General features: G+C 59.1%; 56 protein-coding genes. 16 read left to right on the top strand and 40 right to left on the bottom strand.

Features of this window, described 5'->3' with window-relative positions:
- From AB1805_13825 to AB1805_13835, 3 genes are all read left to right on the top strand, one after another.
- On the top strand, window positions 1–203 hold a 203-nt coding region (locus tag AB1805_13825), incomplete at its 5' end, for a transcriptional repressor (protein MEW5746504.1).
- The gene (locus AB1805_13830) at window positions 182–640 is read left to right on the top strand and encodes a hypothetical protein (GenBank protein ID MEW5746505.1); all 459 of its coding nucleotides are present in this window, start codon (window positions 182–184) and stop codon (window positions 638–640) included. The genes AB1805_13825 and AB1805_13830, both read left to right, overlap by 22 nt.
- Window positions 641–666: 26 nt before the next feature.
- A complete protein-coding gene (locus AB1805_13835) occupies window positions 667–1080 on the top strand; it encodes a hypothetical protein (GenBank protein MEW5746506.1) in 414 nt (137 codons plus the stop codon).
- On the opposite strand, the gene hcp is transcribed toward AB1805_13835, so the two are convergent.
- The 3 genes from hcp to AB1805_13850 form a co-directional block, all read right to left on the bottom strand.
- A complete protein-coding gene (gene hcp / locus AB1805_13840; protein ID MEW5746507.1) occupies window positions 1002–2651 on the bottom strand; it encodes a hydroxylamine reductase in 1650 nt (549 codons plus the stop codon). The genes AB1805_13835 and hcp overlap by 79 nt on opposite strands.
- Window positions 2652–2859: 208 nt before the next feature.
- Window positions 2860–3750, bottom strand: coding sequence for an A/G-specific adenine glycosylase (locus AB1805_13845; protein ID MEW5746508.1), 891 nt, complete (start codon window positions 3748–3750; stop codon window positions 2860–2862).
- Window positions 3751–3937: 187 nt separating this feature from the next.
- On the bottom strand, window positions 3938–4714 hold the full coding sequence (locus AB1805_13850) for a dienelactone hydrolase family protein (GenBank protein MEW5746509.1): 777 nt from the start codon (window positions 4712–4714) through the stop codon (window positions 3938–3940).
- Between the two features lie 195 nt (window positions 4715–4909).
- Between AB1805_13850 and AB1805_13855 the strand changes: the two genes are divergently transcribed.
- Window positions 4910–5332, top strand: a complete 423-nt coding sequence (locus tag AB1805_13855) for a hypothetical protein (GenBank protein MEW5746510.1) — start codon at window positions 4910–4912, stop codon at window positions 5330–5332.
- Window positions 5333–5427: 95 nt separating this feature from the next.
- The gene (pal, locus tag AB1805_13860) at window positions 5428–6012 is read left to right on the top strand and encodes a peptidoglycan-associated lipoprotein Pal (GenBank protein ID MEW5746511.1); all 585 of its coding nucleotides are present in this window, start codon (window positions 5428–5430) and stop codon (window positions 6010–6012) included.
- Window positions 6013–6087: 75 nt separating this feature from the next.
- Here pal and AB1805_13865 read toward each other — a convergent pair whose 3' ends face one another.
- The 15 genes from AB1805_13865 to AB1805_13935 all read right to left on the bottom strand — a co-directional run bounded on the left by AB1805_13865 (window position 6088) and on the right by AB1805_13935 (window position 22071).
- Window positions 6088–6603, bottom strand: a complete 516-nt coding sequence (locus tag AB1805_13865; protein ID MEW5746512.1) for an NADH-quinone oxidoreductase subunit B family protein — start codon at window positions 6601–6603, stop codon at window positions 6088–6090.
- Window positions 6600–8171, bottom strand: a complete 1572-nt coding sequence (locus AB1805_13870) for an NADH-quinone oxidoreductase subunit C (protein ID MEW5746513.1) — start codon at window positions 8169–8171, stop codon at window positions 6600–6602. The genes AB1805_13865 and AB1805_13870 overlap by 4 nt, the downstream gene beginning before the upstream one ends.
- Window positions 8168–9616, bottom strand: coding sequence for a hydrogenase 4 subunit F (locus AB1805_13875; protein ID MEW5746514.1), 1449 nt, complete (start codon window positions 9614–9616; stop codon window positions 8168–8170). Before AB1805_13875 ends, AB1805_13870 begins: the two co-directional genes overlap by 4 nt.
- A 6-nt stretch (window positions 9617–9622) precedes the next feature.
- The gene (locus AB1805_13880; protein ID MEW5746515.1) at window positions 9623–10297 is read right to left on the bottom strand and encodes a formate hydrogenlyase; all 675 of its coding nucleotides are present in this window, start codon (window positions 10295–10297) and stop codon (window positions 9623–9625) included.
- Window positions 10298–10407: 110 nt separating this feature from the next.
- Window positions 10408–11358: an NADH-quinone oxidoreductase subunit H gene (locus AB1805_13885; protein MEW5746516.1), complete on the bottom strand. Its 951-nt coding sequence runs from the start codon at window positions 11356–11358 to the stop codon at window positions 10408–10410.
- Window positions 11355–13400 carry a hydrogenase 4 subunit B gene (gene hyfB, locus AB1805_13890; GenBank protein MEW5746517.1) on the bottom strand — a complete coding sequence of 682 codons (2046 nt, stop codon included), beginning with the start codon at window positions 13398–13400 and terminating at the stop codon, window positions 11355–11357. The genes AB1805_13885 and hyfB overlap by 4 nt, the downstream gene beginning before the upstream one ends.
- Window positions 13397–14083, bottom strand: a complete 687-nt coding sequence (locus AB1805_13895) for a PTS sugar transporter subunit IIA (GenBank protein MEW5746518.1) — start codon at window positions 14081–14083, stop codon at window positions 13397–13399. The genes hyfB and AB1805_13895 overlap by 4 nt, the downstream gene beginning before the upstream one ends.
- A 216-nt stretch (window positions 14084–14299) precedes the next feature.
- On the bottom strand, window positions 14300–14761 hold the full coding sequence (locus AB1805_13900; protein ID MEW5746519.1) for a response regulator: 462 nt from the start codon (window positions 14759–14761) through the stop codon (window positions 14300–14302).
- Between the two features lie 50 nt (window positions 14762–14811).
- Complete coding sequence (locus AB1805_13905; GenBank protein ID MEW5746520.1) at window positions 14812–15555, bottom strand: hypothetical protein; 744 nt, start codon at window positions 15553–15555, stop codon at window positions 14812–14814.
- A 2-nt stretch (window positions 15556–15557) separates the two neighbouring features.
- Window positions 15558–15953 (bottom strand): response regulator, encoded by a 396-nt coding sequence (locus AB1805_13910; GenBank protein MEW5746521.1) that lies wholly within the window; start codon window positions 15951–15953, stop codon window positions 15558–15560.
- Window positions 15950–17701, bottom strand: a complete 1752-nt coding sequence (locus AB1805_13915) for an ATP-binding protein (protein ID MEW5746522.1) — start codon at window positions 17699–17701, stop codon at window positions 15950–15952. The genes AB1805_13910 and AB1805_13915 overlap by 4 nt, the downstream gene beginning before the upstream one ends.
- Window positions 17701–18588: a universal stress protein gene (locus AB1805_13920; GenBank protein ID MEW5746523.1), complete on the bottom strand. Its 888-nt coding sequence runs from the start codon at window positions 18586–18588 to the stop codon at window positions 17701–17703. Before AB1805_13920 ends, AB1805_13915 begins: the two co-directional genes overlap by 1 nt.
- A gap of 23 nt (window positions 18589–18611) precedes the next feature.
- Window positions 18612–19970 (bottom strand): sodium:proton antiporter, encoded by a 1359-nt coding sequence (locus tag AB1805_13925; GenBank protein MEW5746524.1) that lies wholly within the window; start codon window positions 19968–19970, stop codon window positions 18612–18614.
- A 64-nt stretch (window positions 19971–20034) separates the two neighbouring features.
- Complete coding sequence (locus AB1805_13930; protein ID MEW5746525.1) at window positions 20035–21552, bottom strand: SLC13 family permease; 1518 nt, start codon at window positions 21550–21552, stop codon at window positions 20035–20037.
- 6 nt (window positions 21553–21558) lie between these two features.
- Window positions 21559–22071, bottom strand: coding sequence for a CBS domain-containing protein (locus AB1805_13935; GenBank protein ID MEW5746526.1), 513 nt, complete (start codon window positions 22069–22071; stop codon window positions 21559–21561).
- 217 nt (window positions 22072–22288) lie between these two features.
- Here AB1805_13935 and AB1805_13940 point away from each other — a divergent pair, with 217 nt between their 5' ends.
- Complete coding sequence (locus AB1805_13940) at window positions 22289–24844, top strand: PEP/pyruvate-binding domain-containing protein (protein MEW5746527.1); 2556 nt, start codon at window positions 22289–22291, stop codon at window positions 24842–24844.
- Between the two features lie 19 nt (window positions 24845–24863).
- Here AB1805_13940 and AB1805_13945 read toward each other — a convergent pair whose 3' ends face one another.
- The 12 genes from AB1805_13945 to AB1805_14000 form a co-directional block, all read right to left on the bottom strand.
- Window positions 24864–25292, bottom strand: a complete 429-nt coding sequence (locus AB1805_13945) for a response regulator (GenBank protein ID MEW5746528.1) — start codon at window positions 25290–25292, stop codon at window positions 24864–24866.
- Between the two features lie 138 nt (window positions 25293–25430).
- Window positions 25431–27650, bottom strand: a complete 2220-nt coding sequence (locus AB1805_13950; protein MEW5746529.1) for an ATP-binding protein — start codon at window positions 27648–27650, stop codon at window positions 25431–25433.
- A 140-nt stretch (window positions 27651–27790) separates the two neighbouring features.
- Entirely contained in the window at window positions 27791–28228 is a 438-nt protein-coding gene (locus AB1805_13955) for a universal stress protein (GenBank protein MEW5746530.1), read from the bottom strand.
- Window positions 28229–28249: 21 nt separating this feature from the next.
- Window positions 28250–28951, bottom strand: a complete 702-nt coding sequence (locus AB1805_13960; GenBank protein ID MEW5746531.1) for a hypothetical protein — start codon at window positions 28949–28951, stop codon at window positions 28250–28252.
- Window position 28952: 1 nt separating this feature from the next.
- Window positions 28953–30257: a sulfite exporter TauE/SafE family protein gene (locus AB1805_13965; GenBank protein MEW5746532.1), complete on the bottom strand. Its 1305-nt coding sequence runs from the start codon at window positions 30255–30257 to the stop codon at window positions 28953–28955.
- Window positions 30258–30280: 23 nt separating this feature from the next.
- Window positions 30281–31024: a GntR family transcriptional regulator gene (locus tag AB1805_13970; protein MEW5746533.1), complete on the bottom strand. Its 744-nt coding sequence runs from the start codon at window positions 31022–31024 to the stop codon at window positions 30281–30283.
- An 86-nt stretch (window positions 31025–31110) separates the two neighbouring features.
- Window positions 31111–31278 (bottom strand): hypothetical protein, encoded by a 168-nt coding sequence (locus tag AB1805_13975; GenBank protein ID MEW5746534.1) that lies wholly within the window; start codon window positions 31276–31278, stop codon window positions 31111–31113.
- Between the two features lie 214 nt (window positions 31279–31492).
- Window positions 31493–32770, bottom strand: a complete 1278-nt coding sequence (locus AB1805_13980) for a sigma-54 dependent transcriptional regulator (protein MEW5746535.1) — start codon at window positions 32768–32770, stop codon at window positions 31493–31495.
- 84 nt (window positions 32771–32854) lie between these two features.
- Window positions 32855–33715: a universal stress protein gene (locus AB1805_13985; protein MEW5746536.1), complete on the bottom strand. Its 861-nt coding sequence runs from the start codon at window positions 33713–33715 to the stop codon at window positions 32855–32857.
- Window position 33716: 1 nt separating this feature from the next.
- Window positions 33717–34133: a hypothetical protein gene (locus AB1805_13990; GenBank protein MEW5746537.1), complete on the bottom strand. Its 417-nt coding sequence runs from the start codon at window positions 34131–34133 to the stop codon at window positions 33717–33719.
- Between the two features lie 16 nt (window positions 34134–34149).
- Window positions 34150–35118 (bottom strand): sulfite exporter TauE/SafE family protein, encoded by a 969-nt coding sequence (locus AB1805_13995; protein MEW5746538.1) that lies wholly within the window; start codon window positions 35116–35118, stop codon window positions 34150–34152.
- Window positions 35119–35150: 32 nt separating this feature from the next.
- On the bottom strand, window positions 35151–35912 hold the full coding sequence (locus AB1805_14000) for a GntR family transcriptional regulator (GenBank protein ID MEW5746539.1): 762 nt from the start codon (window positions 35910–35912) through the stop codon (window positions 35151–35153).
- A 251-nt stretch (window positions 35913–36163) separates the two neighbouring features.
- Between AB1805_14000 and AB1805_14005 the strand changes: the two genes are divergently transcribed.
- From AB1805_14005 to AB1805_14015, 3 genes are all read left to right on the top strand, one after another.
- A complete protein-coding gene (locus AB1805_14005; protein MEW5746540.1) occupies window positions 36164–36931 on the top strand; it encodes a PhnD/SsuA/transferrin family substrate-binding protein in 768 nt (255 codons plus the stop codon).
- Window positions 36928–39615: an ATP-binding protein gene (locus AB1805_14010; protein ID MEW5746541.1), complete on the top strand. Its 2688-nt coding sequence runs from the start codon at window positions 36928–36930 to the stop codon at window positions 39613–39615. The genes AB1805_14005 and AB1805_14010 overlap by 4 nt, the downstream gene beginning before the upstream one ends.
- Before the next feature lie 152 nt (window positions 39616–39767).
- Window positions 39768–39974, top strand: a complete 207-nt coding sequence (locus AB1805_14015; protein ID MEW5746542.1) for a heavy-metal-associated domain-containing protein — start codon at window positions 39768–39770, stop codon at window positions 39972–39974.
- A gap of 61 nt (window positions 39975–40035) precedes the next feature.
- On the opposite strand, the gene pheT is transcribed toward AB1805_14015, so the two are convergent.
- From pheT to thrS, 6 genes are all read right to left on the bottom strand, one after another.
- Window positions 40036–42153: a phenylalanine--tRNA ligase subunit beta gene (pheT, locus tag AB1805_14020; GenBank protein MEW5746543.1), complete on the bottom strand. Its 2118-nt coding sequence runs from the start codon at window positions 42151–42153 to the stop codon at window positions 40036–40038.
- 157 nt (window positions 42154–42310) lie between these two features.
- Entirely contained in the window at window positions 42311–43318 is a 1008-nt protein-coding gene (gene pheS, locus AB1805_14025) for a phenylalanine--tRNA ligase subunit alpha (protein ID MEW5746544.1), read from the bottom strand.
- A gap of 77 nt (window positions 43319–43395) precedes the next feature.
- Complete coding sequence (gene rplT, locus AB1805_14030; GenBank protein ID MEW5746545.1) at window positions 43396–43749, bottom strand: 50S ribosomal protein L20; 354 nt, start codon at window positions 43747–43749, stop codon at window positions 43396–43398.
- Between the two features lie 274 nt (window positions 43750–44023).
- The gene (rpmI, locus tag AB1805_14035) at window positions 44024–44224 is read right to left on the bottom strand and encodes a 50S ribosomal protein L35 (GenBank protein MEW5746546.1); all 201 of its coding nucleotides are present in this window, start codon (window positions 44222–44224) and stop codon (window positions 44024–44026) included.
- A 50-nt stretch (window positions 44225–44274) separates the two neighbouring features.
- Window positions 44275–44790, bottom strand: coding sequence for a translation initiation factor IF-3 (infC, locus tag AB1805_14040; protein MEW5746547.1), 516 nt, complete (start codon window positions 44788–44790; stop codon window positions 44275–44277).
- 63 nt (window positions 44791–44853) lie between these two features.
- Window positions 44854–46659, bottom strand: a complete 1806-nt coding sequence (gene thrS / locus AB1805_14045; protein MEW5746548.1) for a threonine--tRNA ligase — start codon at window positions 46657–46659, stop codon at window positions 44854–44856.
- Between the two features lie 249 nt (window positions 46660–46908).
- Between thrS and AB1805_14050 the strand changes: the two genes are divergently transcribed.
- Entirely contained in the window at window positions 46909–47736 is an 828-nt protein-coding gene (locus AB1805_14050) for an HAD-IIB family hydrolase (protein ID MEW5746549.1), read from the top strand.
- A 20-nt stretch (window positions 47737–47756) separates the two neighbouring features.
- Here AB1805_14050 and AB1805_14055 read toward each other — a convergent pair whose 3' ends face one another.
- The 4 genes from AB1805_14055 to lysS all read right to left on the bottom strand — a co-directional run bounded on the left by AB1805_14055 (window position 47757) and on the right by lysS (window position 51704).
- Window positions 47757–48500 (bottom strand): ABC transporter ATP-binding protein, encoded by a 744-nt coding sequence (locus tag AB1805_14055; protein MEW5746550.1) that lies wholly within the window; start codon window positions 48498–48500, stop codon window positions 47757–47759.
- A complete protein-coding gene (locus tag AB1805_14060) occupies window positions 48500–48919 on the bottom strand; it encodes a hypothetical protein (GenBank protein ID MEW5746551.1) in 420 nt (139 codons plus the stop codon). Before AB1805_14060 ends, AB1805_14055 begins: the two co-directional genes overlap by 1 nt.
- Window positions 48919–50148 carry a lipoprotein-releasing ABC transporter permease subunit gene (locus AB1805_14065; protein MEW5746552.1) on the bottom strand — a complete coding sequence of 410 codons (1230 nt, stop codon included), beginning with the start codon at window positions 50146–50148 and terminating at the stop codon, window positions 48919–48921. The genes AB1805_14060 and AB1805_14065 overlap by 1 nt, the downstream gene beginning before the upstream one ends.
- Before the next feature lie 80 nt (window positions 50149–50228).
- Window positions 50229–51704: a lysine--tRNA ligase gene (gene lysS / locus AB1805_14070; GenBank protein MEW5746553.1), complete on the bottom strand. Its 1476-nt coding sequence runs from the start codon at window positions 51702–51704 to the stop codon at window positions 50229–50231.
- A 235-nt stretch (window positions 51705–51939) separates the two neighbouring features.
- Here lysS and tpiA point away from each other — a divergent pair, with 235 nt between their 5' ends.
- The 6 genes from tpiA (at window position 51940) to AB1805_14100 (ending at window position 57269) form a co-directional block, all read left to right on the top strand.
- Window positions 51940–52689, top strand: coding sequence for a triose-phosphate isomerase (gene tpiA, locus AB1805_14075; GenBank protein ID MEW5746554.1), 750 nt, complete (start codon window positions 51940–51942; stop codon window positions 52687–52689).
- Between the two features lie 27 nt (window positions 52690–52716).
- A complete protein-coding gene (gene secG / locus AB1805_14080) occupies window positions 52717–53064 on the top strand; it encodes a preprotein translocase subunit SecG (GenBank protein MEW5746555.1) in 348 nt (115 codons plus the stop codon).
- Between the two features lie 64 nt (window positions 53065–53128).
- On the top strand, window positions 53129–54697 hold the full coding sequence (locus tag AB1805_14085; GenBank protein ID MEW5746556.1) for a peptide-binding protein: 1569 nt from the start codon (window positions 53129–53131) through the stop codon (window positions 54695–54697).
- Between the two features lie 28 nt (window positions 54698–54725).
- The gene (locus tag AB1805_14090; protein MEW5746557.1) at window positions 54726–55712 is read left to right on the top strand and encodes an ATP-binding cassette domain-containing protein; all 987 of its coding nucleotides are present in this window, start codon (window positions 54726–54728) and stop codon (window positions 55710–55712) included.
- A 6-nt stretch (window positions 55713–55718) separates the two neighbouring features.
- Complete coding sequence (locus AB1805_14095) at window positions 55719–56486, top strand: ABC transporter permease (GenBank protein ID MEW5746558.1); 768 nt, start codon at window positions 55719–55721, stop codon at window positions 56484–56486.
- 15 nt (window positions 56487–56501) lie between these two features.
- The gene (locus tag AB1805_14100) at window positions 56502–57269 is read left to right on the top strand and encodes a DUF3786 domain-containing protein (protein ID MEW5746559.1); all 768 of its coding nucleotides are present in this window, start codon (window positions 56502–56504) and stop codon (window positions 57267–57269) included.
- Window positions 57270–57671: the final 402 nt, after the last annotated feature.

Raw genomic sequence — 57671 nt, forward strand, 5'->3', positions numbered from 1 at the left:
CCCCTCAAAGGCGTGAGATCATCAAGCTTCTTGCGCGTGATGTGTCGCATCCGGGGGCGAGGGATATTTTAAGGAAAGTCAGAAAGGCCGTTCCGCGGATAAGCATGTCAACGGTCTATTACACCCTGGTGCGGTTTGAATATTACGGTCATTGCAAGGAGTGTCGGGCAAGGAAATACGGATGGGAAGAAGGACCTTTGTAATCGTATGCGCTATATGTATCTTAGGCGTCGCGGCTCTCGCATACCGATCTCTTAAGGGCGGCGAACGTGGAGCATCGAATTTCAGCTGGGGTTCCGGCAATCTAAAGGACAGGGTTGTCCAGATTGTTACCGGTACACCGGCGGTTGTGCCTTTCGAGTTTAGCGTCGGCAGCGCCGTATCGGAAATGCGCTTTGAGATAAAGGATGAGTCACTGCGGATGAAGGGTATCTCTCTCGACGACACTGTCGTTCCGGTAAAAAACGGCATGGTTTCATCAAGAGTAATATTCAACGTTCAATCAGGCGCCGGAATGAAAGCCGGTCACTACGCTCTTACTGTCATAGCCAGAGATACTGCCAGCGGGAAGATTATCCGGGAAGGCGAGATACCCTTTGCTGTTGACTTGCTCGATCTTATCTGGAAATGCTCGTGTTAAACTGCCTCACAATACGAGAAAGTTTTATGATGACCCACCTCTATTGTACGAAGTTGCCCAGAAAAAACCCGGTCATATTGAAGAGCTCGCTCTTTCATTCCTCCACGTCCGACCCGATGGACCCCGACTTCAACTACGGCAAAGAATCCAAGAGGCTCGACCTGGCCGCCTTGTGGAAGCCCGCCTCCGATGCCGGGAACTTGAAGGTTATGGGCCTGGACCGCTTCGATCTGGTTTCGATCTGCCCGGGACATAAATGGCTCGCGAGCTACACCTCCATGCGGGCCAATGCAAAAGGCGAGAGAGGGGAGATTTCTCTCCTCTCTCGCCTCGCTACTTTACGGCAGGCACGGAAGAGCTGCTATGCAGCCTTTCCTGCGGGCTCCCCCAGGATGGCCTTGAGATCGTTGTCCGGGGTGGTGATGGGCATGATGTTGTAATTGTCGACCAGCACCTTCAGCACGTTGGGCGTAATGAACGCCGGGAGCGAAGGGCCGATGCGGATATTCTTGATGCCCAGGTAGAGCAGCGACAGGAGGATCGCCACCGCCTTCTGCTCGTACCACGAGAGCACCAGCGAGAGCGGGAGGTCGTTGACGCCGACGCCGAAGGCCTTCGAGAGCGCCACCGCGATCTGGACCGCCGAGTAGGCGTCGTTGCACTGCCCCACATCGAGCAGTCTCGGGATGCCGCCTATATCGCCGAGCTCCTTATCGAAGAAGCGGAACTTGCCGCAGGCCAGGGTCAGGACCACGCAGTCCTTCGGGACCTTCTCGACGAATTCGGTGTAGTAGTTTCTTCCCGGCTTCGCGCCGTCGCAGCCGGCCACGAGGAAGAAGTGGCGGATCTGCTTGTTCTTGACCGCCTCGATGACGGCGCCGGCAACGCTCATGACCGCGTTCCTCGCGAATCCGGTCATGACATATTTGCCTTCGACATCCTCGGTGAATCCCGGCAGGGCGAGCGCCCTCTCGATCACCGGTCCGAAGTTCCTGCCGGTGATATGCTTCACGCCGGGCCACCCGACGAGACCGGTGGTAAAGATATTGTCCTTATAGGAATCCTCGGGCTCCTGCAGGCAGTTGGTGGTCATCAGGATAGCGCCCGGGAACTTCGCGAACTCTTTGTGCTGGTTCTGCCACGCTGTCCCGTAGTGTCCGTAGAAGTGCGGATACTTCTTCAGCTGGGGATAGGCGTGGGTCGGGAGCATCTCGCCGTGGGTATAGACATAAACGCCCTTGCCCTCGCTCTGCTTGAGCACCGCTTCGAGATCCCTGAGGTCATGGCCGGAGACGAGGATCGCCTTGCCTTTCTTCGCGCCGAGAGGCACCCTGGTCGGCACCGGATGGCCGTACCGCTCGGTGTTGGCGGCGTCGAGCAGTTCCATCGCCTTCAGGTTCACCTCGCCGCACTTAAGGGCAAGGCCTACCCAGTCGTTGAGGCCGAGGTCCTTCCGGGTCATGGCGGCAAGGGCCTCGTGGATATAGGCATAGACCGCGTCGTCGCTCTTGCCGAGTATCTGCGCATGATCGGCATACGCCGAGATACCCTTTATCCCGAACAGGGTCGTGTGCTGGAGCGAAAGGATATCGGGGTCGATGACAGGATCGGACTTCAGCCCCGCCTTCTCTCCCTGCCTGACCATTCCCTCGAGCGAGGCCTCCGGCTTGAAGACCGCCGGCCCCTCGGAGAATGCGACATTGCCGCCGGCCTTTTCGACCTTTGCAGCAAGGCCCTTCCTGAGCTCGACGGTCTTGTTGACGAGCTCGACAAAGCGCGCTGCATCGAAGTTGACGTTGGTCAGCGTCGAGAAGAGCGCCTCTGCCGTGAATTCGTTTACCGCCTTGTCGCTCACGCCGACCCTTCTTCCCTCGTTCGCGACAAGGGCGAGCCCCTGGAGCGCGTAGACCAGGAGATCCTGGAGCGCCGCTACATCGGGCTGCTTGCCGCAGACGCTGACTGCCGTGCATCCCGTTCCCCGTGAAGCCTGTTCACACTGGTAACAAAACATTGTCATCCTCCTCCATGGTTATAAACCGCTTGGCTCAAAGCCAATCTTATCACTGCGTTTCCTTAAAGTCTAGTGTAGCCGTTTCATCAAAAAGAACCCTTGACTTAGATCAAGAAGCCGCTGTTTTCAGTATCTCCCTCGATCTTGCTTTGATTGTATACTGCGGCAGGGGAGCGGTGCTTTGACGCAAGTCAAAAGTGGCGGAGGCTCACGAGACGAGGAACGTGCGCCCCCGTTTCTTGATGAACCCCTCCTCCCGGAGCTCGACGAGAGCGGCCTTTATCTTCTCGGGCGGCGCACTGATCAGCCGGAGCAGCTTCTGCTCCGAAAGCCCGGGAGCGGCGACAAGGGCCTTCAGCAGCGCTCCCCGGAGCTGGCGGTTCGAGCCCATGAAGGGAGACTGCTTCTTATAGTGAGCGCTCTTTCTTCCCGGATTGGGATGGAGCGTCTTGAGCATCACCCCGTAGTCCATCAATGCATTGTACCAGTCGCGCGGGTGCCGGCGGTCGAGCGTCTTCTCGACCAGGGGGAGGATCTCCTTATCCGTGATACCGCTCCGGTCATGGAAAAAGAAGTGAATGAAGACCGTTCTGATGTTGGTCTCGATGAGCACCGAGGGCTTGTTGAAGGCGAAGGCGGCAAGTGCGGAGGCGGTGTACCTGCCGATGCCAGGCAGTGTCATCAGCTCTTCAGGCGATGGCGGGAGCTTTCCCCCGAACCGGTCGACCACGGCCCGTGCGAGCTCCTTCAGCGCGACGGCGCGGCGGTTGTACCCCATCCCCTGCCACACCGCAAGCACCTTCTGCAGCGGCGCTTCGGCCAGAGCGTTGAAATCCGGAAAGGCGGTGATGAACTCCTCGTACTTCTCCTTCACCCGCCCGGTCTGGGTCTGCTGGAGCATGATCTCGGAGACGAGGATACGGTAAGGGTCGCGCGTCCTGCGCCAGGCGAACGGCCGACGGCGCCGGCTGTAGTAATCGCAGACGATCTCCCGGAACAGGGCGACGGCGCGCGGGGTGACTCCTTTCGTGACAGCGCCCTCGAAGCGGGCGATGAGGCGCCCGTTTTCATCAGGACCGACGGGGATCGACCGTGTCATCGTTTCATCATACCACACTGCGTATACATACCCTCACCGATAGCGGAAGGGGAGCGAGGCGAGTCATTTGCGCTCATTCTCGACGGGCATCCGACCCGTCTCCGAGGCGGGGCATCCCGCTCCCGTCATCCTGACTTCGCCTGAGCTGCCCATGCCGCTCCAAATGCCTCGCCTCACTCCCCCTCCGCTATTTGAATATCTCGGCAAAGAAGACCTTCATCGCGTTCCAGGAGCGGCGGTCCGCCTTCTCGTTGTAGGCGGTCCCTTTCATCGCATCGTTTCCTGCTGCGGGATTGGTGAAGCTGTGCACCGCGTTGCCGTAGATGTTCATCTGCCAGTCGGCGCCCGCCTTGCGCATCTCCTCCTGGAATGCCAGGACCTCTTTCATCGGCACAAAGGGATCGTCGGCGCCGTGGAGCACAAGGACCTTGGCCTTTATATTTTTCGCATCGTCCGGAGATAGCGTAGCGAGCCCGCCGTGGAAGCTGACCACTCCTGCAACCGGCGCACCGCTGCGCGCCAGCTCGAGCACCGCCGTACCGCCGAAACAGAAGCCGATGGCGGCCAGATGCCGGGGGTCGGTGTGCTCATTACTGCGCAGGACCTCCAGCCCCGCCATGGTCCGCTCGCGGAGAAGCGCTCGGTTGGAGCGGTACTTCTCGGCCTGCGCTGCCGCTTCCTTGGGATCCTTCGGCCGCACTCCCTTGCCGTAGATATCTGCGGCAAAGGCCGTGAAACCCATACGGGCCAGCTGCTCGACCTTCTCTTTAATGAAGGGCGTAATCCCCCACCATTCATGCACCACCAGCACGCCCGGCCGTTTCCCGGGCAGTTTATCGTCGTACGCGAGATATCCTTCGAGCACGGTACCGTGGTGGCGATAAGGGATCGTCTGCGTATGGACCTCTGCCCGCACCGCTGCTGCACCGAACAACAAGGCGATCACCGCAAGAAGATATCTCATGTCTCCTCCCTCCGGAATTGTGCTATCATTATAGGTACAAAGCCGTAAGTACGGCAGCAATGCTCTGGTACAAGGGTAGCAGGATGCCGCAGCACTGTCAATCGGCCGAGGATACTCCGCAATTGATTTTTGATGAAAAGGTTTCTTATAGTACATTCCATGATTGCGCCGCCGTGGAGAAGTAGAAGCTTCCTCTTGCTGAGTGCGCTCTACTTTTTCGCCTATACCATATCGCCGCTCTCCCTGACGTACACTGACGATACGGTGGAGCTCACCCTGTGCGGTACCGACAGCCACGCCGCGAGAAAGGCCGATGTTCGCATCCTGTTCATCGAATATGTCTGCTCCTCTCTTGCCCCGACCGAAAGGACGGGCGATGGCGAGTCGAGCGTCAGATTCCTCCTGAAAGAGCCGCGGGCGGTATTGACGAAGAATATCGCTCCCGAGTTATTGACCCTGGGCAGCGCCGTTTTTTCCGCGTTCGCCTTCGTGCTGTGCCGCTCCCTGTTTTGCCGGATGCTGCCCCAGTCCCTGCGCCGGAAAGGCCGGAGCGGCTTCCCTCACCTCTGGTCGGGACGGTCGCCGCCCCCTCGCCCCGTCATTGTTGCCGCCGTTTAACATCATTGAGGAAGAGGGCGTCCGGAGTATCATTCCGCGAGGTGGCTCCGGGTGTCCCTTTGTATTTACCCGCAGTACCGCCAAAGGAGAAGAAGATGAGACGTATCGTTATGGTCATGGCCGTTATTCTGGGAATAGCACTTATTGCAGGCTGCTCGCAGAGAAAGATTGCGCAGTCGCCCGAGCAGCCTCTTGCACAGCAGCCCCCGTCATCCGCTGTTCAGGAACGGGAGGGAGCCGGAGGGATCGGGTCCTCACCGGCTGCCGAATCCGTTACGGAGCGTGAGCTCGGCCGGGCGCAGCAGGCGGGCCCTGCCGCGTCGGTAATAGAGATCGAAGAGGCGCTGAAAGACATCCACTTCGATTACGATAAGTACGATATCAGGGATGATGCCAAACCGGTACTGAAGGCACTCGCCTCGCGGCTTTCGAAGGACGGGACCTTGGGAGTGATCGTAGAAGGCCATTGCGATGACCGCGGGACCGGTGAATACAATCTCGCGCTCGGCGACCGGCGGGCGAGCGCGACCAGGACCTACCTGGTGTCCCTCGGCATTCCTTCGAGCCGGATCCAGACGATCAGCTACGGCGAGGAAAAACCCGCCTGCAGCGATGCGACCGAACCGTGCTGGGCGAACAACCGGAGGGCCCATTTTGTCCTGACGCTTCCGAAGAAATAGCAGAAGATCCGGATAACACCATTAAAGAAGGGAGCCCGAGACTTCTCCGGCTCCCTTCTTTATAAAGCTCCCTGCTTATCGCTTCTCTTCTATCGCCTTCATGATGCCGCTCAGGATGGCGAAGGGATCCGGAGGACAACCGTGGACAGCGACATCGACGGGGATCACCTTACCGATGCCGCCCCGGGAGGCGTAGCTTTCTCCGAAGATCCCGCCATTGCAGGCGCAATCCCCCACGGCAACCACCAGTTTAGGAGCGGGCGTCGCCTCGTAGGTCCTCCTGAGGGCTCTCTCCATATTATGTGTTACGGGACCGGTAACCAGGAGCATATCCGCGAAGCGCGGCGAAGCGGTGAAACGGATGCCGTACCGTTCGCAGTTGTAGAGGGGATTATTGAGCGCATGGATCTCGAGCTCGCACCCGTTGCAGGAGCCGGCATCCACCTGCCGGATCGTGAGGCTCTTCCTGAACCGTCTTTTGACCGCCTCCTCGAGCCGCCCGCCCGCCGCTTCGATTCGGGCGTTTATCTCTCGAGGCATAGCTTCCGTGACAATGCCGGTACGGAGTATCTGATACAGTATTCTCATCATAGATCGTTCCCCGAATACGACTGATTGAAGCTTTTGTTGCAAAGGGGAAAGTCGGGAACGATATTCCCCGGTATCGCCTGCTCGAGCCCCAGCCAGTTGATGCTGGAGGGGTCCCTCACCATGCAGCGATTCACTTCCCCGCCCGGTCCTGACTGCAGCCAGTAGATGATCTCGCCGCGCCAGCCTTCGACCGCGGCAAAGCCGGCACGGTCAGCCTGGGGCGCTGCAACAGGCGCGGCGACCGGCCCGCCGGGGAGCGTTGCGAGCATCTCCCTTATGAGCCTGATAGACTCCCTCACTTCCTCGATCCTCACCCATGCCCGTGCATGCACATCTCCCGAGATGAGCACCGGCGCCTTCACCTCGATGCGGTCATACGGCGGAAACGGAACCTGCATGCGGCAGTCGAGGTTCAGGCCGCTCGCCCTCGCCACGATGCCGACCGCGCAGAGCTCCCGCGCCTTCTCGGGAGGAAGGGCGCCGGTATCCCGCACCCGGTCCTCGAGGGAGGAATTGTCGTCATACACCGCGACCAGCCTCTCGAACTCCCTCTCGAGGCACGTCATCTCATCGAGTACCGCCTTCCGGCCCTTTTCATCGATATCGGCGGCGACGCCGCCGGGAATGACCCTGTCCATCATGAAGCGGTGGCCGAAGAGCTCGCGGTTCGTGCGGAGGAGCATCTCCTTCAACCGTGTCATTTGATACAGCATGAAGGCGAAGGCCGCATCGTTGCAGATGGCGCCGATATCGCCTACATGGTTGGCGATGCGCTCGCGTTCGAGGAAGAGCGCCCGGAGCCAATGGGCCCTGTCAGGAGGCATGCATCCCGTCATCGACTCGAGCGCCCTGCAATAGGCGAGGCTGTGCGCCACCGTGGTATCCCCCGACACCCTCCCGGCGAGCCTGAAGCCTCCCTCCCATCCCAGGGACTCGAACCGCTTCTCGATCCCCTTATGCACATACCCGAGCCGTTCCTCGAGGTTGATGATATGCTCTCCCACCGCCTGGAAGCGGAAATGCCCGGGCTCGATGATGCCCGCATGGACCGGGCCGACGGGGATTTCATAGACGCCCTCTCCTTCTGCTCTGGACCAGCGGTACTCTCCTTTTACTCTCGGCAGCGGGCGCGATGCATCGAACGACTTCCGGAGCGGCCATGCATCCTGGGGCCAATCTTCGAACTTTATCCACGGACGCAAGTCCGGATGCCCGGCAGGCGCCACTCCCATGAGGCTGTGCATCTGCCGCTCGAAGCGGTACGCCGGGAGATACCTCTTGGTGAGGCTCGGGAACTCGGGATTCTCCACTGGCAGCTCCGCCCTCACGATCAGGTACTCGCCGCCCCACCGATAGCAGGCGTAGACACCGTAGCCCCCTCCGAAGGGGGTCTCGTCTGTCGCCCATTCCGCGGCGAGCAGGGCATAGGCCTTCTTCACTATCCTGGCGGCCTCTGCAAACTTCTCCCGCGGAACCGTGCAGCAGACGACCGAGGGGGGATACTGCCATTTGTGGAATTGAGCGCCCGTGCCCAGGGCTGCCGTCAACGCATCGATCAGGGTGCTCATTTCAGTATCTCCACCGCTTTATGGAACCACTGGTTGAGGAACCCCGGCATATACAATCCGAGTGCGAGCACGAGGGCCATATGCAGGAGCACCGGGATATGGGCCGCCTTCACGGGTTTCTGGTAAGAGGGCACTTCCCCCGATACCATTGCCTGCGCCTTCCTGAAGAGAGCGGCAAAGGCGACCCCGAGGCCCAGGAGGAGGAACGGCGTCATGAGCGGCGCGTCCTTGATGGTTGCGGTCAGGATAAGGAATTCGCTCGTAAAGACGCCGAACGGGGGCATGCCCGCGATCGCCATCACGCCGAGCATGAACCCCCAGCCGACGCGGGGATTCCCCCTGATGAGCCCCCGTATCCTGTCCATCTCCTGCGTCCGGTGCATCTGGGACGCGTGGCCGACGGTGAAGAAGATCGAGGACTTCGCCAGGCTGTGGACGAGCATATGGAGCAGCGCGCCGTAGGTCGCGAGGGGACCGCCCAGTCCGAACGCGAAGGTGGCTATGCCCATATGCTCTATCGACGAGTACGAGAACATCCGTTTTATGTCCTTCTGCCTGAGCAGGGAGAAGGCCGCGACGAGGATAGAGAGAATGCCGAAGCCCATCATGATATCCCCGGCGTGGTGGGACTGCGTCGAGCCGTCTACGAGGGCCTTGCAGCGCACCAGGGCGTAGAGGGCGATGTTCAGGAGCAGACCCGAGAGCACAGCCGAAATCGGGGTCGGGCCCTCGCTGTGCGCATCGGGAAGCCAGTTGTGGAGCGGGACGAGCCCCACTTTCGTGCCGTACCCGACCATCAGGAAAACAAACGCCAGCGAAAGCACGGTCGGCTCGAGCTTGTCGCTCAATTGGATCAGGTTCGTCCAGAGGAGGGCCTCGCCGCCCTCTCCCAGCACCCGCTCGGCGGCGAAGTACAGAAGGACGGTGCCGAAGAGCGCCTGCGCAATGCCGACCCCGCAGAGGATGAAGTATTTCCACGCCGCTTCGATCGCGGTCGGCGTGCGGTAGAGCGAGACCAGCAGGACGGTCGAGAGCGTGGCGAGCTCCATGGCTATCCAGAGGACGCCGACATTATTCGTGAGGAGGCAGAGGAGCATGGCGAATATGAAGAGCTGGAACATGGCGTGGTAGAAGCGCATCCGCCAATGGCCGACCCTGCCGTGCTCCCGCTCCGTTCTCATGTACCTCCTGCTGAACACGGCGGTGGTCATCGAGACGAACGAGGTGAGCACCGCGAGATAGACGCTGAAGGCGTCCACGAAAAAGAACTTCTTGCCGGCCAGCAGAGGGCCGCCTGAATACACCTCGAGCGCCAGCAGAACCCCTGCAATGAAGGTGGCTGCAGAGCCTGCTATATTGATCTCGGGCGCGCGTCTCCTGTCCCCGACAAAGGCGAGGACGAGCGCGGCAAGGAGCGGGACACCGAGGAGCACCAGCAGCATCATCTCAGGCTACTCCTCCTTCAGCCGCGCCATCTGATCGACATCGAGACTGTCGAAGGTGGTATTGATATGGAAAAAGAAGATGCCGAAAATAAAGGCGGCGATCAGGATGTCGATGGCTACGCCCAGCTCCACGACGAGCGGCATGCCGTAGGTGGCGCTCGTCGCCGCGAAAAAGAGGCCGTTCTCCATCGCCAGGAAGCCGATGATCTGGGTGACGGCGTGGCGCCTCGTGATCATCATCAGGAGCCCGATCATGACCGTCGCGAGCGCGATCGCGAGCACCGAGCGCGTGACGAACGTCGAGAGCTCGCGCACCGGCGCGGTGAGGTGATAGGAGAAGATAACGAGGCCGACGCCGATGAGCATGGTGACCGGCACCTTCACCGCCGTCTCGATCTCCTTGCGGATCTTCAACTTGTGGATGAGGACATGCAGGATGTAGGGAAGCAGTATCACCTTGAGCGAGAGCGTCAGCAAGGAGGAGAGGTAGAGGTGGCGCCTGTTTGCCATGTACCCGACAACAGCCGTGCTGACCGCGAGGAGGAGCCCCTGCCACGCGAAGAGGTGGATGAGACCGTATATTCTCCGCTGGACCAGCATGCCGAACGCGGTCAAAAGGACCATGGCCGCAAGGAAGTTCACGATCTGCGCCGTCGCCTGTACATCCACCTGTATACTCATATGAAACTCCAAACTCCGAATTCTAAAAAGTTTGTTTTTTGAAAAATTGGTTGTTGGAATTTATTTGTAATTTCATTATTGGAGCTTGGAATTTGCAGTTACTATACATATCACTCCAATATAAAGTGAGAGAGCATCCCGAGTGTCGCCAGGAGAAACGCGGACCCCAGGAATTCGGTGACCCGGAAGAGCCGCATCTTTGCGAGGCCGGTCTCGATCAGCACCAGGACGACTCCCGCGAGCCCGAACTTCATGACGAGATAAACGAGGGCGAGCGGCAGCGCCGCACTATTCCCCGCTTCCGCAATCCCCCACGGAACAAAAGCCGCCGTACCCAGCGCCATGAAGAGAAAGAGCTTCATCATGCCGGCCCATTCGACCAGGGCGAGATGCCTTCCCGAATACTCGAGGATCATCGCTTCGTGGATCATCGTGAGCTCGAGATGCGTCGCCGGGTTGTCGACCGGTATCCTGCCGGTCTCCGCCAGGGCGATCATCACAAACGCGAGAAACGCAAACGCGAGAGAGGGCCTCAGCACCAGGTGCAGATCGCTCCGGCCGATCACCGCCGCGATCTGCGAGAGCGAGGTAGACTTGCCCGCAAGCGACATGGTAAAGACCGCCATGAGCATCGCCGGCTCCGCAAGGGAGGCGATCATCATCTCGCGGCTCGACCCCATGCCGCCGAATGCGGTGCCGATGTCCATGCCCGCCAGCGCGGTAAAGAAGCGCGCAATGGCGAAGAGCGCGACGAGCGCGATGACATCGGCGGTCGCTGCCAGGGGCAGGTCGACCGAGAGGATCGGGATGATGCCTCCGGCGAGGAGCGTCGCCCCGAATACGAGATAGGGCGTGAAGCGGAAAAGCCACGAGGCGTTCTCCGCGAGCACCACGTCCTTTGCGAAGAGCTTCGCGATATCGCTGTAGGGCTGGAGCAGGCGCGGCGAACGGCGGCCCTGCGACCAGCACTTCACCATCCTCACCCACCCCGTAAAGAGCGGGGCGGCTCCGAGGAGGAGTGCGAGCTGCAGTATCTCTATGACCACCGGCGAACGGTTCATCGCACGAAGAGCAACAGCACGATAATCGTTACGAACGAATAAATAAGATACGCCTGGATGCGGCCCTGCTGGAGCCTTCCTACTTTCCTGGATATCCAGAAGCTCACGGTCGCGATCGGCGTATAAAGCCATCCCCATACACGGTCGCGCACCCGGAGGTAGTACGTGAGCTTCCGGGGGAAAGCGCTATGGCCGGGCTGCGGGCTCAGCCGGACCAGTTCCTTTACGGTGAAGAGATGACCGAATATCCTCCGGAACGGCATGGCGAAGGAGGTCCCGTTGTACTGCATCCTCCCGGTGAGCTTTTCGAACCCGCAGTCCCAGATCGGTCCGCGCCGGATCCTCCCCGGTCTGACATGCAGCAGCAGATATGCCGCAATGACGACTGACATGATGCCCAGCAGCACGATGATCCCGGAGTACGACGCCCGGTCAGGAGCGACGGGCGTCAGCCAGAGCCAGCCGTGGGTGCCTGCCGATGCGCTTATGGTAGAGCCCACCAGCTGGACCGGAACGGTGTCGAGCCAGCCGATGACAACGGTCGGCAGGATTCCGAGGAGCAGACAGGTAGCCGCAGCCATCCCCATCCCTATTCTCATGGACCAGCCGGCCTCGCGGACACGGGGCTTGTGCGGTCCCCGCCAGTGGCCCAGAAAGGTGATGCCGAAGGCCTTTACAAAAGCGGCTGCGGCAAGCGCGCCGGTAAGGGCGAGCAGAGCAGCGCCCACCGGCATGAGCAGTTTCAGCAGCGGCGCGGGCAGCGACGGCGAGAGCAGAAAGGCCTGGAAGGTGAGCCACTCCGATACGAACCCGTTAAAGGGCGGCAGCGCGGATATCGAGACACACCCGATGAGGAACAGCACCGAGGTCCACGGCATTGCATGAATGAGCCCCCCGAGCCGCTCCATACTGCGCTCGTTGGTGGCATGCAGCACGGCGCCCGCCCCCATGAAGAGGAGCCCCTTGAACATCGCATGATTGAGCGCGTGGTACACCGCCGCAGTGAGGGCGAGCGCCGCGATGACCGGCATACGGAACGACGTGAAGATCATGCAGAGCCCTATGCTCATAAAAATGATTCCGATATTCTCGATGCTCGAATAGGCGAGGAGCCTCTTGAGATCATTCTGCATCAGGGCAGAGAGGACGCCCACGACCGCGGAAATCAATCCCAGCACCACCACCAGCGCACCCCACCACCAGGGAAAGACCTTGATGAGATCGAAGGTTATCCTGATGACGCCGTATACGGCCGTCTTGAGCATGACCCCGCTCATCAGGGCCGAGACATTGGAGGGCGCCACCGGATGGGCCTCGGGAAGCCACACATGCAGGGGCATGATGCCCGCCTTTGCCCCAAAGCCGAACAGGGCGAGAAAGAACGCCGCCGCTGCCCACCCCTCCGGAAATGTCGACGCACGCATGGCGTCGAAGGTATACCCGCCGAAGTCCCTGAACCCGGTGGCGAGTCCTGCCATCACCCCGAAGGAGAGCAGGAGAGCGACCGCCCCGACATGCGCGATGACGAGGTAAAGAAACGCGGCCCTCCTGTTTTCAGGCTTTTCATCCTCGTGCAGCACGAGAAAGTACGAAGCCGCAGCCATCACCTCCCAGGAGATGAGAAAAAACAACGCATCGTCGGCGAGCACCACCATGAGCATGCCCGCGATGAAGAGGCTGTAAAAGACGAGGAGCCCGGTCACCGGCCGGCGCCCCATGAGGCCCTTGACATAGCCGATGGAATAGACGGACACGTACAAAGCGAGCAGGCCTACGGCGGTGAGAAAGAGGCCCGAAAGGGGATCGAGCCGGAGATGGAAGGGCAGGTCCGGAAGGCCGAGGCCGAGCACCGCCTTTTCGGTCGTACCGCTTCCCACTGCCCCGATGCCCGCTGCAACCGCGCACAACGAGGCGGCGGCAGCGAGCGAAAAACCCGCCTTGACCATGATTTCCTGGTGTTTTCTGAAAAGAGGGGCGGAAACCGCCAGCACCAAAAAAAGCAGGAGGGAAAGCGATGCGATATCCAGGGGTGAGAAGGTCATTCCGCGGCTCCGAATATCTCCGCCTCTTTCCGCGAGACCATAGCGAACAGCTCGGAAGGCGAGGCATGCTTCAGCGCCAGCATTATCTCCTCCTCTTTCAACAGGCGCAGCAGCTTGGCCTGGATCCTCAGGAAGCGCCGCTCGCTCTTGGGGAAGATGAAGAAGAGGGTATCGACCTCCTCGTTATCCAATGCTCCGAAGGGGATCGGTTCCGCGAGGCGGCACAAGGCTATCGAAGAGAGGGGAGCGGTGAACTCTTTAAACGGCCTCGGGTGGGGAAAGGCGATGCCGTGGCCGACGGCGGTCGAGCATATATGCTCCCGCTTCATGATCGCATCGAAGAGTCGTCCGGTATCGATCTGCGGGATGCGCGTCTTTATCATTTGGAGGCACGAGGCAATGGCCTGCTCCTTCGTCCGTCCGCTTATATGAAAGTAAATGCCGCCTCTTTCGAGGGGCCCGGCAAGGGAGATCGACTCCTCACGGGTAAGAGAGGTGTTCGTGAGCACTGCCTCACGCGGGAACTCCCGCGTATCCTCCACCCACGAGAGGATCTCCCGCCTGTCGAACCGCCACTGCCCGCCGACCCTGAAGCAGGGGATCGTTTCGTTCTTTATCATCCGGTATATCGTCTTCTCCGAAACGTTGAGCATCCCGGCAATATCTTTTACCCGTAAATTCATTGCGTGTCCATTATTGTCCTAAATTGGGAAACAATGTCGGTTATTCTCGGCGAAAACGTCGTAGTTTGTCAAGAGCGACTCAGGGCGGCTAATGGGATGAGCAGGGAAAAAGGCGCAAAGGACCATTACGGAATGATTCGAAAGGCGGATCGGCTCACTGCAGATGCCCTGCGGCCCGATGGCTGCAGGGCGGGGGCTCGGAAGAGAGGGAGGCGGCTACTCCTCCTTTTTCATGATTTTTTGTGCCGTGTCGTGCAGACCCTCTTCCGCAAAGGCGATCGCCGTCATGGCACGCTCGACCTTCTCCTGGAAGGCCTCCTTGATCTTCGCCACGAGGAGATCGATATCGGCAGGCTTCCTGAGGAAGTCGAACCCGCCGAGCTTCTTCGCCTCGGCCTCATCCTTTTCGGTGCCGTGGCCCGTAAGGATGATCACCTGGATCTGCTGCTTGACCTTTTTGACTTCACGGAGCACCTCGATGCCGTGCAGTCCCGGCATCTTCAGGTCCAGCACAATGACATCGGGCTCGGTCTTCTTTATGAAAGACAGGGCTTGCTCGCCGTCATAAACGGTATCCACGAGCAGATCCCTCATCTTGAGTCTCTGGGCGAGCGTATTCACAAAGGCCTCTTCATCGTCTACCAGCAGCACCTTGATGCTTTTCTTCTCTTTCACCATGCCTCCCGTACCCGTTTGATTGTTATAAACAATATAATCACCTCACCCTTTTATGTCAAGTCTGCCCGCTGCTGCCCTGCCTGGCGGCCGCGATCCCCGCTCCTGCGCGACACCGGCAGCGTTATCCGCACCTCCGAACCGCCCGTCTCGCTGACGAGCTCTCCGCCGAGCTCTCCGACCGTCTCTTGGAGCAGCTCGAAGGAGCAGGCAGCGACCGGCGCATCATCAGAGTCCGAGGGAGAATCCGGGGAGGAGCCGAGGGCCCCGCGGGTGACGAGGGTCACGCTCACCGCACCATTCAGCCCGGCGGTCTTGATGACGATCGTGCCGTTGCGCTCCAGCCTCTCCATGATCTCTTCCAGGAGGATAAAGATAACGAACTGCAGCCGCAGCGGGTCGCTCTCGAGTACGGGGACGCGGTCGTCGAAATCCCGCTCGAAGCTGATGCGGCGCTGCCGGGCAGAGCGGCTCATGAGAACGATGAGCTCTTCAACGGTCTCATTGACCCCGAAGGACGACAGGGGGCGGTCCATGCGATGGGCGAAACGGCCGAGATACCGGCAGAGGGAGGAGCTCCTGTTGACCTGGTGCTCTATGGATTTGAGCGTCTCGATGCTCTGGCGCGTATCGGCGCGGCCCGACGATCCGCCCATGGCGACAAGGTCGGCCATCAGCCCCGCCGACTCCTTGATCACCGCGAGGTGATTGCTGAGCTCATGGCTGAAGGAGGCGAGGACCTTCCCTATAAAGCTCAGCTGGCAGCTCCGCAGTCCCTGTCTCCGTTCCCTCGCCATCCTCAGCGCCTCCTGTCCGGAGCGTTCGTACGCCGCCGTTCGGCGGCGCTGCCGATCTTCTCCATGAGATCGTTCAGGTCCACCGGTTTGAGGAGGTACTCGAAGGGCACCTCCTTCATCCCCGCGCCGTGCTCATCCACCGCGCCGTGGCCGGTAAGCAGGATCACCTCTATGCCGGGGTCGAACTGCCTGATCGTATCCCGGATCTCGAGCCCTCCCATGCCCGGCATTCTCAGGTCTACGAGCACCACATCGGGAGGGTCGCTCTTGATGAGCGCAAAGGCGTCTTCCGCGCAGTAGACGGCCTTCGCATCATAGTTGCGGAGCTGCAGGCGCTCGGCGAGCGCCGAGACGAATTCGACCTCATCATCGACCAGGAGCACTTTTATCGGATTCACCCATTCCCTCCCTTTTCGCTCTTCGGAACAACCGGTATCTCGATCGTGAAGGCAGCCCCCTTGCCCTCCTCGCTCGCGACGACAATATCTCCCCCGAGCTTCTTCATGATCCCGTAGGATATGGCGAGCCCCAGCCCGGTCCCCTTCCCTTTCTCCTTGGTGGTAAAGAACGGATCGAAGATATGCTTCACTTTATCCCGGGGGATGCCGTGGCCGTTGTCGCGCACCACGACCTTTACGGTATAGGTATCCTTAACACCGGTCGAGACCGTGATCGCCCCTCCGTCCTCCACGGCATCGAGGGCGTTATTGATGATATTGAGCAGCACCTGCTCGAGCTGGGCCTTGTCGCTCTGGATGCGCGGGAGCTCTTTCAGGAGGTTCAGCTCCAGGCGGATGCTCCGGTAGAGGATCTCCCGCTCGAGGAAGCCGATCACCTCCCTGACCACATCGTTGAGATCGATGACCTCGTACACGACCTCCACCTTCCGGGCGAAGCCGAGGAGCCGGTGCGTGATGGTCCGGCAGCGGTTGACGCTTTCGAAAATGCCGTTGATCAGGGTGAGGAACTTTTCCCTGTGGGGAAAGTCAGCGGAAAGCTCGATGATATCTTTCATCAGCCCGGCCTTTTCATTGATGATGGCGAGCGGGTTATTGATCTCATGGGCGATGCCGGTGGCGAGGCGGCCTATCGAAGCGAGCTTGTTGGCGTGCTCCGACTCCGCGATCGCCTCCTCTTTTTTGCGGTCCGCCTCTTTGATCGAGTTGCCGAGGGTATTGGCCATGCGGACGCTCACCCCGATGCCGAAGACGATGAGCAGCCCCACGAGATAGAGCGCGGGCTGCTTCTTCCTGAGCAGCTCGTAGATCCTCGTGTTCACCGTCGACTTGATGACGATCCCGAGTATGAAGGGGGAACTGCCGATCGGCACGGAGCCGTACAGGGCCGGGCTGCCGTCGGGAAGCTCTATTTCCACTGTCGAGACGTTCCGGGCTGCCGGGGAGGCCGCAGGCGATATGCGCTCCACGATCTTGCCGTGGACCCGGAAAGGGGGCTGCAGCACGCCCCTTCGGCTGATCAGGAACGCATCGTCATTGCCTTCACGCTTCATCCGGACGACATGGCGGTACAGCGCATCCGCTTCGATCACCGCCCGGACGACCCAGAACGACTGTTCCGACGCGCCCCTGCCCTTTACGGCGATCGCAAGATGGGGCCGCTCTTCCGGGCCTATGAAGAGATCGCTGACATGGAGCCCGCTGCTCGCCGCCTCCCGGAACCACTCCGTACGGGAATAATCCGCCTCGTCCGTAACCTGCTGCCCTGCGCGCGCCCGCAGCATGCCCCTGCCGTCGGTCACTTCGAGCGTCGCCAGCTCGCCGAACTCTTTCTTGAATGTCTGAAAGACCCCGGCCAGCCGGCGCGGGTCCGAGAGCTGCTCATAGCCGTACACCGACACGAGGAGCTGGTGCTCGGATATCTTCTCCTTGATGAAGAACTCGATCGCCTGCTGTGTATGCTCGATCTGCCCGGTGAGCTGGTGCCGGAAGTCCTCCTCCATGATGCTCTGGAGCAGCAGGTACCCGATGATCATGACGAGGAGGAGGGGGATACCCGCTATGGCGTTAATGATGAAGAATATCCTTATCTTGAGGCTCTTGTAGCGGTCGCTGCCGAGCAGGTCGAGGGAATGATAGGGATGGAGCACCTTCTCGAGCAGCCTGCTCCTTTCGGGTGACACGCTCATTACGGGACCAGGAGCGTGGGCAGCTCCGACCGTTCCGCCATACGGTGCGATACACTGCCGAGAAAGAATTCATGAAGCCGGTCCTTGCCGGTGGTCCCCATGACGATCATGCTCGCATCGAACTCCCGCGAGAGGGAAAGGAGCTCCCGGACCTCGTCGCCCGCCGAAAGGTGCGGTTCCGCATCGATCCCCGCCTCCCTCAGCATCGCGCAGTACTGTTCGAGCCGCTCCTTGCTCTCCCTCTCGATGCGAAGGAGCTCGGACTGCTCCAGCCCTTTCGAAAGCTTCGAGCCTATGACGTGAGCGACGAGCGCCTTTGCCGCCACTCCTTTCAGGGAGAGGATAAACTCGAGGGCCTTTCTCGACGGCCCTGACCAGTCGGTGGCGAGGAGCGGCCGTTCGAAGATGCGGTCGTTGACACGGCTCACCGTCTCGCCGCTCCGTTCGAACTGGACCATGTACTTGTGGACCAGCACCGGTATCGGGCTCCGCCGCAGGATATCCATCGTATGCGAGCCTATGAAAAGGCTCTCCCCCATGGTCAGCCTTTTTCGCCCGACCACAATGAGGTCGACCCGCTCCCGCTGGGCGATGGCGAGTATCCGGGGCACCGCATCCCCCACCTCGATGACGATGGTGCTCGCTATCCCGGCGGAAGACAGGACCCGCTGCCAATCCTCGAAGCGTATCCTCGCCTCATTGCGCAGCCGCTCTTCTTCCTCTTTGAGGTAGCCGCCGAAAGGTACGAAGGCGACCTCCTCACGGGGGATGATATAGCTCAGGACAATCTCCCTGAGCCCTACGCGCCTGAGGGCCAGGAGCGTCTCGAGCGTATCGAAGGCGAGCTCCTTGAACTGGGTCGGGAAGAGCAGCTTCTCAATGTTCATCGCGCATGCACCATCCTTCCATGCTACGGCATGAAAAACAAGACCGTCACCAGGATAAAGACCGGGACCAGTATGGTTACGGAATATTTTATCATGTATCCGAAGAAGCTCGGCATCGGGGTCCCCGATTCCTCGGCGATCGAACGCACCATGAAGTTCGGGGCATTCCCGATATAGGTCGCGGCCCCGAAGAAGACCGCCCCGACCGAGATCGCCTGCAGGTAGAGCGGATGCCGCTCGATCAGCAGTCCTATCGCCTCGGCCTCGGGGAGGCCGGGAGAGAAGCTCCCTATGGCGGTGTTCAGGAAGGTGAGATAGGTCGGCGCATTATCGAGGAAGCTCGAAAGGATGCCCGTAATCCAGAAATAATGGTACGGCTCCCGCACCGTTTCTACGAGGAAGGCGAGCTCTCCCCTGGCGCCGGCCTGGAGTATCTTGAGAGGGGGCACCATCGTCAGGAAGATGCCCGCAAAGAGAAGGGCGACCTCCTTCATGGGGAACCAGGTGAACTCGTTCGCCTCGCGAAGCGTACGCGGGGTGGCGATCACCGAGAGCAGCGCTATCAGCACCAGCGCCGCATCCCTGACCACGTCCTGGAGACCGCGGTGGACACCGAGCACCGAGACCTCTCCCCACTTCGCTATGCCGCTCACCAGGACAGCCCCGATGATGCCGAGGAGAAAAAAGAGGTTATACCAGCCCTCGATCTTGAGCGGCTGTTTTACCCCGTCGTCAGGCGGCGCGCCGCCCTCTCTTTTATAAAAATAGGTATCCATAGCAAAGTAGACGACCAGCAGGGCTGCCGCAGCAACGGCCATGTGGGGCAGGATAGTGAACGTCCAGAAGAACGGCACGCCGCGGAGGAATCCCAGGAAGAGCGGCGGGTCCCCGAGAGGGGTGAGTGAGCCGCCGATATTGGCGACCAGGAAGATGAAAAAGACTACCATGAACGTCCTGTTCTTCCGGTGCGCATTGGCCCTCAGGAAAGGGCGTATGAGCAGCATGGCGGCCCCGGTCGTTCCCATCCACGAGGCCAGGACCGTCCCGACCGCGATGATCGCCGTATTGACCGCCGGCGTGCCGCGGAGCGTACCCCTGAGCAGGATCCCGCCCGACACGGCATAGAGCGAGCCGAGGAGGATAATAAAGGGAATATAATCGGCGAGCAGGATGTGGAGCAGCTCGTAAAGGGCGACCTCCCGATAGACGAGGAGAAAGGGGATAGAGAGCAGCAGCGCCCAGAATGCGGAGACCTTGCCGAAATGGTCGTGCCAGAACTTCGGTGCGAGCAGGGGAAACAGGGCGATGGAGAGGAGCATCCCCGCAAAAGGGATGGTGCTCCACAGCGGCAACACCTCGCCAATGTTTTCATGCGCGCTCATACTCTCACCCTCTTTACTCTATCACGTATTTTTTCCGCCGGGCCGCCGGTCACCGGCTGATCGCTCACCGTGTACCGACCGGCATTCCCAGAAGAGGCCATAGTATAACGACAGCAACACCAATAACCACGAGCAGGGCGAGGCTCATCAGCAGCCCGTGCTTGAAGAACTCCCGGGCGGTGAATTGTCCCGATTCGTAAGCGATAGCGTTGGGCGCCGTTCCGATAAGCAGCATGAAAGGCATCCCCGCGCTCACCAGTGATGTATAAAAGACGATGTCAGGGGAGACCCCCATATAAGGCGCGATTGCCAGCGATACCGGAAGCGAGATCGTGACGACCACCACGTTCGTCAGTATATTGGCGGCAACCAGGACGAAAAGCGCTGTGCCGAAAACAAACCCCAGCCAGGGAGCGTTCTGGAACAAGGCGAGCCACTTCACTGCCATCCATTGGGCTGCGCCCGTCTTCCAGAGGCAGAATCCTATGCTCACGGCGCCCCCGATGAGCAGGATGATATTCCAGGGGATATCCTCGAGCTCCTTTACCGTGAGCACCCTGAAGAGAAAGAAGAGCAGCGCTGCACTGAGTATCACGGCAGCCCTGTCCACGCTCTTCAGGGCGGGGACACAAGGCTGCAGCGACATAAGGACCACGGTACCGGCCACGATGCCGAGGACGAACCGCTCGGCCCTTGTCATGGGGCCGAGCTGCTGCGCCAATCTCCGGACCCGCTCTTTCAGGCCGGGGATACTCTTTTTTTCGGGCTTCAGAAAGAACACGAGATAACCCCAGATAAGGAATACCACGCCCCACCCTATGAGAAACAGGTATGCCGTAAGCTCGAAGAAATGTATCTCCCTTCCGGTGAACTCCCTGAACAGCGCTGCACCCGCGGCCGCACGGGCGGACCCGAAAAACGTCACGATGCTCCCGGCGCTCGCCGCATACGCCATGCCGATGAAAAGCGCCTTGCCGAAATTCGTCTGTTTTTCTCCTCCTCCATAGAGGGCGTAAATCGCCATAAGGACGGGAAAGACGGTCGCTGCAACAGCAGTGTGGGCCATGATATGGGAGAGCCCTGCGCTCAGCGCCAGGGCGCCGAAGAGAATCATACCGGTCCTTTCGCCGGCGACTTCGAGCATCTTATAGGCGCAGCGTTTGGTAAGCCCTGTCTTTGAGAACGCAAGCCCGATAATTACCGAACCGAAGATGAACATAACCGATGGATCCATGAAGTCCCTGAATGCTTCTCTTGCGGGGCGGATGCCGAACAGGACCTGAAAGACGCCGATGGCAATACTGGTTACGCCGATAGGGACTACTTCAAATATCCACCACACCGCGGCAAGCAGAAGCAGGCCGATCGATGCTTTTCCCTCCCTGGACAGGGGGATGGACCGCCCGGCAGGGTCGACGGCGTCCTGCAACGGCGGGGCACCGTAGATGAGCAGGAAGGCGGCGAATCCCGCTGCGATAAGCACAACCCTTTTCCGGTCGATCCCGGGTTTCGGAACGGCAATGGTCAACTCGGGAGGGGCTTCGGGCAAACCGGCATGCATCTTTCTCCGCTTTTCGGTCATGGCGCCCTAATCCTTCAGGATATCACCCGTCAGTTCCTCGAATATCTCCACGATCCTGACCATCCCGACAAGCTTCCTCTTGCCGTCCAGGACGGGCAGAAGGGTCAGATCATTGCGCAGCATCACATATGCCGCCTTGGTAACAGGATCGTCCGGTCCGACAAAGAACTTTGCCGGGACCATGATCTCGCTCACCGGCCGTTCTGCCGATTCCTTCGACTTGTCCGCATCCCACAGCGAAGAAAGCAGCGCAGCATCCTCGTCAAGCACCTGGGCTCTGCTCGGCGGCTTCAGGAAGGTCGGCTCCATGCCCCTCAGAATGCTCTTCAGGTTCAGCGTGCCGAGCAGATTGTACTTTTCATCGAAGACCAGGATACCCATGGGACTGAAGCACTTTTCATCGCTCGGCATCGTTGCCCTGAATATCCCGATCGCCTGCCTGATCGAGAACCAGTACGGTATATGGGGAAAGTCGAACACATCGACCATGATGGCGCTGACCACCCGCTCCTGTATCATAACGAACCCCCTTTCGCCCCCTTCTTCGCTGCACCACGCACAAGGCCGGCGGGAATACGAATAATGCCCCGGCCTCGGGATACTGCACCATAGCGGTGTTTTCATTATAATGCGCTAAAATTCCAATTAGCAATAGCTATCTTCGCAAGGGTACGCCGCGGCCCCAGGCCGGCAGGATGCATTGTCTTTTTGGGAAAAATACCTGATATAATTTCATATGTTCAATTTTTTCAAGAAAGGACCTGCCGGGACTCCCCGCGAGCCCGACCGCGGCGAGCTCTTCAGGAAGAAGTACCGTACCTTCCAGGAGCTCCTCGCGCACAACAATACGGTGCTCGAGCTCATGGCCGATATGGAAGAGAAGCTTTCCGGAGACTTCCTCTTCGACCGGCAGTATATCAACCGTACGGTCGATGCAACGGTCGGCGGTGTCCGCAGCATCGTGAACAGCCTGAATGCGCTCTCCGGCAGCGGGTACAGCCTCCTCCATGAGCGGCTCGACACGATAAGCGCCGCGATCAGCAGTGCCCTCTCCCGCACGGTCGAAATCCCGGTCAGCAGCTACACCGTTCCGTTAGACGAGATTACCAGGGATATGGCGGCGGTCGCGGGCGGCAAGATCGCCAACATGGGAGAGATCCGGAACCGCCTGCGGGTGCCCACGCCCGGCGGCTTCGTGATCACCACGTATGCGTACAAGCGCTTCATGGAGCACAACGGCTTCTTCGAACGTATCCATGCGCTGCTCAGCGATATCTCCCTCTCGGATGTGGAGGTCCTGGACCGGACGAGCCGGGATATCCAGGAGATGGTCACCGGCGGAACGCTGCCCGGTGACCTCCTCGCGGAGATTTCCGGCGCAGTCACCCGCCTCTGCAGCGGCAGGGAGAGCCTCAGGGTCTCGGTGCGGAGCAGCGCCCTCCAGGAAGACGGCGAGTTCAGCTTCGCGGGACAGTACGCGACATTTCTCAACGTCCCCTGCGCGCTGGTGGTGCAGAAATATAAGGAGGTCATCGCCAGCCTCTTCACCCCGCGGGCCCTCTTCTACTACAAGACGAAGGGGTTCAGCGAGAGCGACATGGCCATGGCGGTAGGGGTGCTGCCCATGATCGAAGCGCAGTCGGGGGGCGTCATGTATTCGCTCGATCCGAACAACCCTGACCGGGATACGGTTATCATCAGCGCCATCATGGGGCTCGGCAAGTGTGTGGTCGAGGGGATCGTGACTCCCGAAACCTATATCCTGTCGAAACATCCCGAACCGGATATCGTCGAGAAGAAGATCCCCCTGCAGGAGACGATGCTCCTCTGCAGGCCGGACGGCGGCCTGGACGAGATCCTCGTCCCCGCCGAGATGCGCGGGAAGCCGTCCCTTTCGGATATCCAGGTAAAGACCCTGGCTCACTATGCCCTCATCCTCGAACGCCACTACCGTTATCCCCAGGATATCGAGTGGGCGCTCGACAAGAATTTTCAGCCCTATATCCTCCAGACGCGGCCGCTCAGGGTCTTCACCGGGCAGAAGGCGAAGCCCGTTCCTCCCCGGATCAAGGGATACCATGTTCTCATCGACAAGGGGGTCATCGCCTGCAAGGGCATCGGCATCGGCAGGGCCCATATCGTACGGAGCGACGAGGACCTCGCCTCCTTTCCCGAAGGCGCCGTGCTCGTGGCGCGGCATACGTCGACGAAATTCGTAACGGTGATGAACAGGGCGAGCGCCATTATCACCGATGTGGGCGGGGTGACCGGCCATATGGCATCCCTGGCCCGGGAATTCCAGGTGCCGGCGATCCTCGATACCGAGAATGCGACCGAGGTGGTAAGCCACGGACAGGAGATCACCGTGGATGCCTTCAACTGCAACGTCTACGAGGGCCGCGTCAGCGAGCTCGTCGATTTCGTAGACCGCCGCGAGGATCCCCTCAAAGATACGCAGCTCTTCAGGACCCTCGAGCGGGTGCTGAAGCTGATCGTTCCTCTCAATCTCGTCGACCCCGAGGCGGATAACTTCACGCCCGAGCACTGCGCGACCCTGCACGATATCACGCGCTTCGCCCACGAAAAGGGCATGTACGAGATGTTCACCATCAGCGACGCGTCGGACGTGAAGCGGGGCGCGGGAGTGCGGCTGGTCGCGGGCATACCGACGGATATCTATGTGCTCGACCTGGGCGGCGGCATAGAAGAGACGGCGCAGGGGCTCAAGAAGATCATGCCCTCCCACGTCACCTCCATCCCTCTCCAGGCCTTCCTGAAGGGCCTCACCTCGATGCGGTGGCCCGATGCCGCTCCCCTCGACGCGAAGGGCTTCATGGGGATGATCGCCCATACCGCGACCATTCCCGAAGCGGACCTGGCAAAGGCGGGAGAGAACAGCTTCATCTTCATCTCGAATAAATACATGAATTTCGCCCTGAGGCTCGGCTACCACCTCTCCACGGTCGAAGCCTATGCAGGAGATACCGTCAATAACAACTATATAAAGTTCTTTTTCAAGGGGGGCGGCGCCGTGCGGGACCGCCGGATGCGGCGGGTCAGGCTCATCACGGAGCTCCTCAAAGAGATGGACTTTACCGTAACCGTTACGGATGACATCATCGACGCCATGCTGACGAAGTACAAGCGCTCGACGATCGAGGGGAAGCTGGAGGTCCTGGGCAGGCTTACGGCCTACACGAAGCAGCTCGACATGGTCATGTACAACGACGCCGTGACGGACATGTACATAAACGAGTTCATTTCGAAATACCTGCGGAAGCCTTCAGCGTAAGCGCATCCCTCCGTTGCAGTTACTGCTGTGCCTCTCTGCTCTTCAACTGCTCCCGGAGCTCTTCGTTTTCCTTCTGGAGCTTCGACCACTTCAGCGCTTTGTCGATCGTCAGGAGTATCTGCTCCTTGCGGAACGGCTTCGTAATGAAGTCGAAGCAGCCCTTCCCCATCGTCTCCATGGCCGATTCGAGGGTCGCATACGCGGTAATGATGATGACGGGGATATCCTTTCCCTCGGCCTTGAGCGCATCGAGCAGCTCCGATCCGTCGAGGCCCGGCATCTTCAGATCGGTGATGATGAGATCGTAGTCATCCCGCTTGACGAGCTGGAGGGCCTCCAGCGGGTTATTGGTGGTCGTCACTTCATAGGGGGTCTTCTCCCTGATGATCAAGCTGAGCAGCTTGAGCATGTCAGGTTCGTCATCGACGATAAGCAGCTTCTCGGGCATAGAGTCCTCCATTACGTTTTCAGGCAGATACGTTCCTTACCAAGCATATCCGTATTCTATCACAAGCTACTCCCCCTCCTTCACCGCTCTCGGTCCTCACTCCGCTTTCCCCACGTATGATCTACCCCGATGAGTGCCTCAGGTAATTGCCGGCAGGGTGACGATGAAGGTCGTCCCCGTCTCCCTCGCCTCATCGGCGGTCTTTGTCCTGAAGGTAATCGACCCTCCGTACTTCGTGACGATGCCGTAGCTGACCGAAAGCCCCAGCCCCGTCCCCTCTCCCACCTTCTTGGTCGTAAAGAGGGGGTCGAAGATCCTCGAGCGGTGCTCTTTCCTGATGCCGGTGCCGGTATCGGCAATCCTCACTTCGATGCCCCGTCCCTCGTCAACGACCATCCTGGTAGCAACGGTGAGCACGCCGCCCTTCTTCATGGCGGCGACGGCGTTATTGATGATATTGATGAACACCTGCTGGAACTCCTCGGGCTCCCCTCGTGCCGCGGGGAGATCCCGCGCCAGGTTTTTCACCAGTTTTATTTTATTGACCGAGAGGGTGTTGCCGACGACCGCCAGCACCTCCTCGATGCTCTTGTTGACATCCACATTTTCTTCACGGTGCTCGGTACGGCGGGCAAAGCTCAGGAGGTTCTCGACCACCCTCTTGGCATTCAGCCCCTGCTTCTCGATCGTCTTCAGCATATCGTGCTCGTCGGAGCCGGTCGGCGCCTTCTCGAGGAGCAGGTCGGTGAAGCCGAGAATGATCGCGAGGGGATTGTTGATCTCGTGCGCCACCCCGGCAGCGAGCGTTCCCATCGAGGCGAGCTTCTCCGTATGGCACATCTGCTCGTGCATACTCATCCGCTCGGTGATGTCCCTGCCGATGCCGAGCACTTTATGGATCCCTCCCGATTCATCGACGAGGCCGCTGAAGTTGATGCTGAGCCACGAAACCTGCTCCCCTCTCCTGACCGAACAGGTCACCTGCTTGCTGGTGTTCGTATCGAACACTTCGTAGATCGCCCTGACGACGAGCTCCGCGTTCTCGCAGGAGAAGAGGTCGGCGATCGGCTCCCCGAGCACCTTGTCGGGCCGCTTCTGGAAGAACTGGTAGCCGTACCGGTTCATCGAGAGGACATGGCCCTCTCTGCTGAGCGTGAAGATGATGTCGTCGGCATGCTCGACGAGCGACCGGTACTGGTATTCGCGCTTCCTCAGCTCGCTCGTCTTTTCCTGCACTTCCCGTTTGAGCGAGCTCGACCACCGGAGCATGATGCTCATGATGAGCAGGCCGGACGAGATGATGACGAGTATGCCCACCCCCTGGAGCCAGAACTGGCGGACCTGTATGCTGTGGATGACCCCCTCGACCTCGCTCACCGGGGCCACGACCGCCACGGACCAGAGCGAGGCCTCTCGCGTGGCGTCGAGCCTGATAGGAGAGTAGGCGATCAGCTTCCTCATCTCCTCCTCTTTTCCCCGGTGCCATCCCGAAATGTACCAGCTCGTCCCCTCCTGCCCCTTCAGCATGCGCTCCTTCTGTATCTCGTTGATGCGCGCATAGGAGATGGTCGGTTTCCGCTCCTTCCGCACCTCGAAGGCGTTCTTGCCGACGAAGACGCGTTCCGGGTGATAGATGAAGGTGCCGTCATGGTCGATCACCCAGGAGTAGCCGGTCTTGCCCGACTGTATTCCCTTCATCACCTTTTGGGCGAGCGCCGTCACGTCGACGGCAAAGATCAGGACCCCGGCGAATTTGTTTGTCGGGATGCGGTGCGACTCATCGACCGAGCTCTGCCATACGGGAGTGGCCATCTTCATGATAAGCCGCTGCCCCTCGCCGCAGTCCACAAACGCGATGTCGGACATGGCGATCGTGCCCTTGTTCTCTTTCTTCCTGGCCCACTCGAGATAGTCCAGATCATCATGAGCCAGCGCATCGATCCGGTACGCATCGGCATCGGCGAGATGGACCCGGTACGTCTTCTCTTCCACGTACTTGATCCTCACTCCTCCTTCGTCCTTTATGCTCGAGAAGGTGATCATCATCCGCTTGCCCATGAACACCGCCTCCGAGTACTGCATTGAGGGAGAGAGGCTGAGCAGCAGGAGCTCGCGTCTGAGCAGGTTGAGGCTGTTCTGAATCTGGCTCGCCGCGTGCCGCGAGAGGACCAGCTGCTGCTGGTTGAAGTCCTCGAGCACGACCTCCTTCACCTTCTGCGCCGACATCCAGCCGAAGAGCAGAATCATGCCGAGGAAGAGAGCGCTGATGATAAGGGTGAGCTTTTTGTAATGCTTCAGGTAAATGCTGTGCCAGCATCGCGCAAGGTGCTCGGTTATGGCGGCGAGGAGGACCTTCATAGCGTTCCATCGTTCATCGCGGTATCCTCCTTATGATAAGGAAAGCTCCGGCAAACTATCAAGCGCCGGCGCTTCAGGACCGCGCCAAAGAAGAGGGCGGGAGAGTGGATACTCCCGCCCTTCGGTTATCTCACCCCGTGCTACAAGGGGAGCTTTACGACACAGACGGAGCAGGGGCTGTGGGTGACCACGCTCGAGGCGACGCTCCCGAGCCTGAGCCGTGATGAGGGGCCGAGCCCTCTGCTGCCGATAATGATCAGGTCCGCCTTCTCCCGTTCGGCATAATCGACAATGGTGTCGGGAATGGAGGTCGAGTCGACCACGAGGTTGCATGCCGAAGAGAGCTTATCCTTTTCCAGCACTGCTGAGGCCTCCTGGATGACCGCTTCAGCCCGCTTGCTCATGCGCGCCTTCACCCGCTCCCGCTCCCCGGCCGTAATCTCGAGATCGACCGCTTCGATGTAGGGCACGATGCTGATCAGGCAGACCTTCGCGTTCTTCGCCTTCGCATAGTCCGCGGCGAGCTTCACTGCTTCTCTCGAATGGATGGAGCCGTCAACCGGCACTATTATCTTCATCGCTTCTCCTTTGGCGCGTGATTAGTGTTTCGCCTTGCTCGTCGAAAGTCCTATACCCTCGAACAGGTAGTAGATGGCAAAGCCCCACCACATGGTATAGGCGACGTAGAAGATCAGCAGCCCCGTCATGAGCCCCGCCTTTTCGGTGACCTTCACTGCCGGGATGCCGTAGAAGTTATGCGACGTCTCGACCGCCTTCTTCATGACATCCGAGACGATCTTGGCCTCCTCGATCTTCCCGTCTTTCTTGAGCTGCTTGTCGAGCACCTTCATCACATTCCACCAGGTCACCATCACCTCTTTCTCGTCGAAGCCGTAGCGGCCCGAGACTGCGGCCCCGTCGTTCTTGAACATGGCGTCGGAGTCTTTGAGGGCAGCGTCCATGAGCCTGCCGAGATCGGCGTTTATCTTCAGCTCCGCGCCGGCGGCCTCGACCTGTGCGCCGGCGGTGCTGAGCACTTTGACCGCCTTGTCAGCCTGCTCGGGCTTTTCGAGCGCCACCGTCGTCGCTATGCCGGCACCCATGAACTTCTTGTTGCTCTCCGCGACCTTCGGGATGAAATAGGACGAGCCTTTGGAGAGCTTGTTGAACATATCGTCCGAGAAGACGAGCCCGTTCTTGCCGTCGCCGAAGACCGGCGAGAAGATGAGGATGAGCACGCCGAAGAACGAGAGGGCGAGGAACATCCCGATCGACAATGATTTCTTATTCGTCGTTGCCATGTTATGCTCCCTCCTTCATATTCGCTACCGCCACTTTTGCCTTTGCGTGCGCCACGCTTTCGTCTTCGCCGCGCAGGATCCCGATATTCGCGAAGAACTTCCCGATAACCCAGACACCGAAGATGCCGACCACCACCCAGAAGACGATATTGCCGACGAATTCGATGGTGCCTACGGCAGACTTCGACATGGTGACGTACTCGAGCTCGACGAGCTTCTTGGGAAGCGTGCTCGCCCTGTTGATGAAGCCGGCGATGATCGAAATCGCATAGAAGCCGAGGATATGCGTCCCTTTGACGACCTTCGTCACGAGCGCGCCGACCTGGATGCCGATGAGCGAGCCGATGAGCATGCCCATGGCCAGGGTGTAGAAGACGTAGCCGTAGATTGCGTACTGGGCGATAGAGGCCAGCCCGGCGGTAAAGATGATCTGGAGGATGTCGGTGCCGACCGTCGTCGTCGCCGAGACGCCGAAGAGATAGACGAACATGGGGAAGGTGATGAAGCCGCCGCCGACTCCCATGATGGCGGCGAGCACGCCGACGACCAGGCCGCCCATGGCGACGAAGACGCCCGAGATCTTCCTGCCGCCGCCGACGAGGTGCTCATCGAAGGTGATCATGGGAGGAAGGTTGACCGACTGGAGCTTTACCGCCAGCGCCGGCATCGTGTCAGGGCCGCTGTGCGCGCCGCCGCCGCTGCTGCTCTTTCTCGAACGCAGGAAATCGGCAAGGGCATAGAAGCCCAGGAACCCGAGCAGGACCGCGTAGACGAGGCTGATGAAGGCCTCGCTCAGGAGCGGGTCCTTGTTGTAGAGCGCCTTGTTGATGGCGCCGCCGATGAACGTCCCGACGCCCGAGCCGACGAGAAAGCCGACCGCGAGCTTCGTCGATACATTCCCCAGCTTCTTGTGCACTGTCGTGCCCATAATCGCCTTGGCAAAGATATGGAAGACGTCCGTTCCCACGGCGAGGATTCCCTTGACGCCCGCAGCCATCAGGGCGGGGGTGATGATGAAGCCGCCGCCCGCGCCGATGCAGCCGGTGATGAGCCCGGCAGCGAGGCCGATGGCGATCGAGACCAGGAAGATGGTGGTGGAGTAGAACGCAGGCGCATACGCCGTCTTGCCGCCGAGCATCGAGCCGGCTTCCGAAAAGCTTACCGCAAAAATGGGGAGAAGCAGGATAAGCAGGATGAGGAGCTTCTTGCGGGTCCGTACGATGTTCATCGAGACCTCATAGTCCCATTTGGCATACGCCATCGACCCGGCCATGAGAAATTCATAAAGCCTTCTTGGGTAACTCATTGTCTTTGACCTCCCGGATGTTGTTAATGTCCTTTGATTCGTTCGAATTCAGTCTGAATCTTGTATTTTGTGCCGCTCCCGTACAGCCGTGTATACGCAATCGGGGTCCCGTCCGAACCGATGAGGAGCCGGTGCAGGAGCAGTCCCGGGGCGTTCTCGGGCACTCTCAGGATGTCCGCCACATTCCCTCTCAGCTCGGTCACTCCTATCGTCTGTATTACCTTATAGATTTTTCTTACCGCCTTTTCCTGTATCAGATCGTAGAACGAGGTCCTGCAGATATCCTCATCCTCGATGCCGGGAAACATGGGTAAGGGAATAAACGATTCCTCGATGTAGGCCGGCTCGCCTTCGACCATGCGTTTGCAGAGAATATAATAGATCGCCTCCGCTGCCCCGAGGTACGGCGTGACATCCTCCGTTGATTCCATCACTCCCCGTGCCAGTAGTTCTCGCTCTGTCTTCACCCCCTCTCCGAACATGTCTTCCGTGAGTCTCGTCTTCATCGCCACCCCCAGGTGAGGGGTAGACGGCGTCACAAAGGTCCCCTTTCCCTGCTGGCGCTTCAGGTATCCATCCCTGACCAGCTCTGCTATCGCGATCCGGATAGTGGCCTTGCTGACATCATAGGTTCTGCAGAGCTCGTCCTCGGTAGGGATCTGGACGCCGCCGGGCCATTCACCCTTCTCGATTTTCCCCCTTATTATCGAGTAGATCTGGACATACAGTTTCTGCTGGCTATCTCTGTCTACCGTTTCTCCTATCATCAGGTGTATATCCTCTTAGGTCTTTATAATGATCCGCTTCATAAAAAAAATTAATGTGCAGGGCTGCACATTAATTTTTCTTCCGCTCAGACTGTCTTCAAAACCGCCCTGGAGTCGGCCAAGGCCGTCTCACGCTCGATCTCCTCCTCGTTTAACGCCTCTTTGACGAGGCGCCGTGCGGTCTCGAGCTCTCCGGCTTCGGCAAAGGTAACGGATACCATCATGTCTTCGACCATCTTCATGAGCTTCTTCATAGCATCCTCGCTTCCTTAGTGGTTAAGCGTCTGCCCTTACCTCTACCGTTCTGAAAAGCAAGCTGCGTGCCAGAATCGATCTGATTGAAAAATATTGATTTTTAGAGAGACGAGCTAAGCGAGCAGCAATTTTTTAATGCAGGCTTGAGAGAGACACTAATAATAATCAATATAAATCAATTTGTTTAAAGCAACATTTTATTTCACAGAAACATCATGTTGCTATCTTCAGCTCTTTGATCTTGCGCTGGAGCTGCTGGCGATGGATGCCGAGCTCTTCGGCAGCCTTCGATATGTTGCCGCGGGTCTTCTGGAGGGCTGACCATATCAGCTCGCGCTCGACATTCGAGAGGGCGTCCCTGAGGTGAGGCACCGTGGTCCTCCTCCGGGAGGGCGCCTGGAGCAGGGAGGGGGGCAGGTCGGCAGGGAGGATCGAGGGGCTCTGCGCAAAGGATATGGCCCGTTCGATGATATTCTCGAGCTCCCGCACGTTGCCCGGATAAGCGTGCTTGAGCAGAACAGCCATCGCGTCGTCGGTGATGGACTTGATCAGGATATCCTTCCGCTTCGGTGCGTGCTTCTCTATGAAATGCTCGACGAGGAGCGGGATATCGTCGGTCCGCTCCCTGAGCGCCGGGAGGTGAATATTGATGACATTCAGCCTGAAGAACAGGTCCTCCCTGAAGGTGCGGCGTCCGCACTCTTTCTTGATATCCTTGTTCGTCGCCGCGATGATGCGCACATCGATCTTTATCGGCCGCTTCCCCCCTATCCTCATGATCTCATTCTCCTGGAGCACCCGCAGGATCTTCACCTGGAAGAGCGCAGAAACGTCGCCGATCTCGTCGAAGAATACCGTCCCCCCGTCGGCGAGCTCGAAGAGCCCCATCTTGGTATAGTTCGCGCCGGTGAACGCGCCCTTCTCGAAGCCGAAGAGCTCCGATTCGAGGAGCGTATCGGGAATGGCGCTGCAGTTGATCGTCATGAACGAGCGCTCGCTCCGGGGGCTCCAGCGGTGGATCGCCCGGGCAACGAGCTCCTTGCCCGTACCGCTGTCGCCGGTGATGAGGACGTTGCTCTCGCTCACGGCCGCCTTCTTTATCAGGCCGAAGACCTCCTGCATGGGGGCGCTCGTGCCGATGATCTCGTCGAAGCCGTATTTGTTGGTGAGTATGGTCCTTTTATACCTGCCGATAACCTCGCTTACCACATCGGCGGTGAGCGGCTTTTCGAGAAAATCGCTCGCCCCGAGCTTCAGCGCCTCGACGGCATGCTTTATGCCGCCGCCGGAAAAAGCGATGACCGGCATCTGCTGGCGGAGGTCGAGCAGCTTCTGCTGCCAGCCCTCGGTATCGAGATCGAGAAACGCTATATCGTAGGCATAGCCATCGGCTTTCTGTTTCGACGAGTGCGCTTCGGGTGCGAACCCGCGCTGCCTGAAAAGCTCGTAGATCGCCTTGGCTTCATTCGAGACGACTACTATATTAAGCATAGACCTATTGTAATATAAGGAGGAGACGGGAGGAAAGGAGGAGAGGAGCCGGCCGCGCCTCCTCTCCCCGCATGCAGCAAACGCTTACGAGGTCTTGGCGACGAGCACCGCCGCGGGAGAGAGCGCGATAACGCGCTCGGCAACGCTCCCGATGAGGAGGCGGTCGACGCCGGTCCTCCCGTGCGTGCCCATGATCGCCATATCGATGCCTTTCTGCCTGATCGTCTCGACAATCACGTCCTGGGGCCTTCCGACCGCGGTCATTATCTCGACGGCGAGACCTTCCCTGTCCGCATCCCGCCTCACCTTCTCGACATTCTCCTCGGCCCGCCCGAGCCGGTCCTCCCTCTGCGCTACCGAAAGGGCGACGATCGTCTTGAACTGCCGGCACCGCCTGCCCATGCTGAGCATCTCGCGCTCCGCCGCCTCGCTGTACCTCGAGCCGTCGGTGGCGAGCAGTACATGCTCACCGCGCATCGTTGCGTCCTTCGGGACGACCAGCACCTTGCAGGGAGCATAGCCTATCACCTTGGCGGTGACGCTTCCCATGAGCATCTTCTTCAGCCCGGTCATGCCGCGCCTGCCCATGACAATGACGTCGACCCTCCTCTTTTCCGCCTCCTCGATAATCGCCCTGTCCGGACGGTCATGCCTCCGTACGATCGCCTCGCACTCGATGTTCTCTTCTGCGGCGGCTTCCCGGATCAGGTCGAGGTGGGCGCGGGCTTCGCTCTCTATCTGGGCCACCACCTTCTGCCCCTCGGTCTCGAATTCGGGATTGAACTCCAGAACGCGCAGCGCCGTAAGCTTGATGGTGCCGCATTCGCGGGCGAGGTTGATCGCCGCCCTGATGGCCCCGGCGCTGTAGTCCGATCCGTCGGTGCAGAGCAGGATCGATTTGAGCTCACCCATGAAATGGGGAGTGCCGCTCTCCTGGCCTCCCATACTAGTGGCCTCCCGACTTCAGGAGACCCGATGCGGCGAGCACCAGCACCAGGACCTCGAGGATCGCCAGGACGCCGTATACCGTATCCTTGTTCCTGAAGAGTATCGGCACTATGCGTATGTAGCAGAGAATGGTCACGCCCGCGAGAAAGGCGATCCCGATGAAGTTGAGGAAATCCCCCTTGCCGAGCATGCCGAGCCACGCCCACCCGGGATGAATTCCGGTCGCCTCAAGGTACTTGTGCACCGGCATGCCCCAGTAGTTCGGGAGATCGTTCACCGGGATATAGGGAGTGAGTATCCCTGACACATACACAATGAAGGTGATGACCAGCATCACGAGCCCCAGCTTCATCCCCAGGTCGAGGAGCTTTGCATAGGCAAGCTGTTCTTCGGTCGCTTTCAATTTATTATTCATGAATAGTTCTCCTCCTTCAGTTCCAGATGCCGAGACCCTTGAGCAGCGCGCGGCCCCCGGCAAAGAGCAGCATGACTATGACGATGTACCGCACCGCCGCCGGCTTCGTCTTCGCGAGGATCCTCACGCCGACGATAGAGCCGAGCATGATGCCGATGATCGACGGCACCACCATCATCGGCAGCACGGCGCCGTTGTTGACATAGATCCATGCAGCCGACGTGTCGGTGATCGAGAGAAGGAACTTGCTCGTGGCGACCGACACCTTGAGGGGAGCGCCCATCATGAGGTTCAGCACCGGCACATTCGCCCACCCGGCGCCGAGACCGAACATGCCCGCCATAACGCCGATGATGACGAACGTCGCCAGCCCCTGCTTCGTCCGGTGCACCTGCCAGTTTACCGACTGGCCGGTGGACGCTTCGTAGTAGATGCCGTTGATCCTGAGCGCCGTCGAAAGCGCGTCCGGTTGTTTGACCTCGGGATACTCCGACTTCTTGGCCATGAGCATGATGCCGACGATGCCGAGGATCGTCGCCCCCAGCGCGGTCTGGACCACGTTCGTGGGCAGCGCGAGGCCGAGCATAGCGCCGACGATAGCGCAGGCCGAGGCTATGAGTGCAACCGGCAGCGCCAGCCTCAGATCGGCCATCCCCTTTTTCAGGAGGCCGGGGCCGGCGGCAAGCGCTCCCGCGAGGGCGACGAGGAGTCCCGCCCCCCTCACGAAATCGAGATGAAAAGGAAAGAATCCCCCGATGATCGGGACGAAGAGAACACCGCCGCCGACGCCTCCCAGGACGGCGACGATGCCGAGCAGGAAGGTCACGACGAAGAGAACCAGCGGCCACCCCCACCACGGCATTGACGACGATGCAGCCGGTGCGGCGGAAGCGGCCTCGGGCGACGCCATTGCCGGGCCGGCCGTGAAGAGCGCTGCCGCCGCAATGGTCACGACGAGAATGAAGAGTGCATAGCGTTGTAACATGGCGTACGTCTTTCCTCCTCCATAGTATGGTTTTATCGTATCCTCTCGAAGTCCGTCTGAAACTTGTAGCGGTCGCTCCTGCCGAGGAACCGCGTATACGCCACCGGCGTGCCGTCCGAGCTGAGCATGAGACGGTGGACCACCAGCACGGGAACGCCCTCGGCGAGATCGAGGTAGCGGGCAGCGTCTCCCGACGCCTGGGCGACCTCTATGGTCTGTATGACTTTAAATATCTTTTTTACGCCCTTTTCCTGCAGCACCGCGTACAGCGAGCTGTTCTTCATATCCACCAGCGCGATATCGGGGAGCATTTCCTGGGGAATGAACGATTCCTCCAGGTATGCCGCCTCGCCCCCCACCATGCGCCTGCAGAGGACGTGATATATTCTATCATCAGTCTTGAGATAGTGCTGCGCATCGCGAAGGCCTTCGCGAATCTCTTTAAAAAGCACCTCTTTCTCGACCCTCACCTCCTCTCCGAACATGTCTTCCGTCAGGCGCGTCCTCATCGCGAGCCCGACGCCCGGCAGGACAGAATGGACGAAGGTCCCCTTGCCCTGCACCTTCATAAGATAGCCGTCGGCAACGAGGTTGTTAATCGCCTGCCTGACTGTAATCTTGCTTACGTTATAGCGTTTGCAGAGCTCCTCTTCTGTCGGGATCTGCCGGCCGAGCTCCCATGTCCCCGAGTGGATTTCGTCGAGAAATATCCTCGTGAGCTGGATATAGAGCTTCTCCTGGTTGAACCGGTCGACTGCTTTGTTGTGAAGCGGAAATGTTTCATTTTGCATCATGACGACATGATATTATAATGACCTTATCAAGTCAAGGAAATTCGCTCTTTTCCGCTATTAATAATGGTGATACCTGTATAAAAGGCTCTGCAATACAGCAGCAGCGGCTATTTTCATTGATTTTTTTATGCATTTAAGGTAAATTCATCGTCATGGTGAGAAGGACGCTCCTCTGCGCACTCCTGGCAGCTGCAGCAGTGCTGCTCCTTTGCCCTCTGTCCTTTTCTGAAGAGAGAGCAGACACTACAAGCGTGCATATAGGGATCGTCCCTTTCTACACACCCGAATCCATCTGGCGCTCCTACTCGCCGCTCGTACGCTACCTCAATGAGACAACAGCCCTTCAATGGAAGCTGAAGCTCTTCAATAGCCACAACGCGATCATCAACGGCATATGCTCCGGCGAGATCGACATCGCCTTTCTCGGCCCGGTCCCCTTCGGACGCGCCAGCACGCAGTGCGGCGCCCGGCCCCTCCTGGTGGCGATCGGCAAAAACGGCAAACCCTACTACCACTCCGTCATTGTAACCGCCCGCACCTCGATCGAAACCATCGGCGATGTCCGGGGGAAGAGATTCGCCCTGTACAAGCATTCCACTGCATCGTATGTGCTTCCCCTGAAGATGCTGGAGGACGAGGGCATCGCTCTCGAGGAGATCACGCCCGTCTATTACACAAGCCAGGACAGGATCGTCGATGCGCTCATCAGGCACGAGGCAGATGCCGCGGGGGTCAAAGAGAGCCTCTACGAGAAATTCAAAAAGCTCAATCTCAGGAAGCTCAAGATCTCCGAACCGCTCCCCAACTTCGTCTTCTGCACTGCGCCGAATACCGGACCGGAAATTGCCGAGGCGTTTTCGACGGCGCTCCTCAGGCTCAAGCCGCGCTCCCGTAAAGCCGATAAGAAGATTACGGGCGAATGGGACGAAGAGATCAGGTACGGCTTCATGAAACCGCCTGCGACCTTTCTCCGTGACATAGCACGCATACAGGAGCTGGACAACCGGTACCGTCAATGAGGATTGCAAAGAACAGCCTGGTCTTCAAGATCCTTGTCCCCTCTCTTCTCTTCATCGCGCTCGTTGCCCTCTGCATGCTCTTCTTCGCGGAGAGCATAATAACCGGCATCCTCGAGGACTATCATGCGTTTGGGACGCTGATGCACTCCCGCGAGGTGCAGCGTATTCTCGACAGGACCGTCACCGAGCTGGTCTCCGCGCACCTCCTCGACAACGAGATCGTCGTCGAGGCCAAGAAGGGCATAGTCATCGAAGAGATTCTCTCCTACTGGGCGCGGAACAATCTCAAAGGATTTGTCCTGGATACGAAAGGGGCGGTCGTCGTCTCCTCCCATAAGGACCTTCCCCTCGCTCAGCTGGCCCCCCCCGCGGCAAAGCCGGGAGGCTTCCATGTCGATGAGGGCGGCTCGCACCTGCAAGGGTATGCCCTGGAGTTCCCTGCATGGCAATGGATGGTCGTCACGGTCTCGTCGCCGAAAACGCTCCTGTCGTACAATAAAAACACCGTTCTCCTGGTCCCCCTCATCGGCATAGGCTCTCTTCTCATGCTGGTCAGCATCGCCTTCGTGCTCAACCGGAACCTGCGGCGGCCCATTCAGGCCATCACCGCCGATATCAGGGACGGCAGCGCGATCAGGACAACCGGCATCGCCGAGCTCGATACCATCGCTTCGGCCACCAACGAGGCGTTCAGGAAACTCTCGAAAAAGACCGAGCAGTGCCAGACACTGCACAGCATCGCCCTCTCGCTCAACGAGTTCTCGGAGACGGAGACGCTCCTCGAGCTGGTCATCGACAGTGCGCATACCCTCATCGATGCCGAATGCGCGGCACTGGTCCTCTTCACCGATACCGGTGAGGTAAAGAGGCTCATCACGAGGGGGAACTGCCCCGCCGACGCAGAGGGATTCTCCCTGAGCGGAGACGTCCCCGCCTTTCCGCAGCTCTCCCTGCTGCCCCAGCGCATGAACGGCTTCCCGGACAGCTCCCTCCCGGCAGGGACGCCTCCCGGGGGACCGCTGCCGCTGCGCCATCTCCTCTCCCATCCCCTCCTCTCCGATACCGGGAAGGCCCTCGGCACGCTCCTCTTCATCAACAAGGAAGGGGGATTTACGGATGACGACGAGAACATACTCGCGGCGATCGCTGCGGATGCCTCGGTCGCGCTGAATAAGTCCGAAGGCCTGGCGCAGCTGAAGCGCTTCAAGGACGTGATCGACTCGGCCTTCGATATCATCATGATCACCAATACCGACGGCGCCATCACCTATGTGAATCCGGCCTTCGAGCAGGTGACGGGCTATGAGGCAAAGGAGGTGCTGGGCAAGGACACCAGCATCCTCCACAGCGGGTTTCACGACGAGACGTTCTACCGGGAGCTCTGGAGCGGCATCAGGGCAGGCAACATCTGGAAGGGAGAATTCGTCAACAGGAAGAAGAGCGGGGATATCTACCATACGTCCGCCGTTATCTTCCCCATTCAGACGGAAGGGGGCCCAAACTACGCCTCGATCCAGCGGGACGTTACCCAGGAGAAGCGGCTCTACGAGCAGCTTCTGCGCGCCCAGAAGATGGAGGCGATCGGCACTCTCGCCGGCGGCATCGCCCACGATTTCAACAATCTCCTCACCGCCATTCTCGGGTACTCGGAAATCATACTGCACACGGCAAAGGAGGGGGATCCCTTCTTCAAGCCGGCGTCGATCATTCACCATGCCGCCGAACGAGGAGCCGATCTCGCCCGGAAGATACTTACGATATCGAGGAAGGAGAAGCTCGAGACGAAGCCGCTCCAGGTAAACGAGATCATCAGCAGCTGCATGGAGCTGCTCCAGCGCAGCTTCCCCAAAAACATCGACATGGTGGTGACACTCGCGAAGGATATTCCGCTGATAAAGGCGGACCCCTCACAGATGCAGCAGGTCATCATGAACCTCGCCGTGAATGCACGGGATGCGATGCCCCAGGGGGGCGTCCTGATCATCGAGACCGCGCTCGTGGGCGCCGAAAACGGCGCTGCCGCGGTGCTGCCGTCGGAGCAGGCCGGCTTCATCAAGATATCGGTCTCCGACACCGGCACAGGTATGGATAAAGATACACAGCGAAAGATATTCGATCCCTTCTTCACCACCAAGGCCACGGGGCAAGGGACGGGCCTCGGCCTCTATATCGTCCATTCGGTCACGAGCAACCACGGCGGTTACATCAACCTCTACAGCGAGCCCGGCAAAGGGACGCGGTTCACCCTCTATCTGCCGGTCACCCGTGAGCGGGAAGTGGAGCAGCTCTACGAGGCAGAGGACCTCCGGGGTTCGGGGACCGTGCTCGTCATCGATGACGAGGCCCATATCAGGGAGCTCTGCAGGGACCTGCTCGTCCCCCTCGGGTACACGGTGCTCACCGCAGGAAACGGCAGTGAGGGGATAAGCCTCTTCAGGCAGAACCAGGACGACGTGGCGCTCGTCATCCTCGACATGATCATGCCGGGGATGGGCGGCAATGAGGTCTTCCAGACGCTGAGGACTATCAATCCCTCCGTCAAGGTCGTGCTCTGCTCAGGCTACAGCTACAACGGCTTTGCCGGCATCGATACGCTGCTCAAGAGCGGCGCGCAGTCCTTCATCCAGAAACCCTTCACCCGCATCTCCCTCGCCAGAACCGTCAGGACCGTCCTCGGAAGCTGACCGACTCCGTTTCAATTGATAAACGCTGTCCCTTGAGCTAAGATAATATTATTATTTAGAGGATCTGACGTAATGAGGAAGGGAGTCGGACGAGGCAGACTCCAAGCTCTTTCATTTCGTTAGAGACTTCTCTATTCTCCGGGAGGGTTACCATGGCCGAAGCGACCATAAAGATCGAGGGCATGAGCTGCCAGCACTGCGTTATGAGAACGAAGAAAGCGATCGATGCCGTTGCAGGAGTGACGAAGTCGGATGTCGCCGTAGGGAGCGCGGTGGTGACGTATGACGAAGGCACGGTAAAAAAAGAGGAGATCGAAGCAGCCATCGAAAAAGCAGGATATAAAGTCATCCGCTCGTAGTATTCAGCTATCAGCTATCAGCGATCAGCTTAGAGCCTCCAAAAAAACATCGCAGCATGGACTACGAGCGTAAGGCGCCTTTCGTTTTATCAGTGATGTAGGCGACGAGGGCAGTGTGCACGGGATCGATCTCTTCGTCGGTGAGGGTCCGGTCCGCTGCCCGATACCGTACGGTAAAGGCGATGCTCTTCTTTCCTTCAGGAATATTCTTGCCCTGGTACACATCGAAGAGAGCGACCTCTTCGATCAGGTCCGCAGGATAGGACCGCAGCCAGTCCAGAACCGCTGCGGCCTCGAGGCCGGCATCGACAATGAGCGCCGTATCGCGTTCGATATACGGGAACCGCGGCAGGGGACGGTACTTCAGCATCTGTACCGTGAAGGGCAGGAGCAGGTCGATATCGAGCTCCATCACGACGACAGCGGGCTTCTGCGCCTTGATCTCGAGCGCGTCCCGCACCACCGGAGAGAGCGTCCCGATATACCCGACTTTGCTCCCCTCTATCATGATATCGGCCGCCTGTCCCGGATGGAGAAAGGGTTCGGCAGACCTGACGAAGGTGTATTCACGAATCTTCAGGTCATCGAAGAGCGCCTCGACAGCTCCCTTGACGACGAAGAACTCCTGCGTCTCCTCCCGGTAAAGGGACTTGGTCTTTTCACGGTAGAGCAGAGCGGCGCCATGATGCCGCTCGAGCGGAAGCGTGCCGTCGGCCCCTGCGACAAAGACACGGGAGAGCTCGAACAGCCTGAAGTCCCTGTTGCCGTGGGAGGCGTTATGCGCCATGTTCCGCAGCAGGGAGGGGACGAGCGTAGTACGGAGCAACGATTCCTCGGTCCGCAAGGGATTCTTTATACGGACGCACTTCCTCCGCCGGTCCGGGGCGGCGATTCCCAGAAGATCGAGGTCCTGCTCGCCCATGAAGCTGAGGTTGATCACCTCGGTGAAACCGGTCTTCAGCAACGACTGCTTCACTTCGTGGAGCGCCCTCTCGTAGAACCTCTTCCCGGTCGCTCCCTCACCCTCAACGAGGCGCTCACTGGCAGCATCGGAGATGCCGAGGGTCGCTTTCGGCAGGACCGCGGGGATGCGCTCATAGCCGCAGGTCCGGGCAACCTCCTCGATGATATCCGCATCCCTCTTCACGTCGCCCCGGTAGACGGGAGGACGCACCGACATGAGGCCCCCTGACTCCTCAATGGAGAATCCCAGCTTCTCGAGCGAGGCGACCATCTCGGTTGTCGACAGCGACAGTCCCAGGACCCTGTTGACCTTATCGGCCGAAAGGGATATCTCCGCAGGGACATGCTTCCGGGGATAGATATCGATCTTGCCGTAGATCATCCCGTCGGCGACCTCTTTCATGAGATAGGCGGTCCTGTCGAGGGCCTTCTTGAGCATCTTGATATCCGTGCCCCGCTCGAAGCGGTACGACGCCTCGGTCTTGAGCCCCAGCGTCTTCGAGGTCTTCCGCACCGAGACCGGATCGAAATACGCGCTCTCGATGAAGATATCCACGGTCGTCCCGCTCACCTCGGTCTCCTGCCCGCCCATAACGCCGGCCACTGCCACCGGCCGAACCGCGTCCCATATGAGCAGGGCGTCCCCCGGGATCTCGCGCTCGACGCCGTCGAGTGTGGTCAATTTCGCCGTCGCGCCCTTCCCCATGGCCGTTGCGGGCGTCGCGACGCGAATGCGGTGGCCCTTGAGCGTCGCGAGGTCGAAGGCATGGAGAGGATGGCCGAGCTCGAGGAGCACATAATTCGTCACATCGACGACGTTGTTGATCGCCCTCAGGCCGCACTTCTCGAGGCGGCGTTTCAGCCAGTCGGGGGATTCCCCTATGGTGAGGTTTCTGACGATCCTCCCGGCATAGCGGTGGCAGAGATCGACGTCCAGGATATCGACATTGAAGTCGAGCTCCCCCGGTTCCGCCATGATGTCATGCTCGGGGATGGTCAGCTCCATGTCGTAGGCGGCGGAAAGCTCACGCGCAATACCCACGACGCTGAGGCAGTCCGGCCTGTTGGGCGTCACGTTCACCTCGAAGATCGCATCGCCGTCGACCCGCTCGACAGCCTCTATTTCGAGGCCGAGCATCGTCAGCCGGTGGGCGATCTCATCCGCGTCAGCGGTAAGGGGAATGAACTCTTTCAGCCAATCAAGGGAAATACGCATACACTCTCCGGGCAAGTCCTGAATTCGAAGCCTTAACCACGAAACAAAAGCAATGCACTAACCACGCTCTTCAACGGAGCAGACACTCCTCGTTCTGATTTCGGGCCGTTCGAAACTGTTTAGAATTTCGATATTCGAACCTGGAGACCTGCATTTGTCAAAACTGCTTCAAGAATCTTATATCGTTCTCGAAAAAGAGCCGTATATCGTCGATGGAGTACTTCAGCAGGGCCAGGCGCTCGACGCCCATGCCGAAGGCAAACCCGGTGTACTCTTCCGTGTCATAGCCTACATAGTCGAAGACCGCGGGGTTGACCATGCCTGCGCCGAGCACTTCGAGCCAGCCCGTTCCCTTGCAGACACGGCATCCGGCGCTGCTGCAGAGGATGCAGCCGATGTCCACCTCGGCGGAGGGCTCGGTGAAGGGGAAGAAGCTCGGCCTGAAGCGGACCGGCGTGTCGGGGCCGAACATCTGGCGGAGAAAGATCTCGAGAATGCCCTTAAGATTGCTGAACGTGATATCCCGGTCCACCATAAGCCCTTCGACCTGGTGAAACATGGGTGAGTGCGTAATATCGGCATCGCACCGGTAGACCTTCCCCGGAGCGATGAACCTGACCGGCGGCTTCCGCTTCTCCATGCCGCGGACCTGGACCGGTGAGGTATGCGTGCGCAGCACGATATCGCTGCTCACGAAGAAGGTGTCCTGCATATCCCTGGCGGGATGCTCTTTCGGGAAATTCAAGGCCTCGAAATTATAGTAGTCGAGCTCGACCTCGGGGCCCTCTTCGACGCTGAATCCCATCCTGACGAAGATAGCGACGATCTCGTCGAGCGTCCTGCTCAGGGGATGCTCCCTGCCGAAGGGGGTGAACTTTCCCGGCAGCGTAACGTCGACCGCTTCTTTCAGAAGCTGCGTCCGGAGCTCCTCTCTTTTCAGGTCCGCCTCGCGGGCGTCGAGCTCGGTCTCGATAAGCTGCTTCAGGTCGTTGATCTGCTTGCCGAAAAGCGGACGCTCTTCAGGGGAGAGCGACGACAGTGATTTCAATTGTGCAGTGATGACGCCCTTCTTACCGAGGTACTTGACCCTGAGCCGGGCGATATCGTCGGTTGTGGCAGCGGACGCTGCATCACGGTGAAACGCTTTTTTCAGATCATCTATCATGATACGTGTTGTCAAGGAGAAGCGGCAGAAGCCGGCGTATGCCGGGCGCCTGCCGCTCCGTCATCTGATGCGTCCTTCTACTTGTGCTGCGCGACTTGCTTGACGAGCTCGCTGAAGCTCTTGAAGTCGTGATAGGCCAGGTCAGCCAGGGCTTTCCTGTTCATCGAGATATTCGCCTTTTTAAGTCCGTTCATGAACTGGCTGTAAGTCATATCGAGCGAACGGACCGCGGCATTGATACGGGCGATCCAGAGAGCCCTGTATTCGCGCTTTTTGAATTTCCTGTCCTTGTATGCTGCAACGAGCGCCTTATCGACCGCCTGAGCGGCAACCTTGTAGAGCCGGCTTCGCGCACCGTAGTACCCCTTCGCTCTCGCGACGACCTTCTTGTGATATCGTTTTGTCTTGAAGCCACCTTTTGCCCTCGGCATGATCTCCTCCTTTTGCTATCCTTAAACGCAGTAACGCGCTCTATTCCCGGCACTTCCGAGCTCTCTCTACCGTTGCGCCAAAAACTTCCCTTTAAAATAGAAGAGCTTACATTTTAAAAAATCGGCGCAGCGCACGTCAAGTCTCCCGTACCGATCGCGAGCATACTTCTGCCGCATTGGATTCCCTGCGGCAGGACCGCAGGGGAGCTCAATGCGTTCTTCCGAAAGCGGACAATGTGCGGAGACGGGGAGACTGCGAACAGCTCAGGGCCGTCTAGAACATATACGGCAGCAGCTTCTTGACATTGTCGAACTGTGCCTCGGGCACAAGGGTTCCTTTTCTCAGGTTCCGGGTGCGCTTGGAAGCCTTCCCGGTCAAAAGGTGACTCTTGTACGCCTTGTTCCTCTTTATCTTGCCGCTGCCCGTTACCTTGAATCGTTTGGCAGCGCCGCGGTGGGTCTTGAGTTTCGGCATGACGGTTTCTCCTCCTTTCTCCTCTATGACTGCGCTTTATGCTCTCCGTATCACTTGCTGCTCGGGGCAACGACCATGGTGATGTGGTTGCCTTCGAGCTTCGGCTGTTGCTCTATGTTGAACTTCAGCTCGGATGCGTTAAGAAGCTCGATGATCTTTCCGAAGACCTTCATTCCTATCTCGGGCCGGACGATCTCTCTTCCCCGGAAATACATCAGGACCTTCGCCTTATCCCCGTCTTCCAGGAACCGTCTGATGTTCTTCACCTTCAGCTCGAGGTCATGCTCGCCGATCTGCGGACGTATCTTCATCTCCTTGACGTCTATGGTCTTGCGCGCGGAGTGCTTCTTGCTCATCTGGTACTTGTACTTGCCGAAGTCCATCACCCTGCAGACCGGCGGTGATGCGTTCGGCGCCACCTCGACGAGATCGTACCCGCGCTCTCTCGAGAGCCGGAGCGCCTCCTGAATGGGAACGACGCCGAGCTGTTCGCCCTCCTCGCCGATGAGCCGCACCTCTCTGGTCCTGATTTCCTGGTTGACTCTGATATCTTTGCTTATGTTCACACCTCCATAATATAATTGCCTCCAGGGGAGGCATATCGGGCAATTGCTCTGGCAGAGCGCCGTTCACGAACGGGCGTCTATTTCTTTTCTTATTATCGCTATAAACTCGTCTGTTGTAAATGGACCGGTATTCTCCCCGGACCGCTTCCGCACCGTTACGTTCCGTTCGGCCGATTCTTTATCCCCTATTATAACCAAGTACGGCACTTTCTTCATGGTGGCCTGGCGTATCTTGTACCCTATTTTCTCGTTATCCAGGTCGAGCTCCGAGCGTATGCCGGCCCGGCGCAGCGCCGTATGGACCTCTCGGGCATAGCCGTCGTGCCGTTCGGCGATCGTCAGGACCGCCACCTGGACGGGGGAGAGCCAGAGGGGGAACACTCCCGCGTAATGCTCTATGAGCACCCCGAAGAACCGCTCCAGCGAGCCCATCAGCGCACGGTGGATCATGATCGGCCGGTGCTCCTTGCCGTCGCTCCCCCGGTAGACGGTATCGAACCGCTCGGGGAGGTTGAAATCGACCTGGATCGTGCTGCACTGCCACGACCGGTTCAGGACATCTTTTATCTTTATGTCGATCTTCGGGCCGTAAAAAACCCCTTCGCCCGGGTCGACCTCATAGGCGAGTCCCTTTTTCTCGAGCGCCTGCTTCAGCGCGTTCGTCGCACGATCCCAGTTTTCGAGGCTCCCCACGTACTTTTCCGGCCGGGTCGAGAGATAGATATCGTACGCCGAGAAGCCGAAGGTCTTGAGAACGAAGAGGGTAAAGTCGAGGATGTTCAGGATCTCCTCCTCGATCTGGTCCTCCCGGCAGAAGATATGCGCATCGTCCTGCGTAAAGCCCCTCACGCGCATGAGCCCGTGGAGCGTTCCCGAGCGTTCGAACCGGTAGACCGTGCCGAGCTCGGCGAACCGCAGGGGGAGGTCACGGTAGCTCCTCAGGGCGTTCTTGTAGATCGCGATGTGAAAGGGGCAGTTCATCGGCTTCAGCTCATACGCGACCTCTTCCACTTCCATGGGCGAATACATGCTGTCGCGGTAGAAGTTCCAGTGGCCGCTCGTCTCCCAGAGATGGAGCCGGGCTATATGCGGGGTGAAGAGGATCTTGTAGTCCGCCTTTTCGTGCTCGTTCCTCCAGAAGTCCTCGATCGTCTTCCGGATGATCGCGCCGTTGGGATGCCACAGGATGAGCCCGGGGCCGATCTCCTCGTTGATGCTGAAGAGGTCGAGCTCCTTGCCGAGCCTCCGGTGGTCGCGCCGCTTTATCTCCTCGAGAAAGTCGAGGTAGGCCTTGAGCTCCTCTTTCGTCTCGAAGGCAGTGCCGTAGATCCTCTGGAGCATCTTGTTCTTTTCATCGCCCCGCCAATAGGCGCCGGCGATGCTCAGGAGCTTGAAGGCCCTCACCCTTCCGGTCTTCGGGAGGTGCGGCCCCCTGCAGAGGTCGACAAACCCGTCCTCCTCGAAGAGCGACACCGTCTCGTCCGGAATCTCTTCGAGCAGCTCCACCTTGTACTGCTCGCCCCTGCTCCTGAAAAATTCGATCGCCTCGCTGCGGGAGAGCTCTTTCTTGACGAACGGAGCGTTCTTCTTGACGATCTCCTTCATCTTCTTCTCGATCTTCTCGAGGTCCTCAGGCGTGAAAGGGGTGGCCCTGTCGAAATCGTAGTAGAACCCCTCCTCCGTGGAAGGGCCTATGGCCATCTTCACTTCGGGGAAGAGCTCCTTGACCGCATGCGCCATGATATGCGACGTGCTGTGCCGGTAGATATCTTTTCCCGGCTTCGAATCGAAGGTGACCAGCTCTACCGTATCCTGCGGCGCAGGGGAGTCGAGAGAGGCGAGGCCCCTCAGGTCGCCGTTGATTCTCACGGCAACCGCCTTGGATGAATCTATGTACCGTCCCAGGTCCGATACGTCAGCGTCTTTATGCGTGCCGTCGGGCAATATGAGTTTAATGGCTGCTCCTCCTCAAAAAAGTCGGCTTTTATCATAACCGATCTCTAGTGGTTACTTCAATAAAATCAATAAAGAGCTGCGCCCGTTCCGGCGAGCTCCGGCAGACCGGGCGCAGCTGTATTTATTCTAGCAAATATCCTACAATTATTCTAAACGGCGCTCATGAAACATCCTGTCATCTTTACCGATCTCGACGGCACCCTGCTGGACGCCCGCTCCTACTCCTTCGAGCGTGCCGTGCCGGCCCTGACCCTCCTCCGTCAAAGGAACATACCTCTCGTTATCTGCTCGAGCAAAACAAGGAGAGAGATCGAGCACTACCGGGAGCTGCTCTATAACGACCACCCGTTCATAGCCGAAAACGGCGGCGGCGTCTTCATCCCCCGGTACTATTTCACCCCCGAAACGCTCGCGATATCCCCCCCGCCGGAAGAGAGCGGCCCGTACCTGCTGCTGCGGCTCGGGGCGTCCTACCGCGACCTCCGCAGGGCGATAGGGGAGCTCCGTGCCGGGGGATTCGCCCTGAGAGGCTTCGGCGATATGACGGCAGCCGAGGTGGCGGCGCTCACCGGGCTCACTGCCGGCGAAGCGGCGATGGCTCAAGAGCGGGAGTTCGATGAGCCCTTCGTTGCCGAAGGCCCCCTCGACGAGGAAGCGCTCAATCGCGCCGTAGCCTCGAAAGGGCTCTCTACCACGAAGGGAGCGTTCTTTCATCTCCTCGGCAAGAGCGATAAGGGGAAAGCGGTAGCGCTCCTCGGGGCGCTCTACGCCCGCCAGTACGGCCAGCTCTTCACGGTCGCCCTCGGCGACAGCCCCAACGACCTCCCGATGCTCGAACGGGTCGATTGCCCGGTCGTGGTCCGGAAGCCGGACGGAAGCTATGATTCCCGGATTGCGGTTCCGGGCTTACTGCGGGCCGAGGGAGCGGGACCGGAAGGATGGAACAGAGCGGTTATGAGTATCCTCGAGAGCCTGGATATCCGGAACTGAGAGAAGCCCGGTCAGCAGCTCTACGGCTGCCGGTTCGCGAGCCTGCCGTCGCGCATCTCGAGCGTCCGGTGGCACCGCCGGGAGAGCGATTCGTTGTGCGTGACGATAATGAACGTCACGCCGCTGCGCTCGTTGACGTCGAGGAGGAGCTTGAAGAGCTCTTCACCGGTTGCTGAATCGAGATTCCCGGTCGGTTCGTCGGCGAGGATCACCCGGGGGTCGAGGAGGAGCGCACGGGCAACGGCTACCCGCTGCTGTTCGCCTCCCGAGAGCTCTCCCGGTTTGTGGAAGCGCCGCTCATAGAGCCCGAGCTCCCGGAGGAGGGCTTCCGCTTTATCGAGATGCTCTTTCCGGGAGGCGGTGCGATTGCCCTGGGCCTGCGCGATCAGCCCGGGCATGACGACATTCTCGAGAGCGCTGAACTCCGGCAAAAGGTAGTGGAACTGGAAGACGAAGCCGATCATCCTGTTCCTGAATATCGCGAGCGCGGTGTCGTCGAGAGAGAAGGGATCGATGTAGGCGCCGGCCTCGCTCTGCGCAGCGGCCCCTGAATGCGCCTGCTTGTAGAGAACGGCCCCTGCCGTAGGCCGGTCCAGGGTTCCGAGGATATGAAGAAAGGTGCTCTTCCCGGCGCCGGACATGCCCACGATACTGACCATCTCTCCCTCACGGAACACCGTATCGATGCCCTTCAGGACAGAAAGCGTTCCGGCGGGAGTAACAAAGGACTTCTTGAGCCCCTCTATGCGTATAAGCTCGCCCATCACCGTGCGTCTTCCTTTTTCAAATCCTTCGCTAGTCCGGCGATCTTCTGCCACCAGGAGCGGAGTGTCGCTATGAAAGACTTCTCTTCGGCAGCGGCATCACCGGATTGCCCCCCGGCCTTCGCGCTCTTCTTTTTCGGGGAGGGGTCATCGGCATGCCGGCGCTCGTCGGTCTTCTTTCCCTCAATCGCCTCTTCGGCCTTTCCGGTCCACTCCTTGAGCTTCTTCTCGGTAGCGTCCCTCTTCCCTTTGATCGCGTCCGCGCGCTCGCCGAGTTCTTCGGTGCTCTTCTGAATCGCGCCTCCTGTCTTCTCCCCGAACCAGCGGAACCTCTCCCCGCCGCTCCAGAGGGCAAGTGCCACGAAGGCGATGCCGCCGACTATCGCGAAGCAGAGGACCCGTTTAACCAGCCCGCACATCACTCGTACCTCAACGGCTCGACCGGATTGAGCTTTGCCGCATGGTAGGACGGATAGAGCGTCGAGAGAAAGCTGATCGTCACCGCCGAGACCGAGACGACGAGAAAGTCGATGAATTTCATCTTCACCGGCAGCTTGCTCAGGTAATACACATCGGCGGGGAGCTTGATGATCTCGTAATTGTTGAGCACCACGCCGAGCGCGTAGCCGCCCGCTATGCCGATCGTCGTACCGATGATACCTATGAAGAGCCCCTGGAACACGAAGACCAGCATGACGCCCCGGTTGGTGGCGCCCATCGCCTTCAGGATGGCTATCTCCCGCTGCTTCTCCATCACATTCATCATAAGCGTGCTGACGATATTGAACGAGGCGACGAGCACGATGAGGATCAGGATGACGAACATGGCGAACTTCTCGAGCTTCAGCGCCGAGAAGAGGTTCTTGTTCATCTGCATCCAGTCCTTCGCATAGAAGGGGAAGCCCAATGCGCTGGTTACCGAGGTGCGCACCTCCGGCGCACGGTAGATGTCGTCGAGCCGGAGCTCGATCCCCGAGACGGTATCGCCGTAGCCGAAGAACTCCTGGGCCGCCTTCATATCCGTGAGCACGAGACTGGTGTCGTACTCGAACATCCCCACCTCGAAGATCGCCCCTACCCTGAACTGCTTCACCTTCGGGAGCATGCCGAGGGGCCCTACTTCGCCCACCGGGGAAATGACATTGATCGTATCGCCGACCATGGCGCCGATCATCGACGCCAGCTCCTTTCCTATGACGATCCAGGGCAGGTCGCCTCTCTTCGCGAGATCCTCGATGCTCCCCTCCTTGATATGTCCCAGGATATCGGTCGTCTTTGCTTCGGACTGGAGCTGTATGCCCCGCATGAAGACGCCGTGCGCCCTCTTGCCGGAAGAGACCATAACCTGTCCCATGACAAAGGGCGAGACCGAAGTGACATGCGGCTCGTCCTTCAGCTTCGAGAGCACCTCCTGGTAATCGGCGATCGCACCCCGGTAGTTGAGCACCACCGCATGGGCGTTGGCCCCGAGGATCTTCTTCTGGAGGTCCTCGTGGAAGCCGCTCATCACCGAGAGGACGACGAGGAGCGCCATCACCCCGACGGCAACGCCGCTGATCGAGATGATCGCGTTGAACGATATGCCCTTATGCTTCTTTTTCGACTTGAGATAGCGCAGGGCGATGAACAGCGAATAGGACAGGTTCATAGTTCTATGATAAAGGATAGCGTGGGGTTACGCTCAAGAATAAAAAATATACGCCCATTCTGTCAAACGTCAAGGTACGCTTACGCCTCTGGTTTCAACTGCGGGAAGAGCACCACGTCGCGTATGGAGGGGGAATTGGTGAGCAGCATGACGAGACGGTCGATCCCGATGCCCTCTCCGGCAGCCGGCGGCATGCCGTACTCGAGGGCCCTGACGAAATCCTCGTCCATCCAGTGCGCCTCCTCATCGCCCTTCTTCTTCGCCTCGACCTGCTTCATGAAGCGCTCTCTCTGGTCTACAGGGTCGTTCAGCTCGGAGAAGGCGTTGGCGATCTCCCGCGAGGCGATGAAGAGTTCGAACCGCTCCACTAATTCCGGGGCGTCGGCCTTTCTCTTGGCGAGCGGCGACAGCTCCACCGGGTAATCAATGATAAAGGTCGGCTGCACCAGCTCGGGCTCGACAAACTCCTTGAATATCTCGTCGAGGACCTTTGCATGCGACGAGCCGGTGGGGATATCGAGCTTCTGCGAGCGCGCCCAGGCAACGGCTTTCTCCGGGTCCGATACCACCTCTTCGGGCACGCCCTTCTGCTTCAGGGCGTCGAGCATCGGGACCTTCGGCCAGGGGGGCGTCAGATCGATTACCGTATCGTTGTAGGGGACGCGCAGGGTACCGATCGCCCGCTGGGCGACATACGAGAATATCTCCTCGGTAAAGGTCATGAGATAGCGGTAATCCTTGTAGGCCATATAGAATTCGAGCATCGTGAATTCCGGGTTGTGCTTCGTCGAGATGCCTTCGTTCCTGAAGTTCTTGTTCAGCTCGAAGACCCGCTCGTAGCCGCCCACCAGGAGCCGCTTCAGGTAGAGCTCGGGGGCGATCCTGAGATACAGCTCGATATCGAGGGCGTTGTGGTGCGTCTTGAAGGGCCGCGCCGTGGCGCCTCCGGGGATCTGGTGCATCATCGGCGTCTCGACCTCGATAAACCCGCGGGACTCGAGGAAATCCCGTATCGACTTGATGATGGCGCTCCTCTTGGCGAAGACCTCCTTCACCTCGGGGTTCACGATCAGGTCGACATAGCGCTGGCGGTACCTGATCTCTATATCCCGCAGGCCGTGCCACTTCTCGGGGAGCGGGCGGAGCGACTTGCTCAGGAGGACGATATCCTTCACCTCGATCGTCAGCTCGTCGGTCTTCGTCCTGAAGAGCCTTCCCGCTACGCCGACGATGTCGCCGATATCGAGCTTCTTTACCAGGCCGTATTTCTCGCCGAGGACATCCTTCTTGAGATAGATCTGGATCCTCCCGCTCGCGTCCTGGATATGCGCGAAAGAGGCCTTGCCGAAGTCCCTCATCGCGACGATCCGGCCTGCAACGGAAGTGTTCACCGTCTCCTCTTCGAGCTTCTCCTTCGAAACAGACTGATAGGTCTCCTTGAGCGCGGCAGCATGCGCTTCGGGCGAGAACCTGCCGTCATACGGGTTGATCCCGCCCTCCTGCAGATCGCCGAGCTTCTTAAACCGTTGTTCTATAAGTTCGTTCGTTTCTTCCATCACAAGCTTTTGATTATACTCGTCACCCTTTGTACAAGTCAAATGAAGGAAGCCCTCAGCGCTCAGCCGTCAGCTATCAGCCCTTAAAACTGCGGCTTTCAGCCTTCAGCGCTCGGCTTTCAGCAGCGGATCCTTCATTATTTGCTAACGCTGAGAGCTGGTAGCTGATAGCTGAATGCTGATGGCTGAAAGCTTAATCCTTGACAGGATGGTGAAAATACACTAAATTATAAAAATGCGCACGCCCTTCTTGGCCGCAAACTGGAAGATGAACAAGACCATCGGGGAGACGGAATCCTTCCTCAGGGAGTTCGCGCCGCTCGTAGCCGGCGCCGCCGGCAGGGAGGTCGTCATCGCCCCTCCCTTCACCGCGCTCGCGGCAGCGGCAGCGCTCATTAAGGGCACGGCGATCCAGCTCTGCGCGCAGGATGTGTTTTACGAGGAGAAGGGGGCATATACCGGCGAGGTTGCGCCGGGCATGCTTGCCGACGCAGGCTGCTCCCAGGTCATCATCGGCCATTCGGAGCGGCGCCAGTACTTCAAAGAGACGGACGGTATTCTCAACAAGAAAGTGAGAGCGGCGCGGAGCCATACTCTGAAGGTCATCTTCTGCATCGGCGAATCCCTGGAGGAGCGGGAGGCGGGAAAGACCTTCGAGGTGCTCAAACGCGAGCTGGCAGAGGGCTTGAAAGAGACCTCGCCCGAGGGAATCGTCGTCGCCTACGAGCCGATATGGGCCATCGGCACCGGGAAGACCGCGACGACCGAGCAGGCCCAGGAGGCGCATTACTACATCCGCGAACAGCTCGCCGGGCTCTACGGCGCTGCCGCGACTGCCATGAGAATTCTCTACGGCGGCAGCGTGACGCCGGAGAACATCGACGCGCTCATGGCCTGTCCCGACGTGGACGGCGCGCTCGTCGGCGGCGCGAGCCTCAAGCCGGACAGTTTCGCCCGCATAGTGAACTATAGTAAAATAGGATAAACGAACCGTACGTATGAGGAGGAGAGAGTGGCAACGTTAATCATCATCATACATGTCCTGGCGAGCTTGTTTCTCATCGCCATCGTCCTGCTGCAGAGCGGTAAGGGAGCGGAGATCGGGGCCGCCTTCGGCGGGTCGAGCCAGACCCTTTTCGGCAGCAGAGGCGCCGCAACGTTCCTGAACAAGCTCACCACGATATCGGCGGTGGTCTTCATGCTGACGTCTCTTACGCTCACCATGGTTACTACCAAGAGCGCATCAGTCATCCAGCAGACCGCGCCCGCCGACCAGAAGAAGGCGATCCCGCAGCAGCAGGTGCCGCAGCAAGTGCCCCAGCAGCCGCAGCAGCCGTTACAGCAGCCACTCACGAAATAAGCGCATGATCCATAGAGTCCCAGTCCCGGAAAGGAGAGCCTCTGCTCTCCTTCTCCGGGTTTTCTTGCTTGCCGTTCTCGCCCTTGCCGTCGCAGGATGTTCCCGGGCGCCCGAGATCAAGTCCCCCCGGGCGATCACCGTAGGCTCGCTGGGAGAAGCCAAGCGTCTCATCCCCTTTCTTGCATCTGACGGCCCATCAGCGGAAATCAGCGGATTGATATTCAACGGCCTCGTAAAATACGATAAAAACATAAATTTAGTCGGCGATCTCGCTGAATCGTGGGAGGTGAGCCCCGATGGCCTCACCATCACCTTCCATTTACGAAGAGGGGTGAGATGGCATGACGGGGCAGAATTCACTGCCGAGGATGTTCTCTTCACCTATCAAAAAGTGACCGACCCGAACGTCCCCACCCCCTACAGCAGCAACTACGGTCCGGTGGCTGCGATTGCTGCACCGGACACCTATACGGTCAAGGTTACCTATAAAGAACCCTTTGCACCGGCCCTTGAGTCATGGGGCATGGGGATCGTGCCGAAACACCTCCTCGAGGGCAAGGATGTGGCGTCTCCGGAAGTGAACAGAAATCCCGTCGGTACAGGCCCCTATAAACTTAAAGAGTGGATTACCGGCCAGAGGATCGTTCTCGAGGCGTTCGATGGTTACTTCGAGGGGCGGCCCAATATCGATCGGTTTATCTCGAGGGTGATTCCCGATCAGTCGACCATGTTCCTGGAGTTGAAGTTCGGCGGCATCGATATCACCAGCGTAACGCCGGCGCAGTACAAACTCCAGGTCAATACCGATTTCTTTAACACCTATTTCCAGAACTTCCGCTATCCTGCGTTCCAGTATACTTATTTGGGATATAACCTCCTGAACCCGCTCTTTCAGGACAAACGGGTCCGGCAGGCGATTGCGCATGCAGTCAACAAGAAGGAAATAATAGCGGGAGTTCTCCTGGGTTATGGCACTCCCGTTACGGGACCGTTCTCTCCGGAGTCATGGGCGTACAATCACGATGTCAAAGATTTTGAGTACAGTCCCGAGAAAGCGCTGCAGCTGCTCTCGGAGGCGGGGTGGACTATGAATTCTTCGGGACTGCTCGAAAAAAACGGGCGGGTCTTCTCTTTCTCAGTAATTACCAACCAAGGCAATGAGTCACGGCTCAAGGCCGCACAGATACTCAGAGAGCAACTGAGGCGAGTCGGTATCGATATGAACATAAAGGTCCTCGAGTGGCAGGCCCTTCTCAATGAGTTCATCCACAAGAAACAGTTTGAGGCGGTTATTTTGGGATGGTCGATGGGCAGAGATCCCGATAACTACGATGTATGGCATTCATCAAAGACCAAGGAGGGAGAGCAGAATCACGTCTCGTATAAGAATGAAGAGGTCGATAGACTGCTCATAGAAGGCCGACAGACGTTCGATAAGGAAAGAAGAAGAGAACTCTACAATAAAATGCACGCGATACTCTCCGAGGAACAGCCCTATTTGTTCCTCTATGTCCCCGATGCGCTCCCGGTGCTCCATAAGCGCTTCAAGGGAGTCGAGAAAGCGCCAATCGGCATCTGGCACGACTTCATCCACTGGTATGTGCCGAAGAACAAGGCCGAGTGGTACCAGTAAGCCGGCGTAATAGGGTAAACTTAACCGTATGCCTGCAATCACCGTAGAACACCTCTCGAAAAAGTTCGGCGCTGTCGCCGCTGTCGACGATGTCTCGTTCGAGGTCGACGAAGGCGCGATCTTCGGCTTCCTCGGTCCGAACGGCGCCGGGAAGACGACGACGATCAACATCCTCTGCACCCTGCTCTCTCCCACCTCGGGCAGCGCCCGCATCGACGGCCACGACTGCATGCGGGAATCGGCGGCGGTGAGGAAGAAGATCGGGATCGTCTTCCAGGACAACACGCTCGACAAGGAGCTTACCGCCTACGAGAATCTCCTCTTCCACTCCTATCTCTACAGCATCCCGAGGGCCGAACGGAAGCGGAACATCGAGCAGGCGCTCCATTTCGTAGGCCTCTACGACCGGAGAGGGGAGCAGGTCAAGCGCTTCTCGGGCGGGATGAAGCGGCGTCTCGAGGTGGCGCGCTCCCTTATCCATCAGCCCAGGGTGCTCTTTCTGGACGAACCGACGCTCGGCCTCGATCCCCAGAGCAGGACCAATTTATGGGAGTTCATCGCGACCCTGCCGGAAAAGCAGGGCGTCACCGTCTTCATGACCACGCACTATATGGACGAAGCCGAAATATGCGACCGGATCGCGATCATCGATCAGGGAAAGATCATCGCCGAGGGCTCTCCCGACGACCTGAAAAAAATGGTGGGCGGCGATGTCATTTACCTGAGGACCACGGATAATGCGAAGGCGATGCGCGACCTGAAGGCGCTCCTCGATCTCGATGCCGAGGAACGGGAAGGCGAGGTATTCATCTCGACGGCGCGGGGCGACGCCTGCATCCCCCGGCTCATCACCGCCCTCGCCGACATGGTCGTCTCGGTGCGGCTCCAGCGCCCGACTTTGAACGATGTCTTTCTGAAGCTCACGGGCAAAGCCATCCGTCCCGAGACCATGTCGAGCAGCGACGAGTTCAAGGCGTCGATCCGTTCGTATCGAAGAAAGTTCGAGAAGGGGTAGGAGCGCATGAGCGCAAGTCTGAACGCAATCTACGTCGTCGTCGCCCGCGAGCTCATAAAGTTCTTCAGGGAGCGGGGGCGGCTCGTCTCGACCCTCGCCCGTCCCGTCATCTGGCTCTTCCTCGTCGGCGGCGGCATGTCGCGGCTGGTCTCTCCCGACATGGGCATGCCCTACATGCAATTCATCTTTCCGGGCATCATCGGGATGACCATTCTCTTCAGCTCCATCTTTTCCTCGATTTCCATAATATGGGACAAGGAATTCGGTTTCATGAAAGAGATGCTCGTCGCGCCGGTGCCGCGGTTTTCGCTCGTAGTCGGCAAGGCGCTGAGCGGCACCGTCGTCTCGACGCTCCAGGCCCTTGTCATCCTGCTGCTCTTCCCCTTCGTCGGCCTCGAACTGGGAGTGCTCCAGATCATCCTCATCCTCGGCATCTCCCTGCTCCTCTCCTTCTGCATCTCCTCGCTCGGCATTCTCATCGCCTCTTTCTACGAAAGCTTCGAGAGCTTCAGCGTCATCATGAACTTCATCATCATGCCGATGTTCTTCCTTTCGGGAGCGATGTACCCGGTGAAGCTGCTGCCGCCGGTGCTCGGCCTCTTCACCCGGATCAATCCCCTTACCTACGGCATCGACGCGCTGAAATATATGGTCTTCCCCGAGCGGAAGCTGCTTACGCACGACTTTCCGCTCAGCCTGGATATCGCGGTCATTGTACTTGCCTCGGCGGTCTTTGTTGTCGTGGCAGGATATGTATTCGAAAAGCGGAAATAACGGAGCACCCCTGCAGTGAATCCCGTAGAGCTCTATAAACAGCTGCCGAAAAAGAATTGCGGCGACTGCGCGCAGAAGACCTGCATGGCCTTCGCCATGGCGGCCCTACGGGGGGAGACCGATCTTTCCGGATGCCCCCATCTCGACGGCGAGGCGCTCCAGGCCCTCAAGGGCTCGCTCACGACCTCCGACTGGCGTGAAGAGCTCGCCGGGAAGCTCCGTGAAGAGGTCAGGCAGGTCGACTTCCCCCGCATCGCCGAAGGACTCGGCGCCCGGCTGCAGGGAGGGTCTCTGGTCCTTACCTGCCTGGGGAGAGAATTCACCGTTACGGCGGACGGCGTCATCGTGACGAAGGGGCCGATGACGCCGTGGATAAAGATATTGCTGCTCCACTACATCAGGACCGCCGGCAGAGAGAAGCTCTCCGGAAAGTGGGTCTCGTACGCCGAGCTCAAGAGCGGCATGGTCAAAGCGACGTCGTTCGCACGTGAGTGCGAGGAGCCGCTGAGGGAGCTCTTCGACCGGGATGCGGAGCAGGCGGCTTCCGCGCTGCTTCGCATGGGCGCGGAACAGCGAGGGGACTTTCCGACCTCCTGTGCATGGCGGCTCCTCCTTCTTCCCAAGCTGCCCGTCATGGTCCTCTACTGGCCTCCGGACGAGGAGTTTCCCTCGAAGCTGAGCATTCTTTTCGACGCTACGGCGGACCGGTTTCTCGACGCCGAATCGCTCATCTTCCTGCTGGAGGGGCTGGTAAAAAACGTCGAAAGGAATTTTATTTCTTGACAAGAAAAATCGTATATGGTATTAATTGAGATGACGTATTATTCCCCAATTTTTGGCACGTTTTGGCGAACGTCATAACAAACTATGTAAGGAGGTGACCACCGAATGAAGAGAATCTTAGCTTTAATACTTTCTTTACTGCTTGTCGTAGCTTTCACCTTCGCAGTCGGCTGCAAGAAGGCTGAAGAGCCCAAGCCCGAGCCCGCGCCTGCGCCCGCTCCGGCACCGGCTCCTGCTCCGGCACCCGAGCCGGCACCGGCTCCTGCTCCGGCTCCTGCTCCGGAAGCTCCCAAGAAGTAATTTCCTTAAACGACACCATGAGAGCGGCATCCCCGCTCTCATGGTGTTGCTTTTTAAAACCGATACCTGATATATTTTAAGTATATTATTGTGCGTCGTTCT

This window comes from Nitrospirota bacterium, assembly GCA_040752355.1.
Lineage (GTDB): Bacteria > Nitrospirota > Thermodesulfovibrionia > Thermodesulfovibrionales > Dissulfurispiraceae > JBFMCP01.

What these genes read in the sequence shown, in the direction of transcription:
- AB1805_13830 (MEW5746505.1), top strand. Translation starts at nt 182, where the DNA reads ATGGGAAGAAGGACCTTTGTAATCGTATGCGCTATATGTATCTTAGGC.
- AB1805_13835 (MEW5746506.1), top strand. Translation starts at nt 667, where the DNA reads ATGATGACCCACCTCTATTGTACGAAGTTGCCCAGAAAAAACCCGGTC.
- hcp (MEW5746507.1), bottom strand. Translation starts at nt 2,651, where the DNA reads ATGTTTTGTTACCAGTGTGAACAGGCTTCACGGGGAACGGGATGCACG.
- AB1805_13845 (MEW5746508.1), bottom strand. Translation starts at nt 3,750, where the DNA reads ATGACACGGTCGATCCCCGTCGGTCCTGATGAAAACGGGCGCCTCATC.
- AB1805_13850 (MEW5746509.1), bottom strand. Translation starts at nt 4,714, where the DNA reads ATGAGATATCTTCTTGCGGTGATCGCCTTGTTGTTCGGTGCAGCAGCG.
- pal (MEW5746511.1), top strand. Translation starts at nt 5,428, where the DNA reads ATGAGACGTATCGTTATGGTCATGGCCGTTATTCTGGGAATAGCACTT.
- AB1805_13865 (MEW5746512.1), bottom strand. Translation starts at nt 6,603, where the DNA reads ATGATGAGAATACTGTATCAGATACTCCGTACCGGCATTGTCACGGAA.
- AB1805_13870 (MEW5746513.1), bottom strand. Translation starts at nt 8,171, where the DNA reads ATGAGCACCCTGATCGATGCGTTGACGGCAGCCCTGGGCACGGGCGCT.
- AB1805_13875 (MEW5746514.1), bottom strand. Translation starts at nt 9,616, where the DNA reads ATGATGCTGCTGGTGCTCCTCGGTGTCCCGCTCCTTGCCGCGCTCGTC.
- AB1805_13880 (MEW5746515.1), bottom strand. Translation starts at nt 10,297, where the DNA reads ATGAGTATACAGGTGGATGTACAGGCGACGGCGCAGATCGTGAACTTC.
- AB1805_13885 (MEW5746516.1), bottom strand. Translation starts at nt 11,358, where the DNA reads ATGAACCGTTCGCCGGTGGTCATAGAGATACTGCAGCTCGCACTCCTC.
- hyfB (MEW5746517.1), bottom strand. Translation starts at nt 13,400, where the DNA reads ATGACCTTCTCACCCCTGGATATCGCATCGCTTTCCCTCCTGCTTTTT.
- AB1805_13895 (MEW5746518.1), bottom strand. Translation starts at nt 14,083, where the DNA reads ATGAATTTACGGGTAAAAGATATTGCCGGGATGCTCAACGTTTCGGAG.
- AB1805_13900 (MEW5746519.1), bottom strand. Translation starts at nt 14,761, where the DNA reads ATGGTGAAAGAGAAGAAAAGCATCAAGGTGCTGCTGGTAGACGATGAA.
- AB1805_13905 (MEW5746520.1), bottom strand. Translation starts at nt 15,555, where the DNA reads ATGGCGAGGGAACGGAGACAGGGACTGCGGAGCTGCCAGCTGAGCTTT.
- AB1805_13915 (MEW5746522.1), bottom strand. Translation starts at nt 17,701, where the DNA reads ATGAGCGTGTCACCCGAAAGGAGCAGGCTGCTCGAGAAGGTGCTCCAT.
- AB1805_13920 (MEW5746523.1), bottom strand. Translation starts at nt 18,588, where the DNA reads ATGAACATTGAGAAGCTGCTCTTCCCGACCCAGTTCAAGGAGCTCGCC.
- AB1805_13925 (MEW5746524.1), bottom strand. Translation starts at nt 19,970, where the DNA reads ATGAGCGCGCATGAAAACATTGGCGAGGTGTTGCCGCTGTGGAGCACC.
- AB1805_13930 (MEW5746525.1), bottom strand. Translation starts at nt 21,552, where the DNA reads ATGACCGAAAAGCGGAGAAAGATGCATGCCGGTTTGCCCGAAGCCCCT.
- AB1805_13935 (MEW5746526.1), bottom strand. Translation starts at nt 22,071, where the DNA reads ATGATACAGGAGCGGGTGGTCAGCGCCATCATGGTCGATGTGTTCGAC.
- AB1805_13940 (MEW5746527.1), top strand. Translation starts at nt 22,289, where the DNA reads ATGTTCAATTTTTTCAAGAAAGGACCTGCCGGGACTCCCCGCGAGCCC.
- AB1805_13945 (MEW5746528.1), bottom strand. Translation starts at nt 25,292, where the DNA reads ATGCCCGAGAAGCTGCTTATCGTCGATGACGAACCTGACATGCTCAAG.
- AB1805_13950 (MEW5746529.1), bottom strand. Translation starts at nt 27,650, where the DNA reads ATGAAGGTCCTCCTCGCCGCCATAACCGAGCACCTTGCGCGATGCTGG.
- AB1805_13955 (MEW5746530.1), bottom strand. Translation starts at nt 28,228, where the DNA reads ATGAAGATAATAGTGCCGGTTGACGGCTCCATCCATTCGAGAGAAGCA.
- AB1805_13960 (MEW5746531.1), bottom strand. Translation starts at nt 28,951, where the DNA reads ATGGCAACGACGAATAAGAAATCATTGTCGATCGGGATGTTCCTCGCC.
- AB1805_13965 (MEW5746532.1), bottom strand. Translation starts at nt 30,257, where the DNA reads ATGAGTTACCCAAGAAGGCTTTATGAATTTCTCATGGCCGGGTCGATG.
- AB1805_13970 (MEW5746533.1), bottom strand. Translation starts at nt 31,024, where the DNA reads ATGATAGGAGAAACGGTAGACAGAGATAGCCAGCAGAAACTGTATGTC.
- AB1805_13975 (MEW5746534.1), bottom strand. Translation starts at nt 31,278, where the DNA reads ATGAAGAAGCTCATGAAGATGGTCGAAGACATGATGGTATCCGTTACC.
- AB1805_13980 (MEW5746535.1), bottom strand. Translation starts at nt 32,770, where the DNA reads ATGCTTAATATAGTAGTCGTCTCGAATGAAGCCAAGGCGATCTACGAG.
- AB1805_13985 (MEW5746536.1), bottom strand. Translation starts at nt 33,715, where the DNA reads ATGGGAGGCCAGGAGAGCGGCACTCCCCATTTCATGGGTGAGCTCAAA.
- AB1805_13990 (MEW5746537.1), bottom strand. Translation starts at nt 34,133, where the DNA reads ATGAATAATAAATTGAAAGCGACCGAAGAACAGCTTGCCTATGCAAAG.
- AB1805_13995 (MEW5746538.1), bottom strand. Translation starts at nt 35,118, where the DNA reads ATGTTACAACGCTATGCACTCTTCATTCTCGTCGTGACCATTGCGGCG.
- AB1805_14000 (MEW5746539.1), bottom strand. Translation starts at nt 35,912, where the DNA reads ATGATGCAAAATGAAACATTTCCGCTTCACAACAAAGCAGTCGACCGG.
- AB1805_14010 (MEW5746541.1), top strand. Translation starts at nt 36,928, where the DNA reads ATGAGGATTGCAAAGAACAGCCTGGTCTTCAAGATCCTTGTCCCCTCT.
- AB1805_14015 (MEW5746542.1), top strand. Translation starts at nt 39,768, where the DNA reads ATGGCCGAAGCGACCATAAAGATCGAGGGCATGAGCTGCCAGCACTGC.
- pheT (MEW5746543.1), bottom strand. Translation starts at nt 42,153, where the DNA reads ATGCGTATTTCCCTTGATTGGCTGAAAGAGTTCATTCCCCTTACCGCT.
- pheS (MEW5746544.1), bottom strand. Translation starts at nt 43,318, where the DNA reads ATGATAGATGATCTGAAAAAAGCGTTTCACCGTGATGCAGCGTCCGCT.
- rplT (MEW5746545.1), bottom strand. Translation starts at nt 43,749, where the DNA reads ATGCCGAGGGCAAAAGGTGGCTTCAAGACAAAACGATATCACAAGAAG.
- rpmI (MEW5746546.1), bottom strand. Translation starts at nt 44,224, where the DNA reads ATGCCGAAACTCAAGACCCACCGCGGCGCTGCCAAACGATTCAAGGTA.
- AB1805_14050 (MEW5746549.1), top strand. Translation starts at nt 46,909, where the DNA reads ATGAAACATCCTGTCATCTTTACCGATCTCGACGGCACCCTGCTGGAC.
- AB1805_14055 (MEW5746550.1), bottom strand. Translation starts at nt 48,500, where the DNA reads ATGGGCGAGCTTATACGCATAGAGGGGCTCAAGAAGTCCTTTGTTACT.
- AB1805_14060 (MEW5746551.1), bottom strand. Translation starts at nt 48,919, where the DNA reads ATGTGCGGGCTGGTTAAACGGGTCCTCTGCTTCGCGATAGTCGGCGGC.
- AB1805_14065 (MEW5746552.1), bottom strand. Translation starts at nt 50,148, where the DNA reads ATGAACCTGTCCTATTCGCTGTTCATCGCCCTGCGCTATCTCAAGTCG.
- lysS (MEW5746553.1), bottom strand. Translation starts at nt 51,704, where the DNA reads ATGGAAGAAACGAACGAACTTATAGAACAACGGTTTAAGAAGCTCGGC.
- tpiA (MEW5746554.1), top strand. Translation starts at nt 51,940, where the DNA reads ATGCGCACGCCCTTCTTGGCCGCAAACTGGAAGATGAACAAGACCATC.
- AB1805_14090 (MEW5746557.1), top strand. Translation starts at nt 54,726, where the DNA reads ATGCCTGCAATCACCGTAGAACACCTCTCGAAAAAGTTCGGCGCTGTC.
- AB1805_14095 (MEW5746558.1), top strand. Translation starts at nt 55,719, where the DNA reads ATGAGCGCAAGTCTGAACGCAATCTACGTCGTCGTCGCCCGCGAGCTC.